The sequence below is a fragment of the Mesorhizobium sp. GW821-FHT07A06 genome (genome assembly GCF_059419085.1).
In genome coordinates, this window is record NZ_JBWKRC010000002.1 from 956041 (window position 1) to 1009708 (window position 53668).

Consider the following 53668-nt stretch of genomic DNA (forward strand, 5'->3'; position numbering starts at 1 on the left):
AGCTGAAAGACATAGAGAACAGGGCCTCGGCCGCGTCCTCACGCGAGGTTCAAGGAGGCTAGAGCAATTCCAGGAAAAGTGTGAAACGGTTTTCCGTCCGAGTTGCGTTAAAACAATGAGTTAGAGCAGTTCGCCGTTTCCGTGAAACGGTGAAATGCTCTAGCCCCTTTCCGCCTTTGCCGTCTTGGCCCGCTCGCAGGCGGAGCGAAATTCCTCCACCTCCCGCTCCGTGAGATGCTCGATCCCGATAAAGTCATTCTTGCCCATACCGGACCGTATGAGTTCGTCCAGCTTGGCCTGGATGGCCGCGCCATCCCGGTTCTGGGTGTTCTGGATGAGAAAGACCATCAGGAACGTGATGATCGTGGTTCCGGTGTTGATGATGAGCTGCCAGGTCTCGGAATAGTGGAAGACCGGACCGGTCGCCGCCCAGATCAACACCGATGCCAGGCACAGGGCGAAGGCCGAAGGTCTGCCGGCGGCCCGGGCGACCGCGCCGGCCATGCGGTTGAACGTTTTTTCCATGCGGGAGCTTTCGAAAGGTTGGAGGAACTTCGCCACAACTTCCCCGTCGACCCCCGGTTCCGGGCAATGAGTTCGTTTTCGTCCCATCCTTCCGGGACATTCTTCCCAAGACGCGCACCTGGCTGCATCGAAGGAGAATTCCCTTGGCCGACCGCCGCCGGACAAACCGGATTGAACGCGCCACCCGCGAATCTCAATCCATCATTGCCGGAAAACGTCGGGCGCGTGAGGCCAAGACTGCTCGGCCGCGGACACAGCGGCTCTCTTCCGACGGACCAACTCCGGCCCAATCCGCCGGCTCGAAGCCCAGGAACGCCGCCCCCAAATCTTCACAAAAAATCATCGACGCCGACTGACGCCGCGCGGGTCCTCTTCGGCGGACGGCAAAGCCTACTTGGCCACAATCCAGTCCAGAACGTCCGGGTCGATCTCGTCAATGCCGGTCAATTCGCGCACCAGCTCCTCGGCGTGCATTCGCCATTGCTGTTCGGCAATGCGATTTTCCACGACCGATTTCCTGAAGGCGCCGCGAAGAATCTCGCAGTCCAGGGCGGATATATTCTTGCTTGAATGGTTGTCAGCCATTTTAGCCTCCGCATTGGTGGCGGTAGCACCTGATTTGGCTTCCAAGCGTCCGGATGCCGTGAAAGGCGGACGACCGGGGGACTTTACGCCTCCATGCGGCAATGGCGAGTCAATTCATCATGGGGAACGTTGCAACCACTCGGTGGTTGTAGCGTGAGGAGGGCTGCCCGTGTCAAACCAACCCAGCGTTGTCGAGACCTTGCGGATCGTCAGGGGATTTTTGATCCTCGCGCGAAAGGCGGTCATCGATGCGCACCATATCGAAGCCATCATCGAGATCGATACGCTGATGCAGGTCGCGCAGGCGGAGACCGACAGGCGCATTGCCGTCCTCGAACGGGCGGCGGCATCAAAGACATAGGTGCCGCGCGCGATCCCCGAGGGCACGGCGCGAGCCCATGCCCCTGGACGGTTGCCGGACCAGCGCAGCCGTCGAACAGTGCAAGGGCCTATTGGCCAAAGGTCCCATTCGCGTCAGCGCCATGGTGTGAGAGATTGATAAAATATAAGCAATTGCTTGAATAGTGGTCCGAACGGCTGTCGAGAGGCGTGTCGTGCCAATCCGCAGGAATCTTGCCGAGAATCTCCGACGGCTGTCGAGCAGCCATGCGTCGGTGGCCGCCGTATGCCGCGGGCTGAACATGAACCGCACCCAGTTCGACCGCTATTTACAGGGCAAGAGCGTGCCCAACCGGGCGACGGCCAAGCTGATCTGTGACTATTTCCGGATCGACGAGGATGAATTGTACCGTGCGCCGGAAGCGCCCGAGCCAGCGGACGCGGGCCTGTCACCAATCCACCGGATGCTTTACGAGAACATGGTGCGCGGCCCGTCCCCCGCCCTCGCCGGCGGCACCTATTTCACCTATTTCGCGGTTCCGGACCGCCCCGACCTTGTGATGCGGTCGGTCACCTTCGTGCGGCGCGAGGCCGAGCGCGTGACCTTCAGGCGCGTGACCCGATGGGCCGAAGGCCATCGCCAGGGCGGAGCGCGGGTGCCGGGCTGGCACTATGGCGTGGCGGTGTCGCGGCTGAACTGGATTTATTTCGCCGGCATCAACCGCCGCCAGACACGCGAACCGTCGATCGTGGCCGTGCAATGGGCGCCTTACTCGGAGCCGGTTCTAGTCGGCAACGCCTTCGTCCTGACCGGAGCTGGACCGCTCTGCGTAAAGGTCATCATGCGCCAGGAGGTCCGCGGGATCAGCCTGCGGCAGGCGCTGCGCATGTCCGGCGTCGTCAGCCTCGACGACCCGCGCCTCGACCAGCTCGTGGCAAGCCTTGCGCGCGAGGGCTAGAGCAATTCCAGGAAAAGTGTGAGCGGTTTTGCCGGGACAAGCGCGTAGAGCTTGCCCTTGGGAAATGCGTCAAAACAAAGAGTTAGAGCGGTTCGCCGTTTCCGCGAAACGGTGAAATGCTCTAGAGTGCTGTCCCGGGTCAATCGGCCCGGAGCAACAAGGGTTCGCGATGCTCAGCAGTTTCGACTATGGCGGCAAGGAAGCCGACACCGTGCACGCGCTGGAGGAGGACATCATCTTCGGCCGGCTGGCGCCCGGCACGCGCCTGGTCGAGGATGTGCTCCTGGCGCGCTTCCCGGTTTCGCGCCACTCGATCCGCCAGGCGCTCTACCAGTTGGAGAGGCTGGGCATCGTCACGCGCGAGCGCAACAAGGGCGCCATGGTGCGCCGGCTCTCACCCGAGGAGGTGCGGCAGATCTATGAAGTGCGCGAAATGCTGCAGCGCCAGGCGGCACTGATGATCCCCCTGCCGGCCAGCGACGCGCTGATTACCGAACTGACCGAGATCCACCGCATCTACAGCGGCCATGTCGACGCAGGCTACCTCAGGGGCATCCACGAGGCCAATGACCGTTTCCACCTCACCATGTTCTCGGCCTGCGGCAACGCCTATCTCGTCTCGTCGATCGAACATTACATGCGCCTCAGCCTGCCGGTGCGGGCCAACTCGCTGGCCGACCGGGAAAAACTCGACATCTCCCGGCAACACCACTTGATGATGATCGAGGCGCTGAAGCGCAGGGACAATTGGGTGCTGGCGCAGCTCTGCGTCGACCATCTGCAGCCGAGCAAGGCGTTCTATCTCCAGGAGATCGAAGCGGCACCGGCGGGCAGCGACGCCGGCTAGGGCAATTCCGGGAAAAGTGTGAAACAGACTTCCCTGGAAAAGCGCGACCAGACCGGCCCGAACGACAGCCCCGCCGGTGGGGCCTTTTTTCAGCGTCCGCCACGGAACAATCACGGGGCCGGGAAATTCTGAAATTGGCCTGATGCTGCTGCGGCCGGCCCTCTAGCGCACCCGCGTTTCGCGTCGGCAGTGCACTGTCGTCATGCGGCAAGAGTATTTTTATGCAGTCTTACGGCAAAAATCAGGAAAAATTTCAAGATTTTTAGAATACGTTTGCAAAATCAAGCGCGCCTCGCGCCATAAACCGGAACTTTACCAAAATTCTTCCGTTAAGACATTGATCGTTGCTTAGACGGTCACGAAGCAACAGGGAAGGATCCTATCATGAATATCAAGATCATCTGTCTTGGCGCAATGGCGCTTTCAATGGCCGCCGGCTCTGCTCTCGCGGGCGGCAGCACTGGTACATCCGCTCTCGACGACCCGGCCAAGATGCAGCCCTTCTATACGGATTCCAGCATGAAGACGCTGCGCGGCAATGACGATTTCGTCAAGGCCTGGAAGGCGCTGACGCCGGGCGACCAGGCGTCGATAAAGACGGCTTGCGCGGACGAGGCCAAGAACGCCACTCCCGCCAATTCCCATCCGGAATTCTGCAGCAGCGTGAAATTGAACGGCGGCAGCTGATAGCTTGCCCTCCATTGAAAAACAGCCCCGTTGCGGGGCTGTTTTGTGATGGCGGGCTGCCGAAGAGTCGAGGTACCCGACAACGGTGCGCCTCGCCGCCTGCGAGCGGCGAAGCCCACCCGGGCTTAGACGGGCGTTCCCGATGGTGCGGCGATCGCGGTAACGCGGGAAAGTTGCTCGCGCTTCACGAGCACCGGCTTTTCGTAGGTCTTCTTCATCATGATATCCCCTTGCCCAAGTGACGAGCCGGGATCGCATCGCCGCCGCATCGCGTCAAGCAATGGCCAGACACGGTTCCGTGATCGACCGCGCGGCCTTCGCACGCCTTGAGTCTCCCGTCTCCTTTTTCTGGCCATGTTGCACTGCGAAAAACTTGCTGCATTGCGATAACGGCCTGCCCGGCCGAGAGTGGCGGGCGCTGGGCAGGGTTGTTGGGCTTGGGGGCAAGAAGGAGGCCTCGTGGCGGCATCATTCCGTCCAGACATACAGGGGTTGCGCGCGCTGGCCGTCGGCGGCGTCGTTGCCTATCATTTCGGCCTCACGGCCCTGCCCGGCGGCTTTGCCGGCGTCGACATCTTCTTCGTCATTTCCGGTTGGCTGATCACGACGCATCTGATGGGCGAGATCACCAGGACCGGCCGGCTCGACCTCTGGCGCTTCTACGCCCGGCGCGCCCGGCGGCTGCTGCCGGCCGCCCTGTTCGTCATCCTGGCGACGCTTGGCACGGGCTATTTCATCCTCGCGCCGCAGGAGCAGGCGCTCTATTCGCGCGGCGCCATGTACGCCTCGGCCTACGCCATCAATCTGTGGCTGCTGCGCTGGTCGTTCGACTATTTCGCCGCCGATGCCTTGAGCAACCCCTTCATCCATTTCTGGTCGCTGTCGGTGGAGGAGCAGTTCTATCTCGTCTGGCCGGCGCTGCTGCTCTTCGCTGCCTGGCTGCACCGGGGCAGGCGCATGGCGATGGTGGTGATCGGCGTCGCCGGCCTCGCCTCCTTCGCCGCATGCCTGTGGCTCACCAGCCTTTCGCCGGCCTGGGCCTTCTACTTCTCGCCGCTGCGCGCCTGGGAGTTCGCCGCCGGCGGCCTGGCGACGCTGGCGCCGGCGGCCTTGTGGCAGCGCCGGGCATGGCTGCGCGCGGCGCAGGGCTGGATCGGCCTGGCGCTGATCGCGGCGGCCTATCTCACCTTGACCGAAGACCTGCCCTTCCCCGGCTGGTACGCGGTTCTCCCGGTGGCCGGCACGGTGCTGGTGCTCTTGAGCGGCGCCGGCGAAGAACGCGACGCGGCGGCAGCCAGCCCGGCCGGCTGGCAGGCGCTGGCGCCCGCCTCCGTCCTTTCGCTGCCGCCCCTGCAATGGATCGGCACGCTCTCCTATTCGCTCTATCTCTGGCATTGGCCTGTCATCGTCTATGCCGGGATGCTGGCGCCGGACCTCACCACCCCGCAGCGCCTCGGCTGCGCCGCGCTGGCGCTGGTGCTGGCATTCCTCACCTACCACCTGATCGAGAACCCGGCGCGCCTCGGTGGCGGGCTGATGGCCGGCGCTCGAGCGCTTGCCCCCGCGCTGGCGCTGACCGGCGTGGGCGTGGCCGTGGCCTATGCCAACGCGCATCTGGCCACGCGCAACATCGACCCCGCCCAGCGCGGCATCGAACAGGCCGCCGAACAGCCCTCTATCGCGCGCGCCACCGACAAGAACTGCCTGCTCGATTTCCACACGGTGAAGCCCAAACCCTGCACGTTCGGCCCGGCGGACGCCGCCCACACCGTCGTGCTGTTCGGCGACTCGCATGCCGATCACTGGTCGACGCCGCTGGTCGAGGCGGCGAGCCGCAACGACACCAAGGTGGTCACCTATCTCAAATCCTCCTGCCGCGCCTCGCGGCTCTCCACTTTCAACACGGTGCTGAAGCGCGACTACACCGAATGCGACGCCTGGCGCGAACAGGCGATAGCGGAAATCATCCGCCGCAAGCCGCGCCTGGTGGTGATCTCGGAATTCTCGATCGGCAATCTGACGCGCGACATGACCGCCGCCGGCCGCAAGCAGGAAACCGCGCGCTGGCAGGCCGGCCTGCGCTCCACCTTGCAAGCCTTCAGCCAGGCCGGCGTCGAGACGGCGGTCATCCGCGACACGCCGATCGGCGACAGCTTCGCCGATTCCTGCGTGGCCCGCGCGCTGTGGTGGCGCGAGGCCCCCTCGCGCTGCGACACGCCGAGGGCGCAGGCCGCCAATGACGGCACCGCCGCGCAAGAGCGCGCCGTGGTGAAAAGCGTGCCCGACACGCTCTATGTCGACCTCACCGACCGCTTCTGCGGCCCGACCGAGTGCCACGTCTACATCGGCGGCAAACTAGCCTTCCGCGACCGGCATCACCTGGCGACGGCGTTCGCCGAGACGCTGGAAGGGCCGCTGGAGAAGGCGCTGTTTTAGCGGGGCTTGGCTTCCTTTTTCACCTGCGGGAGAAAGGAGGACCACGCCTCTACCGCCACCCGCCAGACGCCGTGATCCGCTCTCCGCTCACCCACGCCGCCTCGTCGGATGCCAGGAATACCGCCACCTTGGCGATATCGTCCGGCTGGCCGAAGCGGCCGAGCGGGGTGACTGCCACCAGCGCCTTTTCGGGCTCGCTGCCGACAATGCCGACATGCCGCAGCCCCTCGGTGTCGACGCCGCCCGGCGCGATCGAATTGACGCGGATGTTGCGGCGGCCCAGTTCGCGCGCCATCGACAGCGTGATCGAATCCACCGCCGCCTTGGTGGCGGCATAGACCAGTGAATTGGGCTGCGGGTTGAAGCTGGCGACCGAGCTGATGTTGACGATGCTGCCGCCCCGCGGCCCGAAATGCCTGGCCGCCTCCTGTATGGCCAGCACGACGCCCAGCACATTGGTGTCGAATTGCCGGTGGAACTCGGCCTCGCTGACCGCCTCCAGCGGCTCGAAGCGGAACACGCCGGCATTGTTGACCAGGATGTCGGCGCCGCCGAAGGCGGCTTTCGCCGCTTCGAACAGGCCGCTTATGTCGGCCGCCCGCGCGACGTCGCCCTGCACGGCGACGGCCCGGCCGCCGGCTGCCTCGATTGCCGCGACGACGCGGCCGGCGCCTTCCCGCGACGAGGCATAATTGACCACCACGGCCGCACCCGCCGCCGCCAGGCCCTTGGCGATGGCCGCGCCGATACCCTTCGAGGCGCCGGTGACGATGGCGACCTTGCCGCTCAGACTGCTCATCCATTCTCTCCTTGTGACGATGACGAGCGTTATTTAAGCTTGCCGAAAATGCGTATTAGCCTGACATCAGGCCAATCTTTCCTGCCTGGAATTCCGTAATCGATCCCGTCCCGACATGCGATGTTGCCGCCATGACCACCATCCTCGAAAAGACCGCCGGCCTCGTCGCCTTCGTGCGCACGGTGGATGCCGGCTCCTTCCAGGCCGCCAGCCGGCTGATCGGCTCCAGCCCGTCGGCCGTGTCGAAGAGCGTCGCAAAGCTGGAACGCCGGCTCGGCGCGAAGCTCATCCGGCGTTCGACGCGCCGGTTGGGGCTGACCAGCGAAGGCATCGCCTATTATGAGCGCGTCGCGCCGCTGCTGCGCGCGCTCGACGATGCGCAGGATATCGTGCAGGGCACCGGCACGGCGCGCGGCCTGTTGCGCGTCACCGCTCCTGTCGAGCTCGGCCGCGGCCTGATCGCCTCATGGGCCGAGGGGTTCCTGGCCGAACAGCCCGACGTGAAGCTGGAGCTCAGCGTCACCGACCGCCACGCCGACCTGATCCGCGAAAACTATGATGTGGCGGTGCGCATGGGCGCGCTGGCCGATACCGGGCTGACCGCACGCCGCATCGCCAGCCTGCCGATCGTGCTGGTGGCCGCGCCCGCCTATCTCCGGCGTCGGGGCTTTCCAGCCTCGATCGCGGATTTGCGGGACCATGATTTCATCCGCTACGTCTCGGCCGGCCGGCCGCTGCCGATCACCTTCGCCGACGGCATCGAGATCGTGCCCGACGGCCGCCTCGACACCGATGACGGCGGCGCCATCCGCCACGCCGCCCTTGCCGGCGCGGGCATCGCCCATCTCATGCGCTTCGCCGTGCAGGACGACCTCGACGCCGGCCGCCTGGTTCGCGTCTTGCCCGACGTGCCGATGCCGACCATGCCGGTGCATATCGTGCATGCCTTCGGACGGCAGTTGCCGGTGCGGGCAAGGCTGTTCGTGGAGTTCTTGGCGCTACGGATGGGGAGGCTCGGCCGCTAGGGCAACGCGGCCCCCGGTCCCGTGTGCCCTACGCATGCCGCCTGTAGCGCAAATGCTCGACGAGGGCCGCAAGCGCGGCCGATTTCTGGTGCCTGCTCGGGTAGTAGAGATGGTAGCCCGACCAGACGGGACAGAATGTTTCCAGGCACGTTTCCAAACGTCCCGAGGCGAGATGCCCGGCAACATGCGTTTCGAAGATGTAGGCCAGCCCCAGACCAGCCAAGGCGGCTTCGATCATCACGGGCGCATCATTGACGATGACCGCGCCCTCGACCGGCACGTCGACCATGCGCGCACCGTCCCTGAACATCCAGCGGTAAACGTCGCCATGGCTTGCCGTGCGAAAGTTGATGCAGCCATGCGCGGCAAGATCCTCGAGCCGGACAGGCCGGCCTTTCCTGCGAAAGTAAGCCGGCGCGGCGACAATGGCCGCGCTGACATCCGGCCCCACCGGAACGGCCACCATGTCCTTCTCCAGATGCGCTCCGAAGCGAATGCCGGCATCGAATCCTCCCTGGACGATGTCGACGAACCGATCGCTGACATGGATGTCGACCCGAACGCCCGGATGGCTGGCCAGGAATTCGCTCAGCGCCGGCACCAGAATGGCGCGCGCCGGATATTCCATCACGGTCAGCCGTAACGTGCCGGACGGCTGGTCGCGGCTGTCCTGCAATTCCAGCAGCCCGCTTTCGATTTGGCGCAGCGAAGGCGTGATCCGATCGAGCAGGCGGCGGCCCGCCTCGGTTGGCCGCACGCTGCGGGTGGATCGCGCAAGCAGGGGCACGCCCAGCCGCGCCTCCAGTGCACTGATGGTCTGGCTAAGGCCGGACTGCGCACGCCCCATGACGGAAGCGGCCCGTGTGAAGCTGCCCGCCTCCACAATGGCCTGGAAAACGAGCAGGTCGGCGATATCGCGACGATCCATTTATCAGCCTGAGTGATAGACCCATTCATATAAATCACCCTACTGGCGAAATGCAATTCGCCTTAGGTCTCCGGCTCCCACCAACCGGAGCTCCAAGATGGACAGGATCAGCACCCTTCTCGCCTCGCTCATGATTGTTGCCGCCGCCGCGACACTGCCCGCGCCCGCCGCGGCGAAAGCCGGCAATATCGTGCTCGTGCACGGAATGAACATGGATGGCGGTGCCTGGCGCGGCGTCTACGACCGCCTGACAGCCGATAAGTATCATGTCACCGTGGTGCAGCTGCCGATGACCTCCATTCAGGACGATATCGCCGCCACCCGCCGCGCGATCGACGCGCAGGATGGTCCCGTCGTGCTGGTCGGTCACTCCTATGGCGGCATGGTGATCAGCCAGGCCGGCACCGAGCCCCAGGTCCGTGCCCTCGTCTACGTGGCGGCGTTCCAGCCCGAGATCGGCGAAAGCCTGGGCTTCCTCAACGCCTCCATCCCCGGCAAGCTGCCGGCGGACGCGCTTACCGTGTTCAAGGACGGCTTCTACCTTGTAAAGCCCGACGCCTGGATCGCCGATGTGGCGAACGGCCTGCCCGAGGCCGAGGCACGCTATACCGCCATGTTCCAGACGCCCGCGAACACGGCGATTTTCGGCTACAAGGCCGAAGCCGCGGCATGGCACAATGTGCCAAGCTGGGCAGCCATTGCCACGGAAGACCGCACCATTGCGCCGGATCTGCAGCGGCGGATGTCCAAACGCTCGGGCGCCAAGGTCGTCGAGATCCACGGCGGCCACTTGCTCCCGATGTCGCATCCCTCGGAAGTCACCTCGGTAATCGAGGATGCGGCCGCTTCGGTAAAGTGAAGCGGGTCTTGCGCCCGGCGCCGCATGGGTTGCCTTGCGAATCCATGGAACGAGGTCCCGCCTTGCGGGTTATATTAGATCGGCCTTGAAAAGGAGGTAGCCATGAAGAAGCTCCTGTTTGCCTCGGTTATCGCCATTGCCTCGGCTGCGGCGATGATCGCCCCCGCCGAGGCCCGCAGCCACGTCTTTATCGGCATCGGCGGCTACGACAATTATTACGGCAACGATTACGGCAATGACTATTACAATGGGGACTATGGCGGCCGCTATGTCTACGGCCCCTACGACCCTTATGACGACGGTTACAGATACAGGCCGCGTTATTTCCACCGGCACCACCGCTGCCACCTCGAACTGGTCAGTCATTGGCGCCACCACCACCGGATAGTCGAGGAAGTCCGCGTCTGCGGATGACCTGATCCTGGTGAAGCGAATCCGGCCGGCATCGCCGGCCGGATTTTCGCGGGTCTCACCCCGCCCGCCGCTCCATCATCATCCCGTAATGCACCGCCAGCAGATCGAGCCCGATCTTCAAGAGCTTCGTCACCACGTCCCTGCCCTCGCCGGTCTGTTCCGCCGCGCCTTTGACCGACTCCCCCGCGCAGCAGACTTTTTGCACCACGACGGCCACCTCCCAGTGACCGAGCGCGCGGGTGGCGGCGGCATGCGCGCGGCCGGCGTCGAGCACGCTGTCGGCGATGCCGCCGCCCTTGCGGCCGCCGTCGACGCGTTCGCTCCAGCGCATCGGTTTCACCCCGGCCTGCTGGCTGCACTGGAAATCCTCGCGGTAGCGTTGGCCGGCCTCGCGCTGCTGGCGCGATAGCGAGGTGATGCCGATGAGCGGATCGACCGTGCGGACCCGCACGATGCCGCCGGTCGAGGTATGGCCGTCATTCGACACCTCATAGACGCGCCGGGCTTCAGCCGTGCCGGCCGCCAGCCGCTTGCGGCCGAAGGCATCGTCGCTCAGCGCGAAATCATGGCCGATCTCGCGGCGGATGCGCACCTGCTCGGCCTCGCCCTTCGGCAGTTTCGGCGCCTGCGGCTTGGCGGCTTTGGTTTTCCTGGGCATGGGGTGGCTCCTTGGTTTTGGGGTGTGGTTTTTTGGTTGAGAGGGCGCTGTCCCGACGACCTGTCCGAGATGATCATCCTGTCACCTGCTTCACGGGCGCCTGCACCGCCCTTCTCGCCATCAGTTCCCGCATCGTGCGTCGCTCCCGCACTTCGATGCAGAGCTGGGCGCTGGACGGGCAGAACTGGGCGTTGCCGCTCTTCACCTCGCCGCGGACGAAGCGCTGGATGGCGGCCTGCAGATCGGCAAGCTCGGCGTCGCGCACCGCGCCGAGATAGCCTCGCATCTGCATCTCGACATCAGTCAGGGCGGATTGCGGGAAGCATGAGAACATCGCGGCCAGCGCCTTCGTCGCCTGCTGCAGTTCGGCTGCGGTCATGGCTGCGGATCTCCTCGATGATGGCGTTGGCGGCGTCGGTATGGGTTTTCGGCCTGACCCAGCCGGGTTTCTTCCCCGGGAAAACGGGAGCTGTATTGCCCGCGCGGGACAAAGGCTCCGCCTTCTCCCGGGAGAGCGCCGCCGCTTGTTCTCCATGCGCCGAAAAAGCTTCCGCATTTTCAGGCGAAAAAGCGGAAGCTTTTTCATTCTGGTTTCTGGAGTCTGGAGAATGCCGCGGCAACACGCCGGCATTTGGTGCCGCATGCGCCTTTGTTTTCAAGGCGGTAGCGGCCCCGCCGCGTGCGCCGGCGGCGGCCCTCGCCTCGCTTTTGACCAGTGCCTTGTGCAGTTCCTTCGTCAGCCTTTTGTGGCCGATCTCGCCCGCCTCGCGCTCGAAGAAGGTCAGAAGATCGGCGCTGATGGCACGCCATCTCTTGAGCGACAGGCGCGCCACGCGCGCGAGCTTGGCGTCATCATCGGGCAGCCGGCCGCCGGCATTCCACATCGCCATCAGGATGAGCATGTAGGCGCCGATCTGCTCGGTGGAGAGCTGCAGCGTGTCGCCGACGAAATCGGAGACATAGAGCTGCATGAAGGGCCGCTCGCTCATGCGGCCCTGCCCGCCACGTCGCCCACCGGGTCGATGGAACCAGCCGCCTGGCCGCACGTTATGACGCGTCCACGCCAAGGGGAGGTTTGCCGATGACAGCTTTCATACCGGTTACGCTGCGCTTTTGCGACAACAAGACCATGCTGGTTGGGTCCGTGGCCGAAGCCGAAACGGCGTTGCAGCACCAGTGGCCCGACAAGACAGCACCCGCCTTTCTCGACGCCGCGCGGCTGGTCAGGCAGGCGGTAGAAGGCAATTGCTGCCCGCGCACCGCCTTCGAAGCCTTCACTGGCGTCGCCGGGCAACAAGGCATATTGGTGGTCAAGCCGCGAAGCCGCGCGCATGACTGGCTCGACGCCGCCGCCAGCCCCTGAGGCAGGCACGAAGGCAATGCAACCGCCTGACGGTCTCGCGCGTTTATAAGCGCAGGCTTGGAAGCCGCGCCCAGAGCGAAGGTGAATGCCGTGGGTACGATGAAAACCGGAGTGCCGCTTAAAGTGTCGATGGACGGACATGTCGAGGAGATCGACAGCGTCAGCGACGCCGCGGATTTCCTGCAGCGCTGGCCGATCGAGCGCCGTGGCCATGTCTACCGCAGCGCACTCAACGCCTGCAGCGCCGCGATCGCGGCGCAGATTTCCGAATCCGACGCGATAAAAGTGTTCACCGGCTTCGCCCGCGTCACCGGCATTCTGGTTGCCGACAGCGGCCCGGCCATGAGGCTTGAGGCACGCACGGTGCAGAGCCGCATGCCCAAACAAGGCCGCCAGATGCCGAAATAGGTTTGTGAGGGCTCTTTCTCCCCGTTTACGGGGAGAAATGCCCGGCAGGGCAATGAGGGGCGACGCCAGCGCTTCGGTAAGTGGCATTCGCGCTGTCCAAATCCATCTCACGACGCTTAATCCTGTTAGCTTGAGCTGCCCCTCATCCGGCACCTTCTCCCCGTGAACGGGGAGAAGAGACCAAGCCTCACCCCGCCTCAAAAACCCTGCGTTGAAACCGCGCCTGGTGGTAGCCGCAGTAGCTCTTCAATGCCTTCGTGCGCATGCCGCAGCACAGCATCTCGGCGCCAGGCCGGCCACCCGGCGCATCGCTCTGCGGATCTTCTTCCAATGTCAGGTCGAGCGGCGCCCGACAGCGGGAAAACAGGCAGTCGATGAAGCGCATCGCCACGCCATGCGGCTGGCGGCCGATGGGTCCGCGCTGCGGCGCCGGCACCTTGAAGCGGTAAGCTTCGCCATCGGCGATCAGCACCCCCACCTCGCGCACGAACAGGCGCGGCGGCAACCATGCCGGCGACGAATCGTGCCTGGCCCGGACCTTGTTCTTGCGCGCGACGGCGGCCTTGGCGGCGTTCGCCTCGGCGGTCGCCCCCGCGGCCACCTTGCCGTTGGCCTTGTCCTTCGCCGGCTTTGCAGCGGCCGGCTTGCGCATTGCCCGTTCGGCACCCGGCAACACCCCACGGCCATTGGCAAAGCCGATCGCGCCCAGCATGGCGTTGCGATGCACGATGCCGATGATGGCGTTGCGCGAGACCGGAGTGCCGCGCAGCGCGCTGAACGCCGTCGCGATCCGCGAGGCTGAAAGCCCATCCTTCAGCCAGCGGGCGATCTCTTGCAATTCGGCGTCGCTGTAGCTTGCCATGTCCAGGCTCCATCCAGGGCTCCGCCTTCGGCAGCGCTCGGGACCGCGCTGTCGGCCAGGCGTCAGGGCTCGGGCCCGGTCAGGGCCTCGATCAGGGTGTTCGGTGCGAAAGCCGGCTCGCCGCCGGCATCAGTCGGAGGCGGATCAGCCGGAGCGGATCGAGTGCCCGGCGGTCAGGCGCGCCAGCCGCGCCTCCGCTGTCTTTCTGTCGGGGGCGGAAACCGCCCTGCCCGTCATCGGCTCGAACAGGATGACGGTGCCGTCCTGCGTGCGGATGCAGGAGCGCGCACAGGGACCGGCGGCATGCCGGTCGAATGGGGGGCCGGAGCCGAGGGGAGCGGCGGCTCCGGCCGTTCCGGCCGCCGGTGACGGGCGGGCCGGACCCGAGGCATCGAAGCGCTCGGGCTTCGCCCCGGCCGGGGAGGAGGACGGCCGGGACGGAAGGGAATGGCTGGCGACTTCGGTCGCCGGGTGCGCCTCACGGGAGGCCGGCGCTACCGCGCCATCAAAGCTGGACAGGTTCTGCATGGCCAGATATAAGCATAACTCAAAAATAGATGCAAGCCATTCTTTCATAGACGAGAGCCGCTTTCATCGCTCACATGGGCGCCATGGCAAAAACGGAACTGTCGATCAAGGTCGGGGCGGCGATACGCCAGGCACGCAAGCAGCGCGGCCTGGTCATGCGCCACATTGCCGAGCACAACGACACCGATGTCGCCGCCGTCGGCAATTGGGAAACCGGGCGCAACCTGCCCAAGACCGAGAACCTGTTGAAGACCGCCGCTTTCCTGCGCGTCGACCCGGTCGCGCTCGGCCAAGGCCAGGTCGTCTTCCTCGACGATGCCGGCCCCGTGGCCGACGCCGAGATCGTCACCGATGCCGGCCCGATGCCCGCCGGGTCAATGGATATCGAAGTGCTGGGCGCCGCGGTCGGCGGCGATGACGGCGACTTCACCTTCAACGGCGAGCCTGCCGGCTACGTGCAGCGCCCGCCGGGCGTGCGCAACCTGCCGAAGGTCTTCGCGCTGCATGTGCTCTCCGATTCCATGGTGCCGCGCTACGAACCCGGCGACCTCATCTATTGCGGCGGCCGCGACGCCGTGCCCGGCGACCATGTGGTGATCGAGACGTTTCCGGAAGAAAACGAGCGCAACGGCAAGGCCTTCATCAAGAAGCTGGTCAAGCGCACGGCGGGCGAGCTGGTGGTCGAGCAGTACAATCCCCCCAAGACAATCACCTTCAACCGCTACGCGATCAAGCATGTCTGGCGGGTTATACCGCTGAAGGAATTGCTGGGGTATTAGTGGCTGGGCGGTTTTTCCTTCTCCCCTTGCGGGGGAAGGAAGAATCAGCGCCTGCCCCGCCCCCCCCTCAAGCCCGCCTCGCCTCCACCAGCACCTCGCGCTCGCTCAGCATCTGCGCTTCGCTACGCACCCGCTGGCGCTCGTCGACGAACGCGGCCTGGATCGACACCGCCGTACCCGGCAGCCCGTCGGCGCGGCAGGCCGAGCAGACGACGCGGCCCGAAAGCTCCGCCAGCGGCGTGCCGCCCGTCACCCCGAAGCGCCGCAGTTCATCGGGTTTCCACCACCTGTTGCGGCCGCAATCGGCGCACTCGACCGATATCGAGACGACATGCGCGATGACTGGTTTCCTGCCCGGCAATGCCATTGCCTCTCCGCCCCATTTGTTCCTGATTTGTTCTTATATTCCTGCCTTTTCAGCCCGGAGTCGAGTCGCAGTTTCAACACTTGGCCAAAAGTTTCACTTCTATAGTTTTTTGAGTTATGCTTATATATCCAAATAAATGTGAGTCACCTGCCGCACTGACCCGGGAGCAATGATGGATGCCGCCGATTTCGCCCGCGCCTGCGGTTACACCGGCGACAGCCCTGCTTTGCTCGAAGCCTTCGAGGCGATCCGCCGCAACGGCATCGCGCAGGCTCGCCAGGACCATTTTCGGCGCAAGGCCCTGATTGACGAGCTGAAACAGTCCGAGCCGCTGTTCCTGGCCGCGATCGGCCCGGCGCTGTCGGCCGACGAGGCCATCGAGGACACCACCCGCTTCATCGCCTTCTGGCGCGCCATGCCGCGCTGGCGCCAGGAGCGGCGCCTGCCCGACCTCGCCAGGGCCAGGCAGCAGCGCCTCCTGGCGCGCTTCTTCCGCCGCTACGGCCACCGCCTGTGGGCGCTCGAAGCGGCCTGAGGCCCGGGGGGCGTGGCTGGACCTGCCATTTGCGGGTTCGATCAGCCGAGTTTCTTTCCAGATTGCGTGCGGGTGCCCTCCCCGCGCCGGCAGCACGTCGGCCCTGATTCCGTCGGATTGCTGCGCTGATTGGTGGCCTCGAAAAAAGCGCCCGAGGGACCCGCCATGACTCGCACCGTTCTCGCCGCCCTGTGGATGCTGGCGCTTGCCCTGTCCGCACACGCCGCCGGCGACGGCACATCAGGGCTCGCCGACGCCACCGTGCTGATCGTGCGCCATGGCGAAAAGCCCGACAGCGGCACCGGCCTGTCGCCCGAAGGCGAAGCCCGCGCGCAGGCCTACGTCGCCTATTTCCAGCCCTTCATGCTCGACGGCGTGCCGTTCCGGCCCGACATGCTGGTGGCCAGTACCGATTCCACAAACAGCGCGCGCGAACGGCTGACGCTGACGCCGCTCGCGGAAGCCCTGAAACTGCCCATCGACCAGCGCTTCGCCGACAAGGACGTCAAAGCCCTCGTCGCGGCGCTCTCCAGCGAAACCCACGGCAAGTCGATCCTGATCGCCTGGCATCACGGCCAGCTGGGAAAGCTCATCAAGGCCTTCGGCGCCGACCCCAAAACGCTGCTGCCGGACGGCAAATGGCCCGGCGATGTCTTCAACTGGGTGGTGGTGCTGCGCTTTGATCACGCCGGCCAGTTGGTGCCGGGGTCGACGCGGATCATCGAGGAGAAGTTGCCGGGATAGCGACCTTGCCTTCTCCCACAAGGGGAGAAGGCAGACCCCTACCGCCTCACCCGCGACTTCAGCCACCGGTCGAACGCCACCGCCAGGATCAGGATCAGCCCGATCACGATGCTCTGCGTGTAGGACGACACATTGTTGAACTGCAGCCCGTTCTGCAGCACGCCGATCAGCGCCGCGCCCACCACCGTGCCGCCGACCGAGCCGATGCCGCCGAACAGCGAGGTGCCGCCGATGACGACGGCGGAAATGACCGTCAGCTCGTAGCCGATGCCGGCGACCGCTTCGGAAGAGTTCAGCCTGGCCGACAGCACGAAGGCGGCCAGCCCGGCAAAGAAGCCGACGATGACATAGACCGAGACCAGGATGCGGTCGACGCGCAGGCCCGACAGCCGTGCCGCCTCCGCATTGCCGCCGACGGCATAGACGGCGCGGCCGTAACGCGTATAGCGCAGCACGATGTGGCACAGGATGGCGGCGATGGCGAAGATGATCGCCGGCACCGGCACCGGGCCGATCAGCCCCGTGCCGAACCAGCGCATCGAAGCGTCGAAGCCCGAGATTGGGCCGCCATTGGAGATGGTCAGCGTCAACCCGCGAAACACCGTCAGCCCGCCCAGCGTGACGACGAAGGGCGGCACTTTCAGCCTGGTGATGGCAAGCCCCTGCACGCCGCCGGCGGCGGCACCGACGATGACGGCGGCGAGCAGCGCGGCGAACCAGCCATAGCCCTGCGTGCCTGACGTCGACAGCGACAGCGTGTTGGCCGCGCCGCCCTTGGCGACGACGGCCGCCACCATGCCGCAGAAGGCGAGCAGCGAGCCGACCGACAGGTCGATGCCGGCGGTGAGGATGACGAAGGTCATGCCGAGCGCGATCAGCCCGGTGATCGAGATCTGCCGGGTGATGTTGAACAGGTTGATCGGGTCGATGAAGCTCGGCTTCAAAACGGTGAAGACGATGACCAGCGCCGCCAGGAACAGCAGCGGCCCGAAACTCATCAGCAGCCGTGCGAAATTGATGCCGCCGCCGCGCTCGCTCTGTTCCGTCACACTCATCGTGCCTCCTTTTCTTTCGTCATCCTGGGGCGGAGCAGTCGCGAAGCGGCTGCATAGACCCGAGGATCCATGCCGTGAAACCTCCTGTCGAACGCAGCGGTGCAGAATTCCGTCCCCTTGCAACACGTTGAAGTAACGGAATGGATCCCTCGGGCTGCGGAGCAGCTCCGGGGGTCTGCGCCGCGTCGCTTCGCTCCCTGCTTCGCCCTGGGATGACGAACGCCAAGGGCGGCTTCGCCAATCCCCAAAGTCGGCACCTCCGTCGGCTCGTCAAATTCCGCTCGCATGCCGCCCATTCGTTTCCTGCCTGTCGAGCGCCATCAGTTCCATCAGTTTTTCCTCGTTTGCCTCGACGCCCGGCATTTCGCCGGTGATGCGCCCCCGGCGCATGGTGACGATGCGGTCCGACACCGCCAGCACCTCGGGCAGTTCGGACGAGATCATCATCACCGCTATGCCGCGCGCCGCCAGTTGCACCAGGATCTGGTGCACTTCCGCCTTGGCGCCGACATCGACGCCGCGCGTCGGCTCGTCGACGATCAGCACTTTGGGATCGCGCGCCAGCCAGCGCGCCAGGATCACCTTCTGCTGGTTGCCGCCAGACAGGCCCTCGATCGCCTGCTCGGGCGAGGCCATGCGGATCGACAGCATTTTCCTGAAACCCGACAGCGCATCGCGCTCGCGCCGCTCGGCCATGAAGCCGAAACCGTTGCTGAACGTGGCCAGCGAGGCGACGGAAAAATTCGGCAGGATACCCAAGGCGGCAAAGATCGCCTGGTGCTTGCGGTCCTCCGGCACCAGGCCGATGCCGAGCGCGATGGCGTCGGCCGGCGAGGCCGGAGCGATGGATCTGCCCTCGAGCGTGATCGTTCCCGCAGCGATGCGGTCGGCGCCGAAGATGGCGCGCGCCAGTTCCGTGCGGCCCGAGCCGACAAGCCCGGCGACGCCGAGGATCTCGCCCGCCCTGAGGTCGATGTCGACGCCGTCGAGCACGATGGCATGCGGCGCCTCGGGGTCGCGCACGGTGCGCAGGCCGCGCACCGACAAAATGACATCGCCCGCCACCGCGCGCTGCGCGGGTCGCGCGTAAAGTTCGGAAGCCGCGCGGCCGACCATCTTCTCGATGATCCGCGGCAACTGGATCGGCCGACCCTTGTCGCGGTCGAGATGCCCGGCCAGCCTGCCGTCGCGCAGCACCGTCATGCGGTCGCAGATGGCGGACGCCTCCTCCAGCCGGTGGGTGACGAACATGATGGCGACCCTGTCCTGGCGCAACCGGTCCATGATCGACAAAAGCCGCTGCACCTCGGTCTCGGTCAGCGCCGAAGTCGGCTCGTCCATGATGATCAGCCGGCTCTTCAGCGACAGCGCCCGGGCAATCTCGACCAGCTGCTGTTCGGCCACCGACAGTGCCGAGACCGGCGTCATCGGATCGATGGAAAGCCCGACGCGGGCGATGATCGCGCGGGAGTCATCCTCCATCTTGCGCCAGCTCACCAGCCCGAGCGGCCCCGTCGGCGCGCGGCCGATGAAAATGTTCTCCGCCACCGTCAGCGTCGGTATCAGGCTGAGTTCCTGGTAGATGGTGACGATGCCGAGCCGCTTGGCATCCTGCGGGCTGGATGGCGCGTAGTCGGCGCCGTCGAAAGTGATGCGGCCGCTGGACGGCGGCATGACGCCCGACAGGATTTTCAAGAGCGTCGATTTGCCGGCGCCGTTCTCGCCGAGCAGGCCGAGGATTTCGCCGGGACGGATATCGAGCGAGACGTCGCTCAGCGCGGTGACACCGGCGAAATGCTTGGTGACGCCCTCGACGGCGAGCAGGACGGGCGATGGCGATGCGGTTTCAGCTGCGGGCAATGGTTGCTCCCCGAGACACAAGACGACGGCGCCGCCCCTCACCCTTACCCTCTCCCCGTGAAGGACGGGGAGAGGGAGATCGCCAGCGTGGCGGCCATCTCCTTCTCCCCCTCACTATACGGGGAGAAGGTGCCGGCAGGCGGATGAGGGGCGGCGCTGACTTCGGCCGGCTCGTCGCCCTACTTCGTCTCGTTCAGCCTCTCGGCCTTGTCGAGATTGTCCTTGCCGATGACGATCGGCGTCAACAGCACCAGCTTCTCCTTCGGCTCGGTCTTGTTCTTGGCGTAGGCGACCGCGATCTGCACGGCGGTGCGCGACTGCTGGCCGGGGAACTGTTCGACCGTGCCGGCGAGCTTGCCGTCGCGGACCGCGACCAGCGCTTCCGGAAGCGCGTCGAAGCCATAGATCTTGACGTCGGTGAAGTTGCGCGCCGCGCACGCCTCGAGCGCGCCGAGCGCCATGTCGTCATTGGCGCAGATGATGGCGTCCGGCTTGCCGTTGGCGGCAAGGCCGGCTTCCGTCACCGACAGCGCCTCGGCGCGGGCGAAGTTGGCGGTCTGCTCGAAGATGATCTGGTACTTGTCCTTCAAGGGATCGAGCACGTTGTGGACGCCCTTGTTGCGGTCGATGGCCGGACCGGCGCCCGGCTGGCCCTGCAGGTGGAAAAGCTTGGCGCCATTGGGGAACGCCGCCACGACCGCCTGCGCTTCCGCCTCGCCGCCCTTCACATTGTCGGCGCCGACATGGGCCAGTATGCCCTCGACGCCGTCGACGCGGCGGTCGATCGTCACCACGGGAACGCCGGCCTTGACCGCTTCCTCGATGGCCGGAGCCAGCGCGTTGACGTCGAGCGGCGAAATCACGATGGCGTTGACCTTCTGCACCAGGGCCGCCTCGATGTCAGCGGTCTGCTTGGTGGCCGAGTTCTGGCCGTCGCTCTCGGTCAGGTTGACGCCCTGCGCCTGCGCCTCCGCCTTGATCTCGTTCAGCATGTGCACGAAGAACGGAAAGCCGAGATTGGGCACCGAGCCCAGTATGGTGAGCTTGTCCTCGGCGAACGCCGAACGTGCGGCCAGCACCATGGCGCCCGCGGCCACGGACGTCATCAGGAATTCACGTCTATTCATGGTTGATCCTCCTCCACAAGAACGCACGATCCCCAGGACCGGGATCGGCCTTGGGAAGGGATCATGCGTCGGTTCAAAGTGTTGGAGCATCCTCCTTGCGCCCGATCGCGCATGCCGCTCCAGCTGATCGCCGTTGCAAAAAACTGCCTCCCATCGGCATCAGCAGATGGATGCTAACCCAGGGTCAACCATTTGTGCAACATCGATATAACAGTGCCAGGCGCCGAATTATCGGAATTGTCGGATTTTTGGCCAAACCGACCTGTCCGGCTTCCTTTCCGGGGCCGCGACCCTAATTTGAATCGCCGAGTCCATCCTGAAGATCGGTCCACCCTGGAGAAATCATGAAGCCGCACATCATCTGCCATATGCTCGCCTCGCTCGACGGCGGCCTTCACCCCAGCCGCTACACCACCAGCCCGGACGGAACCCGGGCGGAGTGGTCAGGCCTCTATGAGCAGATCCACGGCGACCTCGAAGGCGATGCCTGGATCGTCGGGCGCGTCACCATGGCCGAGATGAGCAAGGCGGTGGCGCACCCGCCGGCGCATGCCGGCAAGGTCGAGCGGCCGCACCATTTCGCGCAACGCGATGCGGGACCCTATGCCGTTGCGCTCGATGTCTCCGGCAAACTCCACTTCGCCAAGCCGAATGTCGGCGGCGACCATGTCGTGGTGCTGCTTGGGCATGATGTCGCCGATAGTCATCTGGCCGAGCTCGCCGCCGACGGCGTGTCCTACATCGTGTCGGAAACGGCCGAGATCGATCTCGCCGCCATGCTCGACGTGCTCGGGCGTGAACTCGGCATCCGCCGGCTGCTGCTCGAAGGCGGCGCCAGCATCAACGGCTCCTTCTTCGCGGTCGGGCTTGTCGATGAGCTCAGCCTTCTCATCGCCCCCGCGCTCGATGCGCGGGCGGCAAACCAGGGCTTTGTCGAGTTCGGCGAAAGCGGCCTCGCCGGCAAGATGCAGCTGTCGCTGACAAGCTGCGAAACGCTGGCGCATGGGCTGATCCACCTGCGCTATGCCGTCAGTCCCGGCTGATGCCGCTTTATCAGCCCCGCATCGCATCCAGATCGGCGATCAGCGTCGGGCCGGTCGGATGCCAGCCGAGCCGGGCCTGGGTCAGGGCGCTCGAGGCAGGCAGGTCCATGGGGGCGAACATCGCCATCCAGCCGAAATGCTCCGCCGCCTTTTCCGGCGGGATCGAGACGACCGGCAGGTTGAGGCCGCGGCCAAGCGCCTCGGCGATGGCACGCACTTCGACGCCTTCCTCGCCGACCGCGTGATAGCGCGCGCCCGGCTGGCGCTTTTCCACCGCGAGCCGATAGAGCCGCGCCGCGTCCAGGAGATGCCCCGCCGAATAGCGGTTGCGGCCTTCGCCGACATAGGCCGAGACGCCTTTCTGCCGCGCGATCTCGATGAGCGGCGAGATAAGCCCCTGCTTGACCGGATTGTGGACCTGCGGCAGGCGCACCACCGACAGATTGACACCGGCCTCCAGCAAGGCATTGCCGGCGAGTTCCGAGGCGATACGGGGATTGGGATGGCTGGCGTTGAAGACATCCTCGACGGCCAATTGGCCATGACCGGGGCTGCCCATGCCGACGCCAGACGTGATCACCAGCGGCCGGTCGGAGCCGGCCAGCGCCGCGCCGAGGGCTGCGATGACATGGCTGTCCTTTTCGCAGTTCTCGACGAACCGCGAGAAATCATGGTCGAACGCCGTGTGGATCACGGCATCCGCCTTCGCCGCGCCGTCGCGCAGGCCCTCCGGCTCTTCGAGGGTGCCGCGATGCACTTCGGCGCCCGCGGCGGCGAGCGCCTCGGCGCCTGCCTCGGAGCGGGTGACGCCGACCACCTGGTGGCCGGCCTGGATGAGTTCGGGAACGAGCGCCGAGCCGATGAAGCCGGTCGCGCCGGTCAAAAAGATACGCATGCAAATCTCCTGCGGTTGCCTGCGTAATATCAACGGTCTATTATTCCATTAAAGTAGTGACCTTATCATGGTATAATCTTTAACAGGGTGCCTGACAGGATGCCTTCCCCCGGTTCACTCGCAGCCTTCCTGAAGGACCGGCGCACCCGGCTCGACCCGGCGTCGTTCGGCTTTGCCGGCCGCCGGCGCACGCCGGGGCTGCGCCGCGAGGAGGTCGCCCAGCGCGCCAACATCAGCCCGACCTGGTACACATGGCTGGAACAGGGCCGCGGCGGCGCGCCCTCGGCCGACGTGCTGAACCGCATCGCCAAGGGGCTGCTTTTGACCGAGGCGGAGCGCGAACATCTCTTCATGCTCGGGCTCGGCCGCCCGCCCGAGGTCCGCTACCGGGGCGACGAGGGCGTCAGCCCCCGGCTGCAACGCCTCATCGACACGCTCGATGCCAGCCCGGCTCTGGTCAAGACAGCGACCTGGGACGTCGTTGCCTGGAACCGCGCCGCGGAGGTCGTGCTGACCGACTATGGCACCATCCCCGCCGGCCGGCGCAACATCCTGCGCTTCATGTTCCTCACGCCCCACATCCGCGCCAAGCAGCACGATTGGCAAAACCTCGCCCGTTTCGTGGTCGGCGCCTTCCGCGCCGATGCGGCGCGTGCCGGCGCGGTCTCCGAGGTCACCCAGCTGGTGGACGAACTGTGCAACGGCAGCCCCGAATTCGCCACCCTGTGGCGGGAGAACGACGTGCTCGCCCATGGCGACGGAACAAAGCGCCTGAAGCACCCGGAACTGGGGGACATCGAGCTGGAATACTCGTCCTTCGCGGTCGACGGCAGGCCGGATTTGAACCTGACCGTCTACAACCCGATCGACGGAAAGGTCGCCGACCGCATTCGCGCGCTGGCCCGGCACCCCAAAGCGCAAAGCCTTTAGGCAGTCACCCGCCAACGACACTGCTGGCACCTGCCTGGCAGCCGACTGGCCGGTCAACGCCGCCGAGACGTTTTTGTCCTCCTGCCAGGACCCGACGTAGAAGTGACCGAACAGGAGACACAGGCAACATGGTGGGCGACACGAACCTTCGGGCTGGGCAGTGCCATTGCGGCGCGGTGCGTTTCGAGGCGACGCTCAGCGACGGCTTCAATTCGATCCGCCGCTGCACCTGTTCTTACTGCCGGATGCGAGGCGCCGTCGTCGCCATGGCTGAAATGGGCGGGGTCAAGATCCTCCAGGGGGAGGATGCCCTGACGACATATCGCTTCCACACAGGATCGGCGCAGCACTTCTTCTGTTCCCGCTGCGGGATATACACACACCACCAACGACGCTCGAACCAGAACCTGTATGCCGTGAACGTGGCTTGCCTGGACGGGGTAAGCCCATTCGATTTCCCGGAGGTGCCTGTCATGGATGGCGTCAATCATACGAACGACACCGGCAGGCCGACGCGCCGGGCAGGCACCCTGCGCTTCATCCCGGCTGACTGACCGCCGTCATCAGTGCCCTTCGCAGATCGCCTTCAGGATCCGCAAGGTCGGGCCCCAATAGAGATCGGCATGCGGGCGGATCGCCGGTTCGGCGAAGTCGCTGAGCGTCAGCGTCAGCAGCGTTCCGCCGTCGGCCGGCGCCAGGGCGAAACTGACCAAGGTGTGGTTCTCGGGCAAATCCGCCAGGCGCGAGGCCGACAGCGTGCTCCAGTAGCTGTAGGCGAACCGCCTCTCCGGCTCGAAGGCGCGGACCGTGCCATGGTTCTCGAACTGCATGCCGTGCAGCAGCCCGCGTATCACGATCGTACCGCCTTCATGTCCTTCGAGGCTGACGGTCAGCTCCTCGTCCGACATCCATTGCGGGATCATTCGAGGCGTCGTCAGCACCCGCCAGACCTTCGCCGGCTCGGCATCGATGGCGATCGCCTTGACGATGGGCGCGGCGCCGGCGAAACCGTTCACGGGTACAGGGTCCGCGCGGTCGCGGCAGCGGTGCGGCTGGGACCACGCCGGGCGTGGCCGGCCGTCAAAGCGACCGCATTCGCGCGCCGCATCATCCGACAGATCACACTTGCAAGATCCGGCCCTGGAGGGTAGCGAGGCACCATCCCGCACCCATCCGCACAGGTAGACAGCTGACCGCGTTTTGCGCCTATGCCGGCCTGTTCCTGAGCGCCCTGGTCGCGGCCACGATCCTTCCTGCCCAGTCCGAGGCCGTTCTGGCCGTCATGCTGGCCAGCAAGGCCTATTCGGCCCTGCTGCTGCTCGCCGTCGCCAGCGCGGGAAATGTCCTGGGCGCCGTGATCAACTGGTTCCTTGGCCGGGAAGTCCGGCGCTTGGCGGGTCGCCGCTGGTTTCCGGTCACGCCGGCCGCCCTTCAATCCGCCTCGAAATGGTACCATCGCTACGGCAGATGGTCGTTGCTGGCCAGTTGGCTGCCGGTTGTCGGCGACCCGCTCACGGTCGTCGCCGGCGTGTTGCGCGAACCGTTCTGGAGCTTCCTTGTCCTGGTCACGATCGGCAAAACGGCGCGCTACGCGGTGCTGGGCTGGATCGTCCTCAGTTGGACATGACAAGCAACCGCTTGCCGGCGACGTCCCCGGCAGCGTCATTGCGCCGGCTCGGGCGCCAGCACCAGCGCGATCTCCCGCGCCGCCTCCGCCGCGTGGCGGCGCACGGTGGCAAGGTCGAGCATGCTGTAGGTGGTCGCCACATAGGGCACGGTAAGTGCGGCGACCGACTGGCCGAACGGCCCGATGACCGGAAAGGCAAGATCGATGACGCCAGGCTGCAGCCCGTCCGCCACCTCCTCATGACCGGCGGCGCGGATGCGGGCAAGCGCATCGTGCATCTCCGCCTTTTCGTCAGGGATACCAGAGGCTTGCAGCCATTGGCTGATTCTGTCTTGCGGCTGGAACGCCATCAGCGTGCGGCCTGTCGCGGTGCCGAACAGCGGAAATTCGGCGCCGACGCGGACACGGAAGCCGAACGCCGCCGGGCTTTCCACCTGCGCCAGGATCAGCACCCTTCCGGCATTGTGGACGCCGAGATTGCAGGATTGCTGGATGGCGTCGGAGAGCCGCCGCATCGACGGCAGCGCCGCCTGGACGAGGCCACGCAACGGCTCGTGCCGGTGTGCCAGTTCGAACAGGCGCGGCGACAGGAAATAGAGCCCGGCCGGGCGGTCGCGGAAGATGTAGCCGCGCCGCTCCAGCGCCTGCAGCACGCGGTAGATCTGGTGGATGGAGCGGCCGACCGCTTCGGAAATCTGGCCCTGGTTCAGCCCGTCCTTCTGCTCGGCCAGCAGTTCGATGATGTCGAACGCCTTTTCCAGGGCCGGTACCGAATAATCCGGCGCTTCCGCGGTCTTGCCAGCCATGCCCCACAACCTTCCCGGATCATCCAGAATCAGGGGCCTAGTATAGTTACAAGGCGGCCCCCATCGTAGCCATCATCAGCCGGGCGATGCGCCGGTTGATGTCGTCGGGCACGGGCTGCGCGCCCCCCACCAATCCCTCAGCCCTGGCCACCCGCTCCAGCGACAGCGCCTGCAGCATGAAGCCGATATCCATGGATTCGATCGAATTGCCCTTCGGCTCGACGCCGGCAAGGTTGAACATGCGCCCCTCGGCAACGACGATGACATGGCGTCCATTGGCAAGGTCGAGGCGCCGCAATGTGCCGTCCAGGTCGGTGGCGGACGTGGTCATGGCGTTGAGACCTTCGGTGTCGATCTCCCACGGGAAATGCCCGGAATTGGCCAGCACCGCGCCGTCCTGCATGACGGCGACCGCTTGCGCCGGCAGCACGCCGGCGCGGCCGGTGGCGGTGATGAACACTTCCGCCCACGGCGCGAGGTCGGCGAGCGGCGCCACGCGGTAGCCGTCGAGTGCCGCCTCCAGCGCCTTGATCTCGTCGATCTCGACGATGGCCACGCGGCCGCCCAGCGCCCGCAAATATTGCGCGATGCCGCGCCCGCACCAGCCATAGCCGATGACGCAGAAGCGCCGGCCGGGGATCATCAGGTTGGTGATGCGCATGAAGCTCTCCACCACCGACTGGCCGACCGCGTGCTTGTTCTCGCCGATCGCCTTCAGCGGGCTGTCGTTGATGACGATGGAGGGGAACGGCACCTTGCCGGCCAGTTCGCCGCGCAGCCGGTCGCCGCCCGAGGTCGTCTCCTCGGTGCCGCCCAGTATGGATGCAGCCCTGCCCCGCTCGACGATGCCGGAGGCGAGGTCGGCGCCATTGTCGAGCAGCATGTCGGGCCGCGCGTCCAGCACCCGCGCCAGATTGGCGTGATGGTCGGCGAGCGAGTCGGCGCGGCGGCCGAAAATGCCGATGCCCTGGCTCTGCAGGAAGGCGACGACATCATCCTGCGTCGAGCCGTGATTGCCGGTGCCGACGATCTCGGCGCCGCCTTCGGCCAGCACTTCGAGCAGCACCGCCGTCTTGGGCTCGACATGCAGCGACACGCCGATGCGCCGGCCGGCAAATGGCCGCGTGCGGCGGAATTCCCCGCGCAGTCCGGCCAGCAACGCCATGCGCGAACGGATCCAGGCGATGCGGGCGCCACCGCGCTCGACCAGCTCGGGGGTCGCCGGATTGGCCTGGGCGTGGGTCATTCGAAGTCTCCGATCACGATTCAGATTCAGCACTTGCAAAAAAGTTTTTTGCATGTGACAAATCTTGCAGAGGGTCGTCAAGCCCCCACGAGAAGGGGCAACGGACAGCAGCGCGGCGCGCCCCAAGGCGTTCGGCGCGCCATCGGCTTTGCATGTGAAGGGGTACGAAATGGGAAATCTGGATATAGCTGTCGTCGCCATCTATCTCGTGGCGGTCACCGGCATCGGGCTGTTCTTCGCCCGCTCGATCAAGACCGAGGAAGACTACATCGTCGCCGGCCGGCGCATGGGGCCGCTATGGCTGACCATCTCCGCCTTCGCCTCCTGGACGGGCCTGGCCGGTCTGTTCGGCACGCCCGAAATGGTCGTGCGCTACGGCATATCGGGCACCTGGTGGTGGTTCACCTTCCCGATCGGCCTGCTGTTGATGGGCATCTTCCTGGCCAAAATCGTGCGCCAGCGCATGCATGTGACGACGCCCGACATCGTCGCTCGGGATTATCCCGATTCAGTGCGTGTCGCCGCCTCGCTGGTGACGAGCTGGAACTATCTCGCCTGGGCGGCGGCTCAGGTGTTCGGCATCTCCATGGTGTTCACCCTGTTCTCCGGCATGGATCCGAAGACCGGCGCCATCGTCGCCTTCCTCGTCGTCATCGTCTACACCATGCTCGGCGGCTTCCTCGCCGTGGTGGCAACCGACGTGCTGCAGGCAGTCATCTTCCTCATCGTCATCGGCGTGGTGGCGCCTCTGTTCGTCATCTTCGGACCCGGCGTCCCGCACATCTATGAAGCGACCAGGGACATTCCCGGCTTCTACAATTTGTTCGCCAACGTGCCGCCGGCGACGCTGTTCGTCTGGTTCCTGCTCCTGCCCGCCGGCTTCATCGACACGATCGGCTTCCAGCGCGTCTTTTCCGCCAACTCGCCCGACACGGCGCGCCGGGGCATGATCAACGGCTTCCTCGTCATGGCCGTGTTCGGCGTCATCCTCACCTTCCTCGGCGTCGCCGCCAAGGCGCTGCTGCCGGCCGACACCAACCCGGTCAACGCCATGCCCGACCTGATGGTGCAGCTTCTGCCGCATGGTGTCATCGGCGTGCTGGTCGCCGCCTTCCTGGCGGTGGCGATGTCGACGGCGAGCACGACGCTGCTGGTGACAGCCACCACGCTGCAGCGCGACGTGATCTCGCGGCTGCGCCCCGATGCCAGCGACCGGGAAAGGCTGTGGACCAGCCGCATCCTGCTGCTCGTGCTCGGCCTCATCGCCCTGGTCGTGGCGCTCAGCGTGCCCGGCATCGTCACCATCCTGATGCTCGGCTTCTCGGTCTATGTGCCGGGCCTGCTGCTGCCGGTGCTGTCGGCCACCTTCGGCTGGCGCATCCCGTCCTGGTCGATGCTGGCGACCATCGTCATCGGCTCCGGCTCGACCGCGATCCTGGTGCTGCTGGGCGAACCGGGCGGCATTCCAGCCTCGCTGGTCGGCTTCGTCCTCTCGGTCGTTCCCTTCGTCGCGGGACTTGTCACGCGATCGGAGCGGCAGCCGGCCTGAGCCAGCGGAAGACTTGGAAAAGCAATGAGATAAGGCTCCATCCTGAATCAGTGCGGGATGGAGCCCGGATGCGGAGAAACCAATGCTGAAGACCACTTTCGACAGGCTTTCGAGTGCCGACCAGGCGCTCGTCACCGCCGCGGCGCAGGCGCGCGACAAGGCCTACACGCCCTACTCCAACCACAAGGTCGGCTCGGCCGTGCGCACCGCATCGGGCCGGCTTTTCGCCGCCTGCAATGTCGAGGTCGTCACCCTGCAGCAATCGGTCCACGCCGAGCGCAACGCCGTGATGCAGATGGCGGCGGCGGGCGAGCGCCAGATCGAGGCCATCGTCTGTCACGGTCCCTATTCGGGCGTGCCCTGCGCCGAATGCCGGCAGGTGATCTGGGAGTTCTGCTGCGACGATCCGGAGGTCAAGATCATCGGTTCGACGCTGGACGGCGAGATCGAACTGATGACCATCGGCGAGATCTATCCCAGCCCCTACGGCCCGGGCACCAAGGGCATCGACCCGCGCAAGTTCTGAGGCGGGAGGCGCGCCCTCCCGCAAGGTCACTTGCGGACCACCTTAGGCAACCGCACATTTCACCGCCGAGCGGGACACGTATGTGCTGGGCGAGGCACTCGACGGCCGCATGTCATCCCGGCATAGCCCCGGACAGGAAGCGTGCGCTATCGACCCGGATGCCCGAAAATGCGCGATGTCGATGTCCTCTGCCGCTGCATCGGCGCGTTCATCCTGGCGGCCGATCCGGAGTCCTGGACAGGCGTCTGAGCCGGATTCCGTATCATCCCTTGTGTTCGAACACCGCCCCGTAATGATACGGCGGCAGATCAACCATTCGCAGAAGCCGGAAACCGGCAGCCTCCAGCACCGCCGACACCGCTTCAGGTGACATGCGCATCTCCGTCCTGGGCCCGCGCGGCTGACCAAGCACGGTCGTTTGCTCTCGCGGCAACTGGTGCCAATTGACCAGCGCGAACAGGCCGTGCGGCTTGAGCGTACGGGCGACGGCCTTGACGAGGGCCGGCTGATCGGGCACCCCGTGGAAGGTGTTGGCGATCAGCACGAAGTCGACCTTTTCAGGGATCAGGTCCGCGACGTCGCCGGCATCCGCGACGATCCACTTCAGGACCGAAACGCCGAGCCGCTTCACCTCGGCCTTGGCCGCCACGATCATGTCCGGGTCGAGGTCGAGCGCATAGACACGGCCGCCGACGATTTTCGCAAGCGGTGCGGTGAAATAGCCGTCGCCGCAGCACAGGTCCAGGGCTGTCATGCCTGGCTCGACGCCCAACGACAGCAAGAGGCCCGACGGGTCTGGCCAAAGCGCCTCCCACCAATCGCGGTCGGGCATGGAGGTGGCGGGAAACATTCCAGTCATGGGCGGACGCTTTAGAGCAATTCCAGGAAAAGTGTTAGCGGTTTTCCGTCTTGAATTGCGTCAAAACAAAGAGTTAGAGCGGTTCGCCGTTTCCATGAAACGGTGAAACGCTCTAGAATTGCGCTGGGGGACAGCTTTGACCGGCACACAGCCAAAGGCAACGCCTCCGTTGCCGACGGCGGGTCGAACCGGCGAAATCCGCCCGAGCATTGTCGCCCCGACACCAAAGGCAGCCCCCGGCATGGATTCTGATGACTGGGGCCCGGCCCGGTCATCCAGCCGCGTGTGGCGCGACCTCGGCCGTGCCGCTCTGCGCACCCTTGCGCGATTGCCGGCTGATCAACGCGATGGCGGCGAAGGCCGCGATCCCGAACAGGCCGACCACGACATTGAGCCACAGAGCCGGCAGGACGCCGAGGCCTGATATCATCAGCGTCAGGCCGAACGGGGCGAAGGCGGAACTGAACTGGCGCGCCGCCGTGATCCAGCCGACATGGGAACCGAAGCGCTCCTGGCCGAACAATTCGAGCGGCAGCGTGCCGCCGACAATGCTCATCAGGCCCGAGCCGAATCCGAAAAGCACGGCAAACAGCATGGCGCCGGGAACGGAGGGCGCCGCCACCAGCAGCACCGCGAGGCCGCCGGCCAGCGCGGCGGTCGCTCCGAGCGCCATCGATGTCTGCGACAGGCCCCGGCCGAACAGCATGTTGACCAGCCGGCTCGCCACTTGCGACGGCCCAAACAGGCTGGCGACCAGCACCGAGGCCCCGCCGAGACCGACCAGTGTGAGCAGCGGCACCATCCGCACAAGGATCGCTGAAAGCACGAACCCCTCTATGGAAAATCCGGCCAGCACCAGGATGAACAGAGGCGACCATCGCCGGTCGGGCGCGGCGGCCGACAGGCTTGATGTCGCCGGGATGACCCTCTCCCGCGGCTTGCCGGTGCGGCGCGAGAGCCGGGCCAGCCACCAATGGATCGGCAGGCAGACAAAGGCGTTGAGCGCGGCAAAGAGAACCAGCACCTCACGCCAGCCGAGATGCTGGTGCAGCAGCGTCGTCAGGGGCCAGAACAAGGTCGAGGCGAAGCCGGCGATCAAGGTGAGATGGGTGATGCCGCGACGCGCCCCGCCGAGCTGCACGATGGCGACGAAGGCCGTGCTGTAGAGCACGAAGCAGGAGGCAAGCTCCATGGCCAGCACGCCGATGGCAAAGCCGGCACGCCCCGGCGCCAGCCCGCACAACAGCAATGCGCCGGCCGCGGCCAGCGATCCCGGCACCATCAGGCGCCCTGCCCCGACCCGGTCCGCGAGGCTGCCCGCGAACGGCGACAGGATGGCGCTCGCCAGCAGCGACACCGACAGCACGGCGAACACCCATTGCTGCGACCAGGCGAGTTCCGCCGCCACCGCCGGCGCCAGGATGCTGTAGCTGTAGTAGAGCGTGCCGTAGCCGATGATCTGCGTGGCGCCCAGCGCCCAGATGGCGGAAGCGGGGATCTTGCCGTCGCTCACTCGGCGGCTTCCATCTTGCCGGTGCCTGCGCAGCCGCAACCGCCTTTGCCGGCGGCCTTGGCGTCGGCATCCGCCGCGCAGCAGGCATCCGTCGCCGCCGGCGCTGGTCCGCCGCAACAGCCCTTCGACAAGCGACCCGCCGGCACCGTGCAGACGCCGGTTTCGGGCAGCACCAGCTGCACCATGTCGGCCGCCGCCATGTCGCCGGCGATCGCCGCCGCGACCGAGCGGACCTGTTCGTAGCCGGTCAGCAGCAGGAAGGTCGGCGCCCGGCCATAGCTCTTGATGCCGACCGTGTAGAAGCCGGGCTCCGGATGGCTGAGCTCGCGGTGGCCATGCGGCGGCACGTCGCCGCAGGAATGCTCGTTGGGGTCGATGAGCGGACCAAGCGCCTTGACGCTTTCCAGCCATGGATCGAGATCGAGCCTGAGCTCCCGGGTCAGCGACAGGTCCGGACGCTGGCCGGTCGCGGCGATGATGCGGTCGACAGGCCCCAGTTGCATCAGGCCCTCCTCGCTTTGCCCCGCCACGACCAGCCGGCCATCGCGCTCGCTTATCGCAAGCGTCGCAAAGCCCGTCACCAGCCGAACGCGACCGCTTTCGGCGAGGTCGCGCACATCGGCGCCGAGTTCGCCGCGCGCCGGCAACTGGTCGGCATCGCCGCCGCCATAGATGCGCACGAGGTCGGTTCCGCGCACCGCCCAGATGAAAGCCGTGCCGGGCTCGTCATCCGCCAGCCTGCCAAGGTCGAGCAAGGCGTTGGCCGCCGAGTGACCCGAACCGGCAACCAGCGTCGTGCGGCCGGCATGGAGCGCACGGTCGCGGCCAAGGATATCGGGGATGCCGTAGGCGATGCGGTCGGCAAACTCCGCCTCGCCTTCCGCCTCGATGCCGCCGGCGCCGAGAGGATTGGGCGTGCGCCATGTTCCGGAGGCGTCGATGACGGCCCGTGCGCTGTCGCGCCTGGTGCCGTCGGCGGTCTCGACGACGAGCATGAAGGGCCGCGTCCCGCGCTCACTGCCGCGCACCTTGTCGGCGCCCCAGCGCGATATGGCCACGACACGCGCATTGGTCTCGATCGCCGGCGCAAGTTCCGCAAGCCTGGCAAGCGGCTCGAGATAGTGCGCGACGAGTTCATCGGCGGTGGGAAAGGCTTCCGGGTCCGGCATCCGCCAGCCATGGCTTTCGAGCAACCTGCCGGCCGCCTGATCGATGCAATAGCGCCATGGCGTGAACACCCGGACATGGCCCCAATCCCGCAGGCTGGCCGCGACACCGCTGCCGGCTTCATAGAGCTTCACCGGCAGGCCCCGCGCCATGAGATGAACGGCGGCCGCCAGCCCAACCGGACCGGCGCCGATGACGGCGATTGGCGGATCGTTTCGCGTGGCCATAGCTTCCATCCTTCCGGTATTATCGAAATAAAAGGCAAAAAATCAGGCGGCCGCGTCATCCGCCGCCGGATTGCAAGCCGCATCGGCGCAGCATTCGTCGGCCAGGAAGCCGATGAGATCGTTCATCATGGGATAGTTGGCGCGGCAGATCAGCGTCGTCGCCTGCCGCTCCTGGCTGACCAGCCCGGTGAGGATCAGGCGGTGCAGATGGTGCGACAGCGTCGAGGCGGCGATGCCGAGGCTCTCCTGCAGGAAGCCGACCGGCCGGCCCGCTTCGCCGGCCCTCACCAGGAGACGATAGAGGTTCAGCCGCGTCGGATTGCCGAGCGCTTCCAGCTGCTTCGCTGCTTGTTCGAGTTTCATGGAAATAGCATGCGGCCGGCGACAGGACTCGTCAAGGGCTATTTCGAGAAATATCGAAATAGCAAGTCAGACGACCCGCTTGCCGCCGGCATCGACGACAACCTCGCCGTCCTCCTTGGTGAACGGGCCGATGTCTGGATTGGGCAGGATATCGAGCACCCTTTCGGATGGCCGGGCCAGCACGACGCCGAGCGGGCTCACCACGATCGGCCGGTTGATCAGGATCGGATGCGCCAGCATGAAATCGAGGATCTCGTCGTCGCTCCATTTGGGGTCGCCAAGGCCGAGCTCCGCATAGGGCGTGCCCTTCTCGCGCAGCAGCGCGCGCGGCGTCATCCCCATTGCCGCGATCAGCTCGACAAGCTTTTCGCGCGACGGCGGGTTCTTCAGATACTCGATCACCTCCGGCTCCTCGCCGGACTGGCGGATGATCGCCAGCGTGTTGCGCGACGTGCCGCAGGCCGGGTTGTGATAGATGGTGATGGTCATTGCGGGGCCCTCTCGCTGGATGCGGCGTGGCGGACGGCACTCCCCCGCTCGTACCAGCCTTTGCTTCGGTTCACGATCCACACCACGGAAAGCATGACGGGAACCTCGATCAGCACGCCTACCACGGTTGCGAGCGCAGCACCGGAGTTCAGCCCGAAAAGCGCGATCGCCGCCGCGACCGCCAATTCGAAGAAGTTGGACGCGCCGATCAAAGCCGATGGTCCGGCCACGCAATGCCGCTCGCCGGACAGCCGGTTGAGCATATAGGCAAGACCGGAGTTGAAATAGACCTGGATCAGGATCGGTACCGCCAGCAGCGCTATCACCAACGGCTGGGCGATGATCTGCTCGCCCTGGAAGCCGAACAGCAGCACCAGCGTCGCCAGCAGGGCAATCAGTGACAAGGGCTGCATGGCAGCCAGCAGCGCATCGAGCCCGCCCTGCCCCTTGGCCGCCAGCAGGCGCCGGCGGATCAGTTGAGCGACGACCACCGGCAGGATGATGTAAAGGGCAACCGACAGCACCAGCGTGCCCCATGGCACGGTGATCGCCGACAGTCCAAGCAGCAGCCCGACGATGGGCGCGAAGGCAACGATCATGATCGCGTCGTTGAGCGCCACCTGCGACAGCGTGAAGTTCGGCTCGCCGCGCGTAAGGTTGGACCAGACGAACACCATGGCCGTGCACGGTGCGGCTGCGAGAATGATCAGTCCGGCTATGTAGGAATCGATTTGCGCGGCTGGCAACCAGGACCGGAACAGCCAGCCGATGAAGAGCCAGCCCAGCAGCGCCATGGAAAACGGCTTCACCGCCCAGTTTATGAACAGAGTGACCCCGATCCCGCGCCAATAGGTGCCGACACTGGCCAGCGAGGCGAAATCGACACGTAGCAGCATCGGCACGATCATCAGCCAGATCAGCACCGCGACGGGAATGTTGACCTTGGCGATCTCGGCGGACGCGATGGCGCCGAACGCACCCGGGAGCGAATGGCCGAGGACAACACCGGCGACGATGCACAGGGCCACCCACACCGTGAGGTATTTTTCGACGAAGCCGATGCTCGGCTGCGCCGTTTCGCCGGCATTCAGGATGTGATCCGACATCGCTATTCCTCCTGGGCCGGCCGGCCTTGGCCAGGCTTCCGCCGATCTCGTCCAGCCGCTTCCGCGGGGCGAACCGACCACCTCAACATTTGCAGGTCACGGCCTGGATGATCGGCTGGCAAAGCTCCGGCGCGCCATTGCAGCAATCCTCCATCAGATAGGCCAAGAGATCGCGAAACCCGGTCATGTCGGCCGTGTAGCGGATGCTGCGGCCCTCGCGTTCGGCATGCACCAGCCCGGCCTGGCCGAGGATTTTCAGATGCGCCGACATGGTGTTCTGCACAGTGCCCAGTCGCGTCGCGATCTCGCCTGCCGGCACCCCCTCGGCCCCGGCCCGAACCAACAGCCGGAACACCTCCAGCCTTGTTTCCTGACCGAGCGCGGCGAGCGCCAGCAATGATGTTGTCTTGTCCATGAATCCATATATCCGGATTTATGGATTAATAGCAACCGACGATGACGTTGATATGACAGCCAAGGCTCACGCCTTGCGCTGGGGCGCGGTCGAGCGTGGTTCGCTGAGATGCGGGCGCCAGCCATGCACGCGGTCCCGTCCGGCGGCCTTGGCGCCGTAGAGCGCCTCGTCGGCGCGCCGAAGGAGATCGGCGATCTCGATATCAGCGCTGCCGTCGAACGTGCCGACCCCGATGCTGACGGTGACAACGCCCTTTTCGCTGCCGGCATGCGCGAGCCCGAGGTCGCGCACCTTGGCCCGCAGCGTTTCGGCGATGACGAAGGCGCCCCTTGCGTCGGTTTCCGGCAGGACGAGCGCGAACTCCTCGCCGCCATAGCGGGCCGCCGCGTCGGCCGGCCGCCGCGCCGTCGCCTCGATGCAGCGGCTGACGGCGCGCAGGCATTCATCGCCCGCCGGATGGCCATAGTGGTCGTTGAAGCGCTTGAACCAGTCGACATCGATGATGAGCAGGCTGACCGGCGCCATGGTGCGCCGGCCGCGGCCGAATTCGCGCGCCAGCGCTTCGTCGAAGGCCCGCCGCGTCAACAGTTCGGTCAGCCCGTCGCGGTGCGCCAGAAGGTTCAGCTTCTCGTTGGCCGCCAGCAACTCGGCCTCGACCTGCTTGGCCTCGGTGATGTCGGAAAACACACTCAGGCTGCCGCCATCGCCAGTCGGCCGGGTCCGCACGTCGAGCCAGCGGCCGTCGGCGAACCGGACCTGGCGATGGTTGGCAACCGTCTGCATGGCCATGATGTCGGCGATCCACTCCTCGACCGCATCGGGCGGCGTGACGCTTTCGCCGCGCGCCGCCGAGGCGCGCAGAATATCGCGGTAGTCGGCGCCGGGCACCCTTATGTCGGCCGTTTTCGGAAACAGGGCGCGGTATTGGGCGTTGCACAGCACCAGCCTGCCGTCCGGGTCGAACATCACCAGCCCGTCCGCCATATGCGTCAGCGCGTCTCCCAGCCTGGCCTGGCTTTCCGCCAGTTCGGTCTCCAGCCGCTTGCGCAGGGTGATGTCGCGATTGTGCGTGATCAGGCCGATAACCGCCCCGGCCTTGTCGCGGAACGGCGCTTTCAGCGTCGCCAGCCAGGCATCGGTGCCATCCTCATGATGCAAGCGCTGCTCGATGGTGGAGGAGACGCCGGATGCCAGCACCGCAAGCTCGTCCTCGCGGAATTCCCGCGCCGTTTCAGGCGGATAGAAGTCGAAATCCGTCTTGCCGATGAGTGCCTTGGTATCAGCCGCCTGCATCAACTCGGCCGTTGCGGGATTGGCGGCGATGAACCGCCCATCGAGGTCCTTGACGTTGAGGCAGTCGGGCAAGGTCTCGACCACCGCCTTGAAGATGCGCCTCGACCGAAGCGCCTCGATGCGCCGCCGCTCCTGGTAGATCGCCAGCCCCGACATCGCCACGGAGACAAAGATGAGCAGGCTGGACGGGAACACCACCTTGGGCAGAACCGTCTCGATGACGGACCGCGGCAGGACGCTGAAGCCAAGCAGCGATCCGCCCGCGGCGGCGACGCCCAGGATCATGATATCGCCCATGCCGGGCGAACGGCCCCTGAGCGCAAGATTGCCGACGATGCCGACCAGCATGGTGACCGCGATGCCGACCGCGCCGGCAAAGGCGCCGACACCGCCCTCGAAGGTCCGGTAGGCGCCGGCCATGACCCCCGCGACGATACCGGCGACAGGACCACCGAAGAAGCCGGCAACGGCAATCATCGTCGCCCTGAGATCGACCAGGACGCCCGGCTGCAACTGCATGGGCGTCAGCATCAGGATGATGGCGCCGGCGCCCATCAGCAGGCCGAAGGCCGTGGCCTTTACAGCGGCCGGCCTGCGGTCCAGCCACACATGCGTGTGGATCCAGACCGAAACGAACATCGCAACGACCGCGAGATTGGCCAGCAATTCGGACCAGGGCGAACCCATGGCTGGTCCTTTCCTTATACCGGGCTTTCGCCGGATCGGCTCTTCGATAGGCCCTCAATGACAACAAAGTGTTACATCAGGCATTTGACCTTTGGTCGAAAGAGACCGTGGCGGGCAAATTCCGGCGGCTTGCATCGAACGTTGCGGCAGAAGCATGTCAGCGCTCCCCGCGATAGCGGTGCTACGACATTCGCGGTTTCATGCGGGCAAGAAGAATCTTGGCCAGCGCGGGGTAGTTTTCATCGAAGTGATGTCCGCCCTTCATTTTCAGCGTCTGGATCCCCGCAAGCAAGGGATCGGTGCAGGCCGTGTCATCCTCGTCCTCGCCATAGACGCACAGCAGCCGGTCGCGCGGAATTGTGGCGATCGCCGGTGCGACGACATGGTCGCCTCCACCGCCGAGCCAGCTACCAACGGTCACCTGGAAGGTAATCGTCTTTTGGGTGGCCAGGAGGCCGACAAACCGGATGCGATCCTTTATCCGCTTCGGCAGCAAGGTCCAGGCGAACGGAAAGACATCGGCGCCAAATGAATAACCATAGACCGCAACGGGCATTTTGCCCGAGGGATCAGCGCGGTCGATCATGGATACGGTATCGTTTGCGATTTGTCGTGGTGTGCGTTCCGCCCAGAAGTAGCGAAGCGAATCGATGCCCACCACATGAACGCCGTGTTTGCTCATCTCATCGCCGATCACCTTGTCGAGGTCGCGCCAGCCGCCGTCGCCTGAAAAGAACAGCACAAGGGAATCTGGCTTCGAACTGGCGGGGATATCGATGGTCGGCAGGTCATTTGACGATGCATCGCTGGCGGCGATCGAAACCACGGCTTCAACCGCCGCGTCGAGGCGGCCGGACACGCTATCGACAACAACCGCCTTTGCCCGCATCGCATTGTCGGACGATTGCGTGGAAATACCCGCAAGCGGTGCGGCCGAAACCAGTGTCGCGGGTGAGGGCAAGTCCGCGTCGAGGGCATAGTTGAAGCCGCCCGCCGGATCCGGCGTCGGTGCGGCGCCGCCCGGGCATGTTGGCAGCGGCGTAACCAGGCTGCGCGTCGGCTCGAGCGCGACGGCGCCGGCCAGTGTCGTCACCGGTGCATCGGCCAACGCTGCATATGCGAGCGTGCCTCCTTCGCCGATACCCGCCACCACCGGATGAAAATAGCTGGTGCCGCCGGTGGCGCGGATGGCCGCCTTGGAAAGCGCCTCCAGATCGGACCCGAGATACATGCACTCGCCACCGGCCGCGCTCAGCCTCTTGCGATATTTTTCGAGGTCGACCGGCAGCACGATCAAGCCCTTGTCGACCAGGGCGGCCGCCAGATCGACGTCACGCTGACCAATGCCGCCTTTTTGCGAGAACAGGATGACCAGCCCCACCGGATCCTGTTGCGGCAGCTGAACGGGAACATCGACCAGACGCTCGGCGGAAACGCGGATCTGGCGCGGGACGGCCCGTGTCCGGTTGAAATGCAGCGCCAGGCCAAGGCCGGCAGCGACGACCAGAGCCGCCAGAACCAAGCTCGCGCGGCTCTTCGTCATCTGCGCGAAATACGCAATCATTTCCGAACGAGTTCCATCGGACCGCCGCCGATCAGAGTGGTGACATCGAACAAGGATCGTATGGTGTCCAGTCCGGGCGGGCATATGAAATAATGCGGGGTCCAGACGGGATCGAACTTGTCCTTGAAAGCCTTGAGCCCGTCGAAACGATAAAAGGTCTGGCCACGCCGGTAGAGAAAGGACCCGAACCGGTTCCACCGGGAAGCCAGCCGGCCCGCGGACAATCCCGAAAGCGGTGCCGCGCCCAGATTGAACCAGCGATAACCCTGCGACTTGCCATGAAGAAGCAGTTTGGTCAGCAACGCGTCCATGACGATCTTGGGCGAGTCAGGCGCATGGCGCATCAGGTCGACGGTCAGTTCGCTTTTGTCGGCGCTGCCCCACAAATTGGCGAAAGCGATGATGCGGCCCTGCCAACGAATGACGGCCATGTCAAATCTGCTGACATAGTCGTCTTCGAAATAGCCCAACGAAAAACCCTTCTCGGAGCTCGCCTTCATCTGGAGCCAGGCATCCGACACCTCTCGCAATTGGCCAAGAAGCGGTCTCACATTGGCGGCTTCGACGATCTCGAAAACCAGACCATCCTTCTCGGCGCGTCGATTGGCGTAGCGCAGCGGCTGGCGGCGTGGGCCGTCGAGGTTGAAAGCCGCCAAGTCGACGCGCGCGACCTCGCCGAGCTTCAGCGCGACGAGGCCCATGTCCAGGTACATGGGCAATTGGTCAGGTTGCACACCGTAAAAGGCCGTACGGACCGCGCAACGGTCGGCGAGGTCGTGAAAGGCCCAGGCGAGCTTGCTGTCGCCCGCGACAGGCCCGATCGGCCCGCCGAGCGCGATAAGGCTGCCGCCCGAGCGCGCATACATGATGAAGCCCCGGCCGTCCGGCGACATCAGGAATTGCTTGTCGCCGAGCATTGCCAGAGCCGCATGGGTCACGTTCGAGGCGGCGACGATCGCGCTGACGGCCGTAGGGATTTCGGCGCGCTGTTTGCGGTCGATGGCTTTTCGATTGATGGCCGTGTGAAGCGCCGCCGCTGCCGTAACGATCAGGATCACGATGCTGGCGCGCAGGAAGCGCGGAGCGTCGCCGTCGACGGCGAATTGCCAGAACAGTTGATTGGAATAGTCTATGTCGCGATAGCTGAAGAACCCAAGCCAGATCGAGATGGCGACGATGCTGATGACGCTGGCGAGCCAGCCCCATGACAGCGTTCCGATCCCCTCGATCGGGCGGCGATAGAAAGCCTTGCGGAAGCTGATCAGGACTGTCGACAGGATCAGGAGGACGCTCGCATCCTCCCAATTCAGACCCTTGCCGATCGAAAAGGCGGCCCCCAGGACGAACAGAATGAGCGAGGCCGCCCATGCCTGCTGAAGCCGCCGCGCCAGCCCCCGCGCAAGGATCAACATTGCAATGCCGGCGAAGCTGGCCGCCAGGTGCGAGACCTCTATGAATGGCAGCGGCAGCAGGTCGGACAGGAGGTCGAGGCGTTCGGCAGCACCTGGAATGGAACTCGAAAACAACAGCATTATCCCGCCCAGGAAGGTCGCGCCGGCGGCAAGCGGCGGGATGAGAGGCTCCAGGACGCGGCCTGCGTAGAGCACCCGCTGCGACACTTCGGCGTGCCGCGCGTAGATCTCGAACGACAGGACACCGATGGCGGCAACCAGAAAGGGCAAAAGCGTATAGATGATACGGAAGGCAAGAAGAGCTGCGATAGCATCCGGATTGTTGCCCAGGCCAAGGCCGGCGATCATCGATGCCTCGAAGGCGCCGAGACCGCCTGGAGCGTGGCTGGCGATGCCGATGATGGTCGCCACGACAAAGACAAGCGCAAAGACAGCTGGACCGGTGGTGACCGTCTCAGGCATCAACACGTAGAGCGTTCCGGCGGCGGCGCAGACGTCGACCAGGCCGGCCACGATCTGTGTCAGCGCGCCGCGTGAATTGGGCAATTTGATGGAAAACTTTCCCATCGTCAGCGTGCGTTCGCCGCGCGACAGCCACCCGACCAGCAGACCAACCGAAAGCATCAGTGCGATGCCGAGCGTCAAGCCCAGGCGAGGATCAAGCTGGTCGACAAACGGTGTACGAGCCGGGTCAAGGACCAGGGCAAGAGCGATCATCACGGTGAAAGCGAACCAGATCGCTAGCCACGAGGTGGCGATGATGCGGCCGATATCGGACAAGGCGATGCCTTCGCCGGCATAGATGCGATAGCGCAGCATCCCGCCTGTCAGCAGCGAAAAGCCCAGCGCATTGGAGATGGCGTAGCCCGCGGCACCGACGCATGCCGACAACAGCTTTGGGACGCGGCCTGGCGCGATCGTCTCCACAGCCACGACGTCGTAAAAGGCGACAGCGGCAAAACTCAAAAGTGTAAGCGCAAGTGCGACCAGGAGGTGCTTGCCGGGGATGCTTCGCGCCGATTGCAGGACATGGTCGAGCGAAAGGTCATTCAAGAACCGCTGCAGCACCACCACGGTGATTGCCGCTATGGCCACGCCCGCGACGGGCATGGCAAAATGCTGGTAGCGCCCCCAGAAGCCGAACATCTGCAAGCGCGCATCCCGTGCGGTCATCGGATCGGCTGTGGGATCCAGAGCGCTCGGATTGGGGAATTCAGGCTTCGGAATCATACTGTTCAAAAAGTCCTCGGTCTTGTCGGAGCTCGCGGGGCTCACGATAAGGGTTTTCAAGATTGATGCTCGCTGGGGCCGGACGTTTGCAGGCAAGGCCCGCCTTCGGCAGCGAGACTCCCGTATCCTTCATCCCGAAAGCCCATGGCTCAACGGGCGCTTCCCAGCTTCCTCGCCTAACGTTCTTGTCGCTTTTGTGTCCCTAAGCGCCGGCTGCAATACAGATGACGGCGTTCGCCGGGGCATTTACAGCACGACGACGACAGCACTACGACGAATGAACGACGGTATAGGTCGTCTCAATGGGGGGAGGAACAGCGGACCGTGCGGCCGGGGCTCTTCGAGTGAAGCGAGAAACGACATCGCCATGACGGTGTTGCCGACGAAGCCTCCGCATGGTCGCAACAAGCGCAACGATCGGTATCGCGACGATTGCAAGCGCCACGCTCAGAACCGGCACGAACACAATTCGAAAGGTTTTCGCGATCCTGTTCATTGAAACGACTCCATTCCCCCGAAACAATGGAGATTTGAAATTTCCCCCGCATTGCCGCTGGCATAAATATCCGTAAGGTCCCTTCGACAGGTCGGGCACGAAAATATGAGAAAGGCTCGCTTTCCTTCATCACCGCTTCGGTTCGACGAGGCAAGCATGCGACAGGCGAATCACCGGGCAAGACAGCCGTCACACCCGGCGCCACGATGCCCGCCCGTCACCCCCAGCGCATCGTGCCGACAAAGTCGATGAAGGCGCGCAGCGGTGCCGGCGTGAGGCGGCGGCCGGGATAGTAGAGGAACGGCCCGGAAAATTCCTGCCACCAGGGCTCCAGCACCGGCTCCAGCCGGCCATCGTCGAAATAGGGCCGCAGCCAGTCCTCGAACAGCGAGACGATGCCGCCGCCGGCAACCGACACCTCGAGCGCAAGGGCCATTGCCGTGCCGGTGCTGACCAGCAGCGGGCCGGTCGGTTCGACGCTCACCACCTCGCCGTCGCGTTCGAATTCCCAGGCCGGCGTCAGGCCGCTGGCGAAGCGGCCGCGCAGGCAGGCATGGTCGAGCAGGTCGCGCGGGTGCTCGGGCCGGCCGCGCCTGTCGAGATAGGCCGGTGCGGCTCCGGTGGCGAAGCGCTGCCGGCGCGGGCCGATCGGCACGGCGATCATGTCCTGCTCCAGCCGCTCGTCATAGCGGATGCCGGCGTCGCAGCCGCTCGCCAGTATGTCGATGAAACTGTCCTCGGCTGTCACTTCCATGCGGATCTCGGGATAGGCGGCGAGGAACGGCGGCAAGAGGCGCGGCAGCACCAGTTTCGCCGCGACGACAGGCACGTTGAGCCGCAGCGTGCCGGCCGGGCGTCCGCGAAAGCCATTGACCACGTCGAGCGCCGCCTCGACCTCGCCGAGCGCGGGACCGAGCCGCTCGAGCAGCCGGGCCCCGGCCTCGGTGGGCGCCACGCTGCGCGTGGTGCGGTTGAACAGCCGCACGCCGAGCCCGTTCTCCAGCCGCCGCACCGTTTCGCTGAGGCTGGAGGCGCTGACGCCGCCCACCCGCGCCGCTTCGCGAAAGCCGCCGGCGCGCGCCACCGCCATGAACGCCTGGAGGTCGCCGAGATCCGTCGCCATTGTTCGCCTTTCCGCACAGGGTGTGCCGATTGCACCATATTATCGTGCAGGCGCGCTTTGTCTACATTAGGCCGATCCAAAGGAGATGAGACCCATGACCGACATCAGCAAGGCCGGAACCTTCAAACTCGGCGACCGCACCGTGAAGCGCCTCGGCTACGGCGCCATGCAACTGGCGGGACCGGGCGTCTTCGGTCCGCCGAAAGACCATGGCGGCGCCCTCGCCGTGCTGCGCGAGGCGATCGCCAGCGGCGTCGACCACATCGACACATCGGATTTCTATGGCCCGCACGTCACCAACCAGATCATCCGCGAGGCGCTGCATCCCTACCCCGCCAACCTCACCATCGTCACCAAGATCAGTGCCCGGCGCGGCGCCGACGCATCGTGGCTCCCCGCAATGTCGCCGCCGGAGCTGACCCAGGCCGTGCATGACAATCTGCGCAATCTTGGCCTGGACGTGATCGAGGTCGTGAACCTGCGCTCCATGCATGGCATCCATGGCCCCGCCGAAGGATCGCTCGAGCCGCAATTGAACACGCTCGCCGAATTGCAGCGCAAGGGCCTGGTGCGCCATATCGGCATGAGCAACGTCACCCGCGCTCAGATCGCTCAGGGGCGCGGCATCGCCGACATCGTCTGCGTGCAGAACCAGTACAACATCGCGCATCGCGAGGATGACGCGCTGATCGACAAGCTGGCCGCCGACGGCATCGCCTATGTGCCCTTCTTCCCGCTTGGCGGCTTCACGCCGCTGCAGTCGGACACGCTGGCCAATGTCGCCCGCAAACTTGGCGCGACCCCCATGCAGGTGGCGCTCGCCTGGCTGCTGCAGCGCTCGCCCAACATCCTGCTCATCCCCGGCACTTCGTCGGTCGGCCATCTCCGTGAGAACCTTGCGGCGGCCGAACTCGACCTGCCTCGCGAGGCGATCGATGTGCTGAACGGGATCGGCGGCGAAGCCGAGCAAGCGGCATAAGGCGGTTCCTGCTGCCGGTCGGCAGCCTACCGGCTGCCGATCTTGGCGATCCTTGTCAGCGGATCGCAATAGATGCCGTAGAGCGTCTGCAGGATTCGCTCGACCTCCACCGATGCCAACCGGTAGTAAACCTGCTGGGCGTCGCGCCTCGTGTCCACGAGCTTGAGCGCGCGCAACTTTGAAAGCTGCTGCGACAGCGCCGACTGGTTCATCGCAACCAGTTCGGCCAGTTCGTTCACGCTCGTCTCGCCGTCCAGCAGATGGCACAGGATCATCAGCCGTTTTTCATTTGCCATCGCGGCGAGCAGTTCGGACGCTTCGCGCGCCTGCTTGTCCAGTTCGGCTAATTTTATGTTGCGCATATGAACACATTATCATATTAAGAGTTACAAATAATACTAGCCTGACGCTGGCGCCTGTCAAGCCGATGGATCGATGCGCTGGAGAGTCACGCCAGCGCGCTTGTTTGATCCGCATCAAGTCGCGGCCGGCCACAACGGCGCAGGATCAGCTAATGCCGTTCCCTACGTGGGAACCGCAATGTCGGCGTTGCGCCAAAGGCCACGCCGCGAAGGAGGAAGAGCATGGCGCATGTTGTCGTCCTTGGTGCCGGACTGGGGGGCACGATCATGGCCTATGAGCTTCGCGACGAACTGGCCGGGGAACACAAGGTCTCCGTAATCAACAATGGCAGCCACTATTCATTCGTGCCATCCAACCCCTGGGTCGCCGTGGGCTGGCGCGACAGGCAGGCGGTCGAGATCGACCTTGCTCCGGTGCTCGCCCGGCGCAACATCGGTTTTCATCCGCAAGGAGCAAGGCGCGTCCACCCGGCCGAACGCACGGTGGAACTCAACGACGGCTCATCCGTCTCCTATGACTATCTGGTGATCGCCACCGGCCCCGAACTCGCTTTCGACGAGATCGAAGGCCTCGGGCCGGAGCACAACACCCAGTCGGTCTGCCACATCGACCACGCACTCAAGACCAGGGAGGCCTTCGACGCGCTTGTCGCAAGGCCGGGTCCGGTCGTCATCGGCGCGGTCCAGGGCGCGTCCTGCTTCGGGCCCGCCTACGAATTCACCTTCATTCTCGACAAGGCGTTGCGCGACGCCAGGGTGCGCGACCGCGTGCCCATGACCTTCGTCACCTCGGAACCCTATATCGGCCATCTCGGCCTCGACGGCGTCGGCGACACCAAGGGCCTGCTCGAGAGCGAGATGCGCCAGCATCACATCAAGTGGATCTGCAACGCCAGGGTCGACAAGGTCGAGCCCGGCAAGATGTTCGTCCAGGAAATCGCCGACGATGGGTCGGTCAGGCAGGCGCATGAATTGCCGCACGCCTTTGCGATGATGCTGCCGGCCTTCCGTGGCGTGGCGGCGGTGCGCGGCATCGAGGGCCTCACCAATCCGCGCGGCTTCATCGTCGTCGACAAGCACCAGCGCAACGCGGCCTTCCCCGAAATATTCGCGGTCGGCGTTTGCGTCGCCATCCCGCCGATCGGCAAGACACCTGTACCGGTAGGCGTGCCCAAGACCGGCTTCATGATCGAATCCATGGTCACGGCGACGGCGCGCAACATAGGCCGGCTGGTGAAGGGCGAGGAGCCCGATGCCCAGGGCACGTGGAATGCGGTCTGCCTCGCCGATTTCGGCGATTCCGGCGTCGCCTTCGTGGCGCAGCCGCAGATCCCGCCGCGCAACGTCAACTGGTCGTCCTCCGGCAAATGGGTGCACACCGCCAAGGTCGGCTTCGAGAAGTATTTCCTGCACAAGATCAGGACCGGCAAATCCGAGCCCTTCTACGAGCGCCTCGCACTGCAGGCGCTGGGCATCGACAAGCTCAAGCAGATCAAGGTCGAGGCGGCGCCGGATGTACCGGTTGCCTGACCGGGGCAAGCCACCGCGGCTGGCCCTCGGGCGGACGGCGGCTGGCGGCCCAAACGAAGGCCCGCAACCGCCGGCGGAAAAGTCGGCGCCACTCCTTGCGGCCAATTATAACATTCATATATTTGCATATGATCATATACAAATGGAGATGACGATGTCCCTTGACCGTTCCGTTCTCGCTTTCGCCGGCACCATGGTGCTTTTGTCCGTGGTGCTTACCGCCTTTGTCTCGCCGCTGTTTGTCTGGCTGACGGTCTTCGTCGGCTTGAACATGCTGCAATCGGCGTTCACCGGCTTCTGTCCGGCGGCGATGGTCTTCCGCAAGCTCGGCGTCAAGCCGGGATGCGCATTCTAAGGATGACCCGCATGCGCATGCCCCTTTTGGTCGCCGTGTTGCTGGCGACCTCTCCAGCGCTTGCCGGCACGCTGACGCTGGCGCCGACGACCGTGACCGAATGGAAGGCGGTCTATGGCCGTGTCGAGGCGCGCGACACCGTTCCGGCGCGCGCCCGCATCGGCGGGCTGATCGTCGACCTGGCCGTCACCGAGGGTGAAGCGGTCAAGGCGGGACAGAAGATCGCCACCGTTCAGGACGACAAGATCGCCTTCCAGGTCGCGGCGCTGGACGCCCAGTTGCGCGCGCTGCGGGCACAGCTGGACACCGCGCAATCCGAACTCGCGCGCGGCCAGACGCTGGTCGACAAGGGTGTCATGACGGCGCAGCGTCTTGACCAGCTGCGCACCGAGGTCGACGTCGCGCGCAACCAGCTTGCCGCGACCCAGGCCCAGCGTTCGGTGATCGTGCAGCAGGGCGCCGAAGGCGATGTCTTTGCTCCCGGCGATGGCCGCGTGCTGACCGTGCCGGTGACGCGCGGCGCCGTCATCATGGCTGGTGAAGTGGTCGCCACCATCGGTGGCGGCGGCGTGTTCCTGCGGCTGGCCGTTCCGGAGCGTTACGCGGCGTCGTTGAAGCAGGGAGCCGCCATCCGCATCAATGCCGGCGGCAAGGGAGCCGCCGGCCGCCTCGCCAAGATCTATCCGCAGATCGACAATGGCCGCGTCATCGCCGACGTCGAGGTCGACAATCTCGATACCAATTTCATCGATGCCCGTGTCCTGGTCGAGCTGCCGGTCGCCGAGCGCTCCGCGCTGCTGGTGCCGGCGTCGGCGATCGCAACCCGCTCGGGCATCGACTTCGTCCGCGTCACCGCCGGCGGCACACAGGCCGAACGGGCGGTGGTCGCCGGCGAGCGGACCAGGCGCGCCGACGGCGACTATGTCGAGATCCTGACAGGCCTCGCGGCCGGCGATGTCGTGATCACGCCATGAAGGGTCCTGCCTCGTTCGGTATCGCCGGCGCGCTGACGCGGGCTTTCATCGCCTCGCCGCTGACGCCGCTGTTCCTGGTCGCCGCATTCGCCTTCGGGCTGGTGGCGCTGCTCACGCTGCCGCGCGAGGAGGAACCGCAGATCTCGGTGCCGATGGTCGACATCTTCGTGCGCGCCGACGGGCTGAAGGCCGACGATGCCGTCAAGCTGATCACCGAGCCGCTGGAGACGATCGTCAAGGGCATCGACGGCGTCGAGCATGTCTATTCGCAGACGCGCGACGACCAGGTGATGGTCACCGCCCGCTTCGTCGTCGGTACCTCGTCCGACGCCGCCGTGCTGCGCGTCCACGACAAGGTGCGCGCCAACATGGACCGCATTCCCGTCGGCGTGCCCGAGCCGCTGATCGTTGGCCGCGGCATCGACGACGTCGCCATCGTCACGCTGACACTGTCGCCGAAGGCGGAGGCGGCCGCGCGCATGACGCCGAACGACCTGACCCGCATCGCGCGCGAACTTCGCACCGAGATCGCCAAGATCGACAATGTCGGCCTGACCTACCTGGTCGGCGACACCGGTGAGATCATCCGCGTCGATCCGAACCCCGAAAAGCTCGCCCTTTACGGCGTCACCTTGCAGCAGCTTGCCGCCAAGGTGTCGGGCGCCAACAAGGCCTTTCCGGCCGGACGCGTGCGCGACCGGGGCGAGCAGATCGACATCGTCGCCGGCGAAACGCTGGCCTCGCCGGACCAGATCGGCAACCTGCTCCTGACCTCGCGCGACAACCGCCCCGTCTATGTTCGCGACGTCGCCGACGTCGCCTTCGCCACCGACACCGGTGATGCGCTGGTGTCCACGGTCACCAGGGCTGGCGCCGGCGTGGAGCGCGTGCCGTCGGTCACGCTCGCCATCGCCAAGCGCGCCGGATCGAACGCCGTCGCGGTCGCCGACGCCATCCTGCACCGGGTCGCCCTGCTCCAGGGCGGACTGATCCCTGGCGATATGGCGATCGACGTGACGCGCAACTACGGCGAGACCGCCAACGACAAGGCCAATGAGCTCCTCTACCATCTCGGCCTGGCGACGATCTCGATCATCGTGCTGGTCTGGGTCGCCATCGGCCGCCGCGAAGCCATGGTCGTGGCCGTCGTCATCCCGGTGACCATCCTGCTCACGCTGTTTGCCTCGCGCGTCATGGGCTACACGCTGAACCGCGTCTCGCTGTTCGCGCTGATCTTTTCCATCGGCATCCTCGTCGACGACGCCATCGTGGTGATCGAGAACATCTCGCGGCACTGGGCCATGGGCGGCGGACGCGACCGCCGGCAGGCAGCGATCGAGGCGGTGGCCGAAGTCGGCAACCCCACCATCGTCGCCACCTTGACCGTGGTCGCCGCACTGCTGCCGATGCTGTTCGTCTCGGGAATGATGGGGCCTTACATGAGCCCGATCCCGGCCAACGCCTCGGCGGCGATGATCTTCTCCTTCTTCGTCGCGGTGACGGTGACGCCGTGGCTGATGCTCAAACTCGCCGGACGGGCGCCGGCACATGCCCATCGGGATCATGGCAATGGCGGCCCGCTCGGCCGCGCCTACACCGCCGTCGCCCGGCCGATCCTGGCCTCGAAGAAGGCGAGCTGGGCCTTCCTGCTTGTCGTCGGCCTGCTGACGCTCGGCTCGCTCGCGCTGTTCTACACCGACCATGTCACGGTCAAGCTCCTGCCCTTCGACAACAAGTCCGAATTGTCGGTCACCATCGACCTGCCGGAAGGATCTTCCGTCGAGGCGACCGATGCGGTTGCACAGGCCGTCGCCGCCAGGGTTCTCGAGCTGAAGGAGGTCCGGTCGGTGCAGACACATGCCGCAACGGCGGCGCCCTTCAATTTCAACGGCCTCGTGCGCCATGCCGTCCTGCGCACCGAGCCGCGGCAGGGAGACGTAGCGCTCAACCTGCTGCCGAAAACGAACCGTACCCGGTCCAGCCACGAGATCGCGCTCGACGTGCGCCAGCGCATCGCCACGATCCCGGTGCCGCAAGGCACCAGCCTGAAGGTGGTCGAGCCGCCGCCCGGTCCGCCCGTGATGGCAACGCTGCTGGCGGAGGTCTATGGACCCGACGGCGACACGCGCCGCAAGGTCGCCGAAAAGATCGAAACGGCATTCCGTTCCGTGCCCTTCATCGTCGACGTCGACAATTCCTGGGGACAGCCGGCACGCCGGCTGCGCGCCACGATTTCCACCGACGATGCTGAGTTCTTCCATGTCGAGGAAAGCGACGTCTTCGACACGCTCGCCATCCTCAATGGCGGCAAGACCGTCGGCTATTCGCATCGCGGCGGTGGCCGCCAGCCGATCCCGATCCGCATCGAGCGGCCGAAGGGTGAAAGGACGCTCGACGAGCGCTTCCTGACCACGCCCATCCCGGCCAATGTCCTGCCCGGCGGCCGCGGCGTGGTGGAACTCGGAGATGTCGTGCGGGTAACGCCGGAGCGCGCCTCGTTCCCGGTGTTCAGGCACAACGGCCGCGCCGCCGAAATGGTGACAGCCGAGCTTGCCGGCAGCTTCGAGGCGCCACTTTACGGCATGCTCGCCGTCAGCAAGGCCATCGACGCGCAGGACTGGACCGGACTGCAAAAGCCCGCGATCTCGCTGCATGGCCAGCCGGAAGATGAAAGCCGGCCAACGCTCTTGTGGGACGGCGAATGGGAAGTCACCTGGGTGACCTTCCGCGACATGGGCGCGGCCTTCGGCGTCGCCCTGCTCGGCATCTACATCCTGGTCGTCGCCCAGTTCGGCTCGTTCAAGGTGCCGCTGGTGATCCTGACGCCGATCCCGCTGACCTTCATCGGCATCCTCGGCGGACACTGGCTGTTCGGAGCGCCGTTCACCGCCACCTCGATGATCGGCTTCATCGCGCTGGCCGGCATCATCGTGCGCAATTCGATCCTGCTGGTCGACTTCATCCGTCACGCCGCGTCGCCCGACAGGCCGTTGCGCGAGGTACTTATCGAGGCCGGCGCGATCCGGTTCAAGCCGATCCTGCTGACAGCACTTGCCGCCATGATCGGCGCGGCGGTGATCCTGACCGACCCGATCTTCCAGGGGCTGGCGATTTCGCTGCTGTTCGGCCTGGCCTCCTCGACGCTGCTGACGGTGCTGGTCATCCCCGCGATCTACCGGGTGCTGCGCACGTAAAAAGGGTCAGGGCGACCTGATTCTGACCTGGATCAACTTCAGCTTCCTGCAAAGAGGCTAGAAACACCGGAACGGCGCCCGCCAGGCGGGCTGCAAAGCAGGTGGCACCATGTTCGAATACAGCATTGAAGCCAGACGGACCGATGCGCGAGGCAGCGTGGCCACGACCAAGAACGCCGCGCTTGTTCTCGACACCTGTCTCGAGGGCCGGGCCGATGCCTTCAATCCGGCCGAACTGCTTCTGGCGGCCGTTGGCGCCTGCATGATCAAGGGCATCGAGCGCGTCACCCCGATGCTCGGTTTCAAGCTGCGCGGCGTCAGGGTCGCGTTGCATGCCGTTCGGCGCGACAGCCCGCCGGGGATTGCCTCCATCGACTATGAGCTTGTCGTCGACACCGATGAAACCGACCAGCGGCTGGAGCTGCTGCACAAGAACGTCCGCAAATACGGCACGATTTCCAATACAGTCGCCGTCGCCACGAAACTCGAAGGCACGATCCGGAGAAAAGCATGAGCCGCCTGCATGTCGAAAACCATTTGGTGTCACGCATCGGCTGGCTGCGCGCCGCCGTGCTGGGGGCCAATGACGGGATCGTCTCGACCGCCAGCCTGATCGTCGGCGTGGCGTCGGCCGCGGCACCGACTTCGCAGGTTCTGGTCGCCGGCATAGCCGGCCTGGTGGCGGGCGCCATGTCGATGGCGGCTGGCGAGTATGTCTCGGTCAGCTCCCAGTCGGACACCGAGAATGCCGACCTCGCCCGCGAACGCGAGGAACTCAGGTCCCAGCCCGAATTCGAGCGCGAGGAACTGGCGCAGATCTACGTCAAGCGCGGGCTGGAGGCAGGCCTGGCGCGCCAGGTCGCCGAGCAGCTGATGACCAGGGATGCTCTGGCCGCGCATGCCCATGACGAACTCGGCATTTCCGAAATGACCACGGCGCGGCCGATCCAGGCGGCGCTGACCTCGGCGGCGACCTTCAGCGTGGGCGCGGCCATGCCACTGCTCATGGTGCTGGTGTCGCCCGCCTCCATGCTGGTGCTGGCGGTCTCGGTGGCGTCCCTGCTTTTCCTCGCCTTGCTGGGCGCCATCGGCGCCAGGGCGGGCGGAGCCAACATCCTTCGAGCAACGCTGCGCGTCACCTTCTGGGGTGCCTTCGCCATGGCGCTCACCGCCGGCATCGGCGCGCTGGTCGGCACGGCGGTGTAGACGCCCGACAGTCGAGGCCCGCATCGATGCGTGGGTGGTTGAGGCGATGCCATTGAGCCATAAGGTCAACTTCAGACAACGTCCTTCACCTTGATGTCGACGCCAATCTCGCCTTTACCGACATCAAAGCGCGTCACGCAATCGTTCAATCAGGCGTCGAGGACCAGACAACGGATGCTCGAGCAATGGAGGCATCTGCGAATCCGGAATGACTTTAGGTAGCGGCGGGCCGGGGCAGCCGTCCTGAACCTTGGTCCAGGACGAAGCATTGAGCACGGTGTCGCAGCGCGCCAGGTGCGCGCCGCCGGCCACGACGAGGCAGGCAAAACCGCCGCCCGGGATGAACTGGCCGTTGGCCCGGCAGACCGATGCAGCCGGAGCGGGCCCCGGCGCCGGATCGCCCCCCGGGCAATGGTCGAGGACCTGTTTCCAGGACAGGATATTGAGGTTCACCTCGCAGCGGGCCAGGTGGCTCGCCCCGCCGACCCTCAGGCAGGCATATTGCCCGGGTTCAAGCCGCCCGATGTTAGCCATGCATACCGCATCGGCCCACGCCGGCACCGTCATACCGGCAAGTAGCACGGCGGCAGGAAATACGGCGCTCGTCAACTTGTTGGATCCATCGCTGATGCTGGCTCTATCGCATTGTCCGATTGTGGCAACATGAGGTCCGCTTGCGATGCCCACATCACCCGTGCCATCTGTCCGATGCAACCGACCGACCCGGATCAGCATGGCATCAAGACCACCACCCACCGGCAGGCCGTCCAAAGCCGGCGTCAGCCTGAACCGCGCGCTCTCCAAGCTCGGCCTGTGCTCGCGCACGCAGGCCGAGGTGCTGATCGCCGCGGGCCGCGTGCGCGTCGGCGGAAAGGTGGTGCGCGATGCCTCGCTGCGCGTCGACCTCGGCCGCGACCGCATCGTCGTCGATGGCGAGCATGTGGTCGCCGAGCGCAAGGTCTATGTCATGCTCAACAAGCCGCGCGGGCTGGTCACCACCCGCGACGACCCGCAGCAGCGCGACACCGTCTATGCCTGCCTGGAAGGGCTCGATTTGCCTTTCGTCTCGCCGGTCGGCCGCCTCGACAAGGCGAGCGAAGGCCTGCTGCTGATGACCAACGACACGCATTTCGCCAACCAGCTGATGGACCCGGGCTCGCACCTGCCCAAGACCTACCACGTCCAGATCGGCGCGGTGCCCGATGAAGCGATGCTGGACAAACTTCGCGCGGGCGTCACCGTCGACGGCGAGACCCTGACGGCCAATTCGATCGCGCTTTTGCGCAGCGGCGGCCGCACCGCCTGGCTGGAGATCGTGCTCGATGAAGGCCGCAACCGCCACATACGCCGGTTGCTCGCCGCGCACGGCATCGAGGTCAAGCGCCTTATCCGCATCGCCATCGGCCGGCTGCCGCTGGGCGACCTCGCCAAGGGCGCGGCGCGGCATCTGACGCCGGAGGAACTGGCGCTTCTGGCGGGCTGAGCGGCGAGGTCGCGAAGCGCTATTCGACGTCGATGCTCACGACCGTCTTATGGGCATTTCCCATATAGGTATGGGTCGAAAACGTGACCTCGTCATGCCCCTTGAACCCAGGATTCGACCGGTAGAGCCCCTTGATGCCATCGACCTTGTGCGTGTTGCATTTCCAGCGCTCGTTCGATTTGGGGAAACCGGAATAGAGCTTTGCGTGCACAAGCCTGACCTTGCCGTGGCTTGGGCCGGCGATGACCCTGACATCGTTGGCGCCCGCGCTCGAACAATCCTCATTGAGGCTCACATCCCTGAGGATATAGATCTCCTGTCCGGACAGCG

At 65.4% G+C, this 53668-nt stretch carries 61 protein-coding genes (2 of these 61 running past the window's edge); 29 read left to right on the top strand and 32 right to left on the bottom strand.

Going from position 1 to position 53668, the window contains the following annotated elements; genetic code table 11:
• Positions 1–62, top strand: the 3' portion of a protein-coding gene (locus tag AC07SZ_RS10075; RefSeq protein WP_056572079.1) for a low affinity iron permease family protein. It extends 283 nt beyond the left edge of the window; the window shows 62 of its 345 coding nt (coding positions 284–345); the start codon falls outside the window, past its left edge; the stop codon is at positions 60–62.
• 97 nt (positions 63–159) lie between these two features.
• On the opposite strand, the gene AC07SZ_RS10080 is transcribed toward AC07SZ_RS10075, so the two are convergent.
• Entirely contained in the window at positions 160–525 is a 366-nt protein-coding gene (locus tag AC07SZ_RS10080; RefSeq protein ID WP_056571098.1) for a low affinity iron permease family protein, read from the bottom strand.
• A gap of 143 nt (positions 526–668) precedes the next feature.
• Between AC07SZ_RS10080 and AC07SZ_RS10085 the strand changes: the two genes are divergently transcribed.
• The gene (locus tag AC07SZ_RS10085) at positions 669–881 is read left to right on the top strand and encodes a hypothetical protein (protein ID WP_172372838.1); all 213 of its coding nucleotides are present in this window, start codon (positions 669–671) and stop codon (positions 879–881) included.
• A 34-nt stretch (positions 882–915) separates the two neighbouring features.
• On the opposite strand, the gene AC07SZ_RS10090 is transcribed toward AC07SZ_RS10085, so the two are convergent.
• Positions 916–1110 carry a hypothetical protein gene (locus AC07SZ_RS10090; protein WP_056571097.1) on the bottom strand — a complete coding sequence of 65 codons (195 nt, stop codon included), beginning with the start codon at positions 1108–1110 and terminating at the stop codon, positions 916–918.
• Positions 1111–1279: 169 nt separating this feature from the next.
• Between AC07SZ_RS10090 and AC07SZ_RS10095 the strand changes: the two genes are divergently transcribed.
• The 4 genes from AC07SZ_RS10095 to AC07SZ_RS10110 all read left to right on the top strand — a co-directional run bounded on the left by AC07SZ_RS10095 (position 1280) and on the right by AC07SZ_RS10110 (position 3942).
• A complete protein-coding gene (locus tag AC07SZ_RS10095; RefSeq protein ID WP_155772437.1) occupies positions 1280–1471 on the top strand; it encodes a hypothetical protein in 192 nt (63 codons plus the stop codon).
• A gap of 193 nt (positions 1472–1664) precedes the next feature.
• Positions 1665–2408 (top strand): helix-turn-helix domain-containing protein, encoded by a 744-nt coding sequence (locus AC07SZ_RS10100; protein ID WP_172372836.1) that lies wholly within the window; start codon positions 1665–1667, stop codon positions 2406–2408.
• Between the two features lie 169 nt (positions 2409–2577).
• Positions 2578–3255 carry a GntR family transcriptional regulator gene (locus AC07SZ_RS10105; RefSeq protein WP_494914106.1) on the top strand — a complete coding sequence of 226 codons (678 nt, stop codon included), beginning with the start codon at positions 2578–2580 and terminating at the stop codon, positions 3253–3255.
• Between the two features lie 384 nt (positions 3256–3639).
• Entirely contained in the window at positions 3640–3942 is a 303-nt protein-coding gene (locus AC07SZ_RS10110; RefSeq protein WP_494914107.1) for a hypothetical protein, read from the top strand.
• Positions 3943–4067: 125 nt separating this feature from the next.
• Here the strand turns inward: AC07SZ_RS10110 and AC07SZ_RS10115 are convergent, their stop codons facing one another.
• Positions 4068–4160 carry a putative RiPP precursor gene (locus tag AC07SZ_RS10115; protein ID WP_196772386.1) on the bottom strand — a complete coding sequence of 31 codons (93 nt, stop codon included), beginning with the start codon at positions 4158–4160 and terminating at the stop codon, positions 4068–4070.
• 241 nt (positions 4161–4401) lie between these two features.
• On the opposite strand from AC07SZ_RS10115, the gene AC07SZ_RS10120 reads away from it, so the two are divergent.
• Positions 4402–6378, top strand: a complete 1977-nt coding sequence (locus AC07SZ_RS10120) for an acyltransferase family protein (protein WP_494914108.1) — start codon at positions 4402–4404, stop codon at positions 6376–6378.
• Positions 6379–6427: 49 nt separating this feature from the next.
• Here the strand turns inward: AC07SZ_RS10120 and AC07SZ_RS10125 are convergent, their stop codons facing one another.
• Positions 6428–7177 carry an SDR family NAD(P)-dependent oxidoreductase gene (locus AC07SZ_RS10125; protein ID WP_494914109.1) on the bottom strand — a complete coding sequence of 250 codons (750 nt, stop codon included), beginning with the start codon at positions 7175–7177 and terminating at the stop codon, positions 6428–6430.
• A 131-nt stretch (positions 7178–7308) separates the two neighbouring features.
• On the opposite strand from AC07SZ_RS10125, the gene AC07SZ_RS10130 reads away from it, so the two are divergent.
• Positions 7309–8202, top strand: a complete 894-nt coding sequence (locus tag AC07SZ_RS10130) for a LysR family transcriptional regulator (protein ID WP_494914110.1) — start codon at positions 7309–7311, stop codon at positions 8200–8202.
• A 28-nt stretch (positions 8203–8230) separates the two neighbouring features.
• Here AC07SZ_RS10130 and AC07SZ_RS10135 read toward each other — a convergent pair whose 3' ends face one another.
• On the bottom strand, positions 8231–9130 hold the full coding sequence (locus AC07SZ_RS10135; RefSeq protein WP_494914111.1) for a LysR family transcriptional regulator: 900 nt from the start codon (positions 9128–9130) through the stop codon (positions 8231–8233).
• Positions 9131–9227: 97 nt separating this feature from the next.
• Here AC07SZ_RS10135 and AC07SZ_RS10140 point away from each other — a divergent pair, with 97 nt between their 5' ends.
• Together AC07SZ_RS10140 and AC07SZ_RS10145 are read left to right on the top strand one after the other, a co-directional pair.
• Positions 9228–9989 (top strand): alpha/beta fold hydrolase, encoded by a 762-nt coding sequence (locus AC07SZ_RS10140; protein ID WP_494914112.1) that lies wholly within the window; start codon positions 9228–9230, stop codon positions 9987–9989.
• A gap of 102 nt (positions 9990–10091) precedes the next feature.
• Positions 10092–10403: a hypothetical protein gene (locus AC07SZ_RS10145; protein ID WP_056571082.1), complete on the top strand. Its 312-nt coding sequence runs from the start codon at positions 10092–10094 to the stop codon at positions 10401–10403.
• A 55-nt stretch (positions 10404–10458) separates the two neighbouring features.
• Here the strand turns inward: AC07SZ_RS10145 and AC07SZ_RS10150 are convergent, their stop codons facing one another.
• From AC07SZ_RS10150 to AC07SZ_RS10160, 3 genes are all read right to left on the bottom strand, one after another.
• Positions 10459–11061 (bottom strand): DUF6456 domain-containing protein, encoded by a 603-nt coding sequence (locus AC07SZ_RS10150; protein WP_172372814.1) that lies wholly within the window; start codon positions 11059–11061, stop codon positions 10459–10461.
• Between the two features lie 73 nt (positions 11062–11134).
• Positions 11135–11440 carry a hypothetical protein gene (locus AC07SZ_RS10155; protein WP_494914113.1) on the bottom strand — a complete coding sequence of 102 codons (306 nt, stop codon included), beginning with the start codon at positions 11438–11440 and terminating at the stop codon, positions 11135–11137.
• Positions 11361–12050, bottom strand: a complete 690-nt coding sequence (locus AC07SZ_RS10160; RefSeq protein ID WP_056571077.1) for a YdaU family protein — start codon at positions 12048–12050, stop codon at positions 11361–11363. Before AC07SZ_RS10160 ends, AC07SZ_RS10155 begins: the two co-directional genes overlap by 80 nt.
• Before the next feature lie 92 nt (positions 12051–12142).
• On the opposite strand from AC07SZ_RS10160, the gene AC07SZ_RS10165 reads away from it, so the two are divergent.
• Together AC07SZ_RS10165 and AC07SZ_RS10170 are read left to right on the top strand one after the other, a co-directional pair.
• Positions 12143–12424 (top strand): DUF982 domain-containing protein, encoded by a 282-nt coding sequence (locus AC07SZ_RS10165; RefSeq protein WP_056571075.1) that lies wholly within the window; start codon positions 12143–12145, stop codon positions 12422–12424.
• A 99-nt stretch (positions 12425–12523) separates the two neighbouring features.
• Positions 12524–12832, top strand: a complete 309-nt coding sequence (locus AC07SZ_RS10170; RefSeq protein WP_056572073.1) for a DUF982 domain-containing protein — start codon at positions 12524–12526, stop codon at positions 12830–12832.
• Positions 12833–13019: 187 nt separating this feature from the next.
• On the opposite strand, the gene AC07SZ_RS10175 is transcribed toward AC07SZ_RS10170, so the two are convergent.
• Both AC07SZ_RS10175 and AC07SZ_RS10180 read right to left on the bottom strand, forming a co-directional pair.
• The gene (locus AC07SZ_RS10175; RefSeq protein ID WP_172372808.1) at positions 13020–13694 is read right to left on the bottom strand and encodes a GcrA family cell cycle regulator; all 675 of its coding nucleotides are present in this window, start codon (positions 13692–13694) and stop codon (positions 13020–13022) included.
• A 144-nt stretch (positions 13695–13838) separates the two neighbouring features.
• Positions 13839–14222, bottom strand: coding sequence for a hypothetical protein (locus AC07SZ_RS10180; RefSeq protein WP_244494068.1), 384 nt, complete (start codon positions 14220–14222; stop codon positions 13839–13841).
• 74 nt (positions 14223–14296) lie between these two features.
• On the opposite strand from AC07SZ_RS10180, the gene AC07SZ_RS10185 reads away from it, so the two are divergent.
• Positions 14297–15001, top strand: a complete 705-nt coding sequence (locus AC07SZ_RS10185; protein ID WP_056571070.1) for an XRE family transcriptional regulator — start codon at positions 14297–14299, stop codon at positions 14999–15001.
• Positions 15002–15068: 67 nt separating this feature from the next.
• Here the strand turns inward: AC07SZ_RS10185 and AC07SZ_RS10190 are convergent, their stop codons facing one another.
• Positions 15069–15368 carry a hypothetical protein gene (locus AC07SZ_RS10190; RefSeq protein ID WP_494914116.1) on the bottom strand — a complete coding sequence of 100 codons (300 nt, stop codon included), beginning with the start codon at positions 15366–15368 and terminating at the stop codon, positions 15069–15071.
• Between the two features lie 172 nt (positions 15369–15540).
• Here AC07SZ_RS10190 and AC07SZ_RS10195 point away from each other — a divergent pair, with 172 nt between their 5' ends.
• Positions 15541–15903 (top strand): hypothetical protein, encoded by a 363-nt coding sequence (locus AC07SZ_RS10195; protein ID WP_056571067.1) that lies wholly within the window; start codon positions 15541–15543, stop codon positions 15901–15903.
• A 165-nt stretch (positions 15904–16068) separates the two neighbouring features.
• Complete coding sequence (locus AC07SZ_RS10200; protein ID WP_065005275.1) at positions 16069–16647, top strand: phosphoglycerate mutase family protein; 579 nt, start codon at positions 16069–16071, stop codon at positions 16645–16647.
• Positions 16648–16685: 38 nt separating this feature from the next.
• On the opposite strand, the gene AC07SZ_RS10205 is transcribed toward AC07SZ_RS10200, so the two are convergent.
• The 3 genes from AC07SZ_RS10205 to AC07SZ_RS10215 all read right to left on the bottom strand — a co-directional run bounded on the left by AC07SZ_RS10205 (position 16686) and on the right by AC07SZ_RS10215 (position 20689).
• Positions 16686–17702, bottom strand: a complete 1017-nt coding sequence (locus AC07SZ_RS10205; protein WP_172372800.1) for an ABC transporter permease — start codon at positions 17700–17702, stop codon at positions 16686–16688.
• Between the two features lie 270 nt (positions 17703–17972).
• Positions 17973–19562 carry a sugar ABC transporter ATP-binding protein gene (locus tag AC07SZ_RS10210; RefSeq protein ID WP_494914118.1) on the bottom strand — a complete coding sequence of 530 codons (1590 nt, stop codon included), beginning with the start codon at positions 19560–19562 and terminating at the stop codon, positions 17973–17975.
• Between the two features lie 179 nt (positions 19563–19741).
• Positions 19742–20689 carry a substrate-binding domain-containing protein gene (locus AC07SZ_RS10215; RefSeq protein WP_056571059.1) on the bottom strand — a complete coding sequence of 316 codons (948 nt, stop codon included), beginning with the start codon at positions 20687–20689 and terminating at the stop codon, positions 19742–19744.
• 344 nt (positions 20690–21033) lie between these two features.
• Here AC07SZ_RS10215 and AC07SZ_RS10220 point away from each other — a divergent pair, with 344 nt between their 5' ends.
• A complete protein-coding gene (locus tag AC07SZ_RS10220; RefSeq protein WP_494914119.1) occupies positions 21034–21732 on the top strand; it encodes a RibD family protein in 699 nt (232 codons plus the stop codon).
• A gap of 10 nt (positions 21733–21742) precedes the next feature.
• Here the strand turns inward: AC07SZ_RS10220 and AC07SZ_RS10225 are convergent, their stop codons facing one another.
• A complete protein-coding gene (locus AC07SZ_RS10225) occupies positions 21743–22627 on the bottom strand; it encodes an SDR family oxidoreductase (protein WP_494914121.1) in 885 nt (294 codons plus the stop codon).
• A 99-nt stretch (positions 22628–22726) separates the two neighbouring features.
• Here AC07SZ_RS10225 and AC07SZ_RS10230 point away from each other — a divergent pair, with 99 nt between their 5' ends.
• Both AC07SZ_RS10230 and AC07SZ_RS10235 read left to right on the top strand, forming a co-directional pair.
• Positions 22727–23557, top strand: coding sequence for a helix-turn-helix transcriptional regulator (locus AC07SZ_RS10230; protein WP_494914122.1), 831 nt, complete (start codon positions 22727–22729; stop codon positions 23555–23557).
• 128 nt (positions 23558–23685) lie between these two features.
• Complete coding sequence (locus tag AC07SZ_RS10235) at positions 23686–24111, top strand: GFA family protein (protein ID WP_494914124.1); 426 nt, start codon at positions 23686–23688, stop codon at positions 24109–24111.
• A gap of 9 nt (positions 24112–24120) precedes the next feature.
• On the opposite strand, the gene AC07SZ_RS10240 is transcribed toward AC07SZ_RS10235, so the two are convergent.
• Entirely contained in the window at positions 24121–24573 is a 453-nt protein-coding gene (locus AC07SZ_RS10240) for an SRPBCC family protein (RefSeq protein ID WP_494914125.1), read from the bottom strand.
• Positions 24574–24626: 53 nt separating this feature from the next.
• On the opposite strand from AC07SZ_RS10240, the gene AC07SZ_RS10245 reads away from it, so the two are divergent.
• Entirely contained in the window at positions 24627–25184 is a 558-nt protein-coding gene (locus AC07SZ_RS10245; RefSeq protein WP_494914126.1) for a YqaA family protein, read from the top strand.
• Positions 25185–25219: 35 nt separating this feature from the next.
• Here AC07SZ_RS10245 and AC07SZ_RS10250 read toward each other — a convergent pair whose 3' ends face one another.
• Together AC07SZ_RS10250 and AC07SZ_RS10255 are read right to left on the bottom strand one after the other, a co-directional pair.
• Positions 25220–25990 (bottom strand): IclR family transcriptional regulator, encoded by a 771-nt coding sequence (locus tag AC07SZ_RS10250; protein WP_056571047.1) that lies wholly within the window; start codon positions 25988–25990, stop codon positions 25220–25222.
• A 46-nt stretch (positions 25991–26036) separates the two neighbouring features.
• Complete coding sequence (locus AC07SZ_RS10255) at positions 26037–27236, bottom strand: adenosylhomocysteinase (protein WP_494914127.1); 1200 nt, start codon at positions 27234–27236, stop codon at positions 26037–26039.
• 169 nt (positions 27237–27405) lie between these two features.
• Here AC07SZ_RS10255 and AC07SZ_RS10260 point away from each other — a divergent pair, with 169 nt between their 5' ends.
• Both AC07SZ_RS10260 and AC07SZ_RS10265 read left to right on the top strand, forming a co-directional pair.
• Positions 27406–28785, top strand: coding sequence for a sodium:solute symporter family protein (locus tag AC07SZ_RS10260; protein ID WP_494914128.1), 1380 nt, complete (start codon positions 27406–27408; stop codon positions 28783–28785).
• 82 nt (positions 28786–28867) lie between these two features.
• Positions 28868–29311: a cytidine deaminase gene (locus AC07SZ_RS10265; protein WP_056571043.1), complete on the top strand. Its 444-nt coding sequence runs from the start codon at positions 28868–28870 to the stop codon at positions 29309–29311.
• A 262-nt stretch (positions 29312–29573) separates the two neighbouring features.
• On the opposite strand, the gene AC07SZ_RS10270 is transcribed toward AC07SZ_RS10265, so the two are convergent.
• The 11 genes from AC07SZ_RS10270 to AC07SZ_RS10320 all read right to left on the bottom strand — a co-directional run bounded on the left by AC07SZ_RS10270 (position 29574) and on the right by AC07SZ_RS10320 (position 43255).
• On the bottom strand, positions 29574–30170 hold the full coding sequence (locus AC07SZ_RS10270) for a class I SAM-dependent methyltransferase (protein ID WP_056571041.1): 597 nt from the start codon (positions 30168–30170) through the stop codon (positions 29574–29576).
• Between the two features lie 271 nt (positions 30171–30441).
• Positions 30442–31683, bottom strand: coding sequence for an arsenite efflux MFS transporter ArsK (gene arsK, locus AC07SZ_RS10275; protein ID WP_494914129.1), 1242 nt, complete (start codon positions 31681–31683; stop codon positions 30442–30444).
• Positions 31680–33077, bottom strand: a complete 1398-nt coding sequence (locus AC07SZ_RS10280; protein ID WP_494914131.1) for an FAD-dependent oxidoreductase — start codon at positions 33075–33077, stop codon at positions 31680–31682. Before AC07SZ_RS10280 ends, arsK begins: the two co-directional genes overlap by 4 nt.
• 42 nt (positions 33078–33119) lie before the next feature.
• On the bottom strand, positions 33120–33440 hold the full coding sequence (locus AC07SZ_RS10285) for an ArsR/SmtB family transcription factor (RefSeq protein ID WP_172372774.1): 321 nt from the start codon (positions 33438–33440) through the stop codon (positions 33120–33122).
• Positions 33441–33506: 66 nt separating this feature from the next.
• On the bottom strand, positions 33507–33929 hold the full coding sequence (gene arsC, locus AC07SZ_RS10290; protein WP_494914133.1) for an arsenate reductase (glutaredoxin): 423 nt from the start codon (positions 33927–33929) through the stop codon (positions 33507–33509).
• Complete coding sequence (arsB, locus tag AC07SZ_RS10295) at positions 33926–35035, bottom strand: ACR3 family arsenite efflux transporter (RefSeq protein WP_494914134.1); 1110 nt, start codon at positions 35033–35035, stop codon at positions 33926–33928. The genes arsC and arsB overlap by 4 nt, the downstream gene beginning before the upstream one ends.
• Before the next feature lie 82 nt (positions 35036–35117).
• The gene (locus AC07SZ_RS10300; RefSeq protein WP_494914135.1) at positions 35118–35450 is read right to left on the bottom strand and encodes an ArsR/SmtB family transcription factor; all 333 of its coding nucleotides are present in this window, start codon (positions 35448–35450) and stop codon (positions 35118–35120) included.
• A 66-nt stretch (positions 35451–35516) separates the two neighbouring features.
• The gene (locus AC07SZ_RS10305) at positions 35517–37430 is read right to left on the bottom strand and encodes a diguanylate cyclase (protein WP_494914136.1); all 1914 of its coding nucleotides are present in this window, start codon (positions 37428–37430) and stop codon (positions 35517–35519) included.
• Between the two features lie 181 nt (positions 37431–37611).
• On the bottom strand, positions 37612–39078 hold the full coding sequence (locus tag AC07SZ_RS10310; protein ID WP_494914173.1) for a virulence factor family protein: 1467 nt from the start codon (positions 39076–39078) through the stop codon (positions 37612–37614).
• Positions 38991–41579, bottom strand: a complete 2589-nt coding sequence (mprF, locus tag AC07SZ_RS10315; protein WP_155772456.1) for a bifunctional lysylphosphatidylglycerol flippase/synthetase MprF — start codon at positions 41577–41579, stop codon at positions 38991–38993. The genes AC07SZ_RS10310 and mprF overlap by 88 nt, the downstream gene beginning before the upstream one ends.
• A 770-nt stretch (positions 41580–42349) precedes the next feature.
• Positions 42350–43255 (bottom strand): LysR family transcriptional regulator, encoded by a 906-nt coding sequence (locus tag AC07SZ_RS10320; RefSeq protein WP_494914137.1) that lies wholly within the window; start codon positions 43253–43255, stop codon positions 42350–42352.
• 94 nt (positions 43256–43349) lie between these two features.
• Between AC07SZ_RS10320 and AC07SZ_RS10325 the strand changes: the two genes are divergently transcribed.
• Positions 43350–44234, top strand: a complete 885-nt coding sequence (locus tag AC07SZ_RS10325) for an aldo/keto reductase family oxidoreductase (protein WP_494914138.1) — start codon at positions 43350–43352, stop codon at positions 44232–44234.
• 26 nt (positions 44235–44260) lie between these two features.
• Here AC07SZ_RS10325 and AC07SZ_RS10330 read toward each other — a convergent pair whose 3' ends face one another.
• Positions 44261–44596, bottom strand: a complete 336-nt coding sequence (locus AC07SZ_RS10330; protein ID WP_494914139.1) for an ArsR/SmtB family transcription factor — start codon at positions 44594–44596, stop codon at positions 44261–44263.
• Positions 44597–44818: 222 nt separating this feature from the next.
• Here AC07SZ_RS10330 and AC07SZ_RS10335 point away from each other — a divergent pair, with 222 nt between their 5' ends.
• The 6 genes from AC07SZ_RS10335 (at position 44819) to AC07SZ_RS10360 (ending at position 51855) form a co-directional block, all read left to right on the top strand.
• Positions 44819–46126, top strand: coding sequence for an NAD(P)/FAD-dependent oxidoreductase (locus AC07SZ_RS10335; RefSeq protein ID WP_056571019.1), 1308 nt, complete (start codon positions 44819–44821; stop codon positions 46124–46126).
• Positions 46127–46280: 154 nt separating this feature from the next.
• A complete protein-coding gene (locus AC07SZ_RS10340) occupies positions 46281–46481 on the top strand; it encodes a YgaP family membrane protein (protein ID WP_140685429.1) in 201 nt (66 codons plus the stop codon).
• A gap of 11 nt (positions 46482–46492) precedes the next feature.
• Positions 46493–47455 (top strand): efflux RND transporter periplasmic adaptor subunit, encoded by a 963-nt coding sequence (locus AC07SZ_RS10345; RefSeq protein ID WP_494914141.1) that lies wholly within the window; start codon positions 46493–46495, stop codon positions 47453–47455.
• Entirely contained in the window at positions 47452–50649 is a 3198-nt protein-coding gene (locus AC07SZ_RS10350) for an efflux RND transporter permease subunit (RefSeq protein ID WP_494914143.1), read from the top strand. The genes AC07SZ_RS10345 and AC07SZ_RS10350 overlap by 4 nt, the downstream gene beginning before the upstream one ends.
• A 109-nt stretch (positions 50650–50758) precedes the next feature.
• Positions 50759–51163 carry an OsmC family protein gene (locus AC07SZ_RS10355; protein ID WP_056571014.1) on the top strand — a complete coding sequence of 135 codons (405 nt, stop codon included), beginning with the start codon at positions 50759–50761 and terminating at the stop codon, positions 51161–51163.
• Complete coding sequence (locus AC07SZ_RS10360) at positions 51160–51855, top strand: VIT1/CCC1 transporter family protein (protein ID WP_494914145.1); 696 nt, start codon at positions 51160–51162, stop codon at positions 51853–51855. Before AC07SZ_RS10355 ends, AC07SZ_RS10360 begins: the two co-directional genes overlap by 4 nt.
• Positions 51856–51978: 123 nt before the next feature.
• Here AC07SZ_RS10360 and AC07SZ_RS10365 read toward each other — a convergent pair whose 3' ends face one another.
• Positions 51979–52464, bottom strand: coding sequence for a hypothetical protein (locus tag AC07SZ_RS10365; protein WP_494914146.1), 486 nt, complete (start codon positions 52462–52464; stop codon positions 51979–51981).
• A gap of 124 nt (positions 52465–52588) precedes the next feature.
• Here AC07SZ_RS10365 and AC07SZ_RS10370 point away from each other — a divergent pair, with 124 nt between their 5' ends.
• Entirely contained in the window at positions 52589–53338 is a 750-nt protein-coding gene (locus AC07SZ_RS10370; RefSeq protein WP_494914147.1) for a pseudouridine synthase, read from the top strand.
• A gap of 19 nt (positions 53339–53357) precedes the next feature.
• Here the strand turns inward: AC07SZ_RS10370 and AC07SZ_RS10375 are convergent, their stop codons facing one another.
• On the bottom strand, positions 53358–53668 hold the 3' portion of the coding sequence (locus AC07SZ_RS10375; protein WP_056571005.1) for a hypothetical protein. The gene runs 97 nt beyond the window's last position; 311 of the gene's 408 nt are visible here — the last part of the coding sequence; its start codon lies off the right edge, out of view — the gene reads right to left on this strand; it ends in the stop codon at positions 53358–53360.

Bases quoted from the DNA above. Each gene is read 5' to 3' on its own strand.
- AC07SZ_RS10080 (WP_056571098.1), bottom strand. From the start codon at position 525: ATGGAAAAAACGTTCAACCGCATGGCCGGCGCGGTCGCCCGGGCCGCC.
- AC07SZ_RS10090 (WP_056571097.1), bottom strand. From the start codon at position 1,110: ATGGCTGACAACCATTCAAGCAAGAATATATCCGCCCTGGACTGCGAG.
- AC07SZ_RS10105 (WP_494914106.1), top strand. From the start codon at position 2,578: ATGCTCAGCAGTTTCGACTATGGCGGCAAGGAAGCCGACACCGTGCAC.
- AC07SZ_RS10110 (WP_494914107.1), top strand. From the start codon at position 3,640: ATGAATATCAAGATCATCTGTCTTGGCGCAATGGCGCTTTCAATGGCC.
- AC07SZ_RS10115 (WP_196772386.1), bottom strand. From the start codon at position 4,160: ATGAAGAAGACCTACGAAAAGCCGGTGCTCGTGAAGCGCGAGCAACTT.
- AC07SZ_RS10125 (WP_494914109.1), bottom strand. From the start codon at position 7,177: ATGAGCAGTCTGAGCGGCAAGGTCGCCATCGTCACCGGCGCCTCGAAG.
- AC07SZ_RS10130 (WP_494914110.1), top strand. From the start codon at position 7,309: ATGACCACCATCCTCGAAAAGACCGCCGGCCTCGTCGCCTTCGTGCGC.
- AC07SZ_RS10135 (WP_494914111.1), bottom strand. From the start codon at position 9,130: ATGGATCGTCGCGATATCGCCGACCTGCTCGTTTTCCAGGCCATTGTG.
- AC07SZ_RS10140 (WP_494914112.1), top strand. From the start codon at position 9,228: ATGGACAGGATCAGCACCCTTCTCGCCTCGCTCATGATTGTTGCCGCC.
- AC07SZ_RS10145 (WP_056571082.1), top strand. From the start codon at position 10,092: ATGAAGAAGCTCCTGTTTGCCTCGGTTATCGCCATTGCCTCGGCTGCG.
- AC07SZ_RS10150 (WP_172372814.1), bottom strand. From the start codon at position 11,061: ATGCCCAGGAAAACCAAAGCCGCCAAGCCGCAGGCGCCGAAACTGCCG.
- AC07SZ_RS10155 (WP_494914113.1), bottom strand. From the start codon at position 11,440: ATGACCGCAGCCGAACTGCAGCAGGCGACGAAGGCGCTGGCCGCGATG.
- AC07SZ_RS10160 (WP_056571077.1), bottom strand. From the start codon at position 12,050: ATGAGCGAGCGGCCCTTCATGCAGCTCTATGTCTCCGATTTCGTCGGC.
- AC07SZ_RS10165 (WP_056571075.1), top strand. From the start codon at position 12,143: ATGACAGCTTTCATACCGGTTACGCTGCGCTTTTGCGACAACAAGACC.
- AC07SZ_RS10170 (WP_056572073.1), top strand. From the start codon at position 12,524: ATGAAAACCGGAGTGCCGCTTAAAGTGTCGATGGACGGACATGTCGAG.
- AC07SZ_RS10175 (WP_172372808.1), bottom strand. From the start codon at position 13,694: ATGGCAAGCTACAGCGACGCCGAATTGCAAGAGATCGCCCGCTGGCTG.
- AC07SZ_RS10180 (WP_244494068.1), bottom strand. From the start codon at position 14,222: ATGCAGAACCTGTCCAGCTTTGATGGCGCGGTAGCGCCGGCCTCCCGT.
- AC07SZ_RS10185 (WP_056571070.1), top strand. From the start codon at position 14,297: ATGGGCGCCATGGCAAAAACGGAACTGTCGATCAAGGTCGGGGCGGCG.
- AC07SZ_RS10190 (WP_494914116.1), bottom strand. From the start codon at position 15,368: ATGGCATTGCCGGGCAGGAAACCAGTCATCGCGCATGTCGTCTCGATA.
- AC07SZ_RS10195 (WP_056571067.1), top strand. From the start codon at position 15,541: ATGGATGCCGCCGATTTCGCCCGCGCCTGCGGTTACACCGGCGACAGC.
- AC07SZ_RS10200 (WP_065005275.1), top strand. From the start codon at position 16,069: ATGACTCGCACCGTTCTCGCCGCCCTGTGGATGCTGGCGCTTGCCCTG.
- AC07SZ_RS10205 (WP_172372800.1), bottom strand. From the start codon at position 17,702: ATGAGTGTGACGGAACAGAGCGAGCGCGGCGGCGGCATCAATTTCGCA.
- AC07SZ_RS10215 (WP_056571059.1), bottom strand. From the start codon at position 20,689: ATGAATAGACGTGAATTCCTGATGACGTCCGTGGCCGCGGGCGCCATG.
- AC07SZ_RS10220 (WP_494914119.1), top strand. From the start codon at position 21,034: ATGAAGCCGCACATCATCTGCCATATGCTCGCCTCGCTCGACGGCGGC.
- AC07SZ_RS10225 (WP_494914121.1), bottom strand. From the start codon at position 22,627: ATGCGTATCTTTTTGACCGGCGCGACCGGCTTCATCGGCTCGGCGCTC.
- AC07SZ_RS10230 (WP_494914122.1), top strand. From the start codon at position 22,727: ATGCCTTCCCCCGGTTCACTCGCAGCCTTCCTGAAGGACCGGCGCACC.
- AC07SZ_RS10235 (WP_494914124.1), top strand. From the start codon at position 23,686: ATGGTGGGCGACACGAACCTTCGGGCTGGGCAGTGCCATTGCGGCGCG.
- AC07SZ_RS10250 (WP_056571047.1), bottom strand. From the start codon at position 25,990: ATGGCTGGCAAGACCGCGGAAGCGCCGGATTATTCGGTACCGGCCCTG.
- AC07SZ_RS10255 (WP_494914127.1), bottom strand. From the start codon at position 27,236: ATGACCCACGCCCAGGCCAATCCGGCGACCCCCGAGCTGGTCGAGCGC.
- AC07SZ_RS10260 (WP_494914128.1), top strand. From the start codon at position 27,406: ATGGGAAATCTGGATATAGCTGTCGTCGCCATCTATCTCGTGGCGGTC.
- AC07SZ_RS10265 (WP_056571043.1), top strand. From the start codon at position 28,868: ATGCTGAAGACCACTTTCGACAGGCTTTCGAGTGCCGACCAGGCGCTC.
- AC07SZ_RS10270 (WP_056571041.1), bottom strand. From the start codon at position 30,170: ATGACTGGAATGTTTCCCGCCACCTCCATGCCCGACCGCGATTGGTGG.
- AC07SZ_RS10280 (WP_494914131.1), bottom strand. From the start codon at position 33,077: ATGGCCACGCGAAACGATCCGCCAATCGCCGTCATCGGCGCCGGTCCG.
- AC07SZ_RS10285 (WP_172372774.1), bottom strand. From the start codon at position 33,440: ATGAAACTCGAACAAGCAGCGAAGCAGCTGGAAGCGCTCGGCAATCCG.
- arsC (WP_494914133.1), bottom strand. From the start codon at position 33,929: ATGACCATCACCATCTATCACAACCCGGCCTGCGGCACGTCGCGCAAC.
- arsB (WP_494914134.1), bottom strand. From the start codon at position 35,035: ATGTCGGATCACATCCTGAATGCCGGCGAAACGGCGCAGCCGAGCATC.
- AC07SZ_RS10300 (WP_494914135.1), bottom strand. From the start codon at position 35,450: ATGGACAAGACAACATCATTGCTGGCGCTCGCCGCGCTCGGTCAGGAA.
- AC07SZ_RS10305 (WP_494914136.1), bottom strand. From the start codon at position 37,430: ATGGGTTCGCCCTGGTCCGAATTGCTGGCCAATCTCGCGGTCGTTGCG.
- AC07SZ_RS10310 (WP_494914173.1), bottom strand. From the start codon at position 39,078: ATGCCCGCCCGGACTGGACACCATACGATCCTTGTTCGATGTCACCAC.
- mprF (WP_155772456.1), bottom strand. From the start codon at position 41,579: ATGACCGCACGGGATGCGCGCTTGCAGATGTTCGGCTTCTGGGGGCGC.
- AC07SZ_RS10320 (WP_494914137.1), bottom strand. From the start codon at position 43,255: ATGGCGACGGATCTCGGCGACCTCCAGGCGTTCATGGCGGTGGCGCGC.
- AC07SZ_RS10325 (WP_494914138.1), top strand. From the start codon at position 43,350: ATGACCGACATCAGCAAGGCCGGAACCTTCAAACTCGGCGACCGCACC.
- AC07SZ_RS10330 (WP_494914139.1), bottom strand. From the start codon at position 44,596: ATGCGCAACATAAAATTAGCCGAACTGGACAAGCAGGCGCGCGAAGCG.
- AC07SZ_RS10335 (WP_056571019.1), top strand. From the start codon at position 44,819: ATGGCGCATGTTGTCGTCCTTGGTGCCGGACTGGGGGGCACGATCATG.
- AC07SZ_RS10340 (WP_140685429.1), top strand. From the start codon at position 46,281: ATGTCCCTTGACCGTTCCGTTCTCGCTTTCGCCGGCACCATGGTGCTT.
- AC07SZ_RS10345 (WP_494914141.1), top strand. From the start codon at position 46,493: ATGCGCATGCCCCTTTTGGTCGCCGTGTTGCTGGCGACCTCTCCAGCG.
- AC07SZ_RS10350 (WP_494914143.1), top strand. From the start codon at position 47,452: ATGAAGGGTCCTGCCTCGTTCGGTATCGCCGGCGCGCTGACGCGGGCT.
- AC07SZ_RS10355 (WP_056571014.1), top strand. From the start codon at position 50,759: ATGTTCGAATACAGCATTGAAGCCAGACGGACCGATGCGCGAGGCAGC.
- AC07SZ_RS10360 (WP_494914145.1), top strand. From the start codon at position 51,160: ATGAGCCGCCTGCATGTCGAAAACCATTTGGTGTCACGCATCGGCTGG.
- AC07SZ_RS10370 (WP_494914147.1), top strand. From the start codon at position 52,589: ATGGCATCAAGACCACCACCCACCGGCAGGCCGTCCAAAGCCGGCGTC.